Raw genomic sequence first — 49,730 nt, 5'->3', positions numbered from 1 at the left:
GGGCCGGACAGAGCGGTGCGATCGGGCCCGCGTCGGCCTGCTGCACGTCTTTGGGCAGCAGCAGCACCGCCGGGCCGCCCCGGCGGGCGGCCTGCACCGCTCTGTCCAGTCGATCCGCCAGGTCGGCGGCGGTGTCCACCCGCGCGCAATAGGTGCTGACCGCGCCGAAGAGGCGGACGGCATCGATGGCGCCCGCGCGCCCGCTGGTGTCCTGGAAGGCGCCGTTGCCCTCCAGTGTGGTCGGTGGCTGCCCGACCAGCGCGAGTACCGGTACCCGCGACGCGAACGACTCGGCCAGCCCGGCAACGAGATTCATCGCGCCGCCGCCGGAGGTCGCCGCGACGACGCCGAATCCGCCTGTGGCCCGGGCGTATCCGTCGGCCATGGTGGCCGCCGAGAACTCGTGTTTCGCGACCACCCCGGTGACCTGGTCCGGCGCGTCGAAGATCGCGTCGTAGAGGTCCTCGATATTGGCGCCGTCCACCCCGAAGACGTGGCGCACACCGAGCGCCGAAATCGCTTGCACCAGATGGTCCACGACCCGAGTCCGCATCCGCGCTCCCTTCCGCTGACGAAATTCGACTGCGTACACGAGTGATACGGGGCCGGTCGCCGAACGGTTCAATGGCGGATCAGAAAAGGCGGCGGCCAACCTTGCGTGTACGTATACATCTACGTATAGTCGGATCATGCCCAACAAGACGATCTACGTTGCCGATGACGACCTCCCGCTGTTCCAGCGCGCGCAGGAGCTGGTCGGCGGCAACCTCTCGGGTGCGGTGGTCACGGCGTTGCGCCGATTCATCGAGCTCGAAGAGGGCCGGCTGGAGGGCTATGACGAAATCGTGCTCAAGGTCGGTCGCGATGGTGTGCGACAGGTCCGCTTCTCCGGCACTCTGCTCGGGGAGTGGCACGAGGTGAACGATACGCGGATCGAGCACGTTCAGGTGTACCGCAGCCGTAAGGGCAAATTCGTGATGCACGCCCAGTATTCGAATTGGGACGAATATCCCGCCGAGGCGGGGACGAATTGGCTCAAGGACTGGCGGGACCCGAAAAGCTGGCGTCGCCTGCTCGGCGTCGGACAGCAGGACTGGGGTGACTTCGTCTTCGTCGTGGTGGATTCGCTCGATGAGTTGAAGGGCCGACTGCCCGACAAGCTCTACCGGCGGGTGGTCGACGTGGCCGAAGGGCCGAAGATCGAGGATCTGGACATCTAACCGCCGCACCCGCGGCACCACCGGATAGACCGGCACCGCGCCCCAGTAGGGGAGCGGTGTGGGTAAAACATGCTCACATGCGCATAGTGAAATCTATTTCAGAAAGGAAAGACCATGGTGAACGGCCATCGCGCGCCCGCCGTCTCGGTGCGCGGCCTACGGAAATCGTTCGGCGAGCAGGTAGTGCTCGACGGGATAGACCTCACCGTCCCGGAGGGCACGGTCTTCTCGCTGCTCGGGCCGAACGGCGCGGGCAAGACCACCACCGTGCAGATTCTGACCACCCTGATCCGCCCGGACGCGGGTGAAATCCGGGTCGGCGGCCACGATCTCGCCGCCGAGCGCAAGCAGGTGCGCGCGCGAATCGGCGTGACCGGGCAGTTCTCGGCGGTCGACGAACTGCTCACCGGCCGGGAGAACCTGCTGCTGATGGGCGATCTGCACCACCTGCCGCGGCGGGACAACCGCAGGCTGGCGGCGGATCTGCTGGAGCGCTTCGACTTGGTCGACGCGGCGGACAAGACGGTGTCGACCTACTCCGGCGGCATGACCAGGCGCCTCGATCTGGCCATGACGCTGGTCGGCGATCCGCGCATCATCTTCCTCGACGAGCCGACCACCGGGCTCGACCCGCGCAGCAGGCGGGGGATCTGGGACATCATCCGCGGGTTGGTCGACGATTACCGCGTCACGGTCTTCCTCACCACCCAGTACCTGGAGGAGGCCGACCAACTCGCCGACCGCATCGCGGTGCTCGACCGCGGCAAGCTCGTCGCCGAGGGCACCGCGGCGGAGTTGAAGCGGCTGGTGCCCGGCGGCCACATCCGGCTGGAATTCGCCGATCGAGCCGCCCTGACCGCCGCGGCCGATGCGCTCGGCGCTGTGGCCCCGCCGCAGGACGACGAGGAGAACCTCACCCTCGCGGTGCCCAGCGACGGCGGCGTGAAATCGCTGCGCGCCGTGCTGGACCGGCTCGACTGCGAGCGGATCGAGGTCGAGGGACTCGCCGTGCACACCCCCAACCTCGACGACGTCTTCCTCACCCTCACCGGCCACGCCCCGACCGAAAAGGAACCCGTGCGATGAGCATGTCCTACGCCCTCGCCGATTCGGCGACCATGCTGCGGCGCAATCTCGTGCGCGCCAAGCGTTATCCGAGCATGACCTTCGGCGTCATCGTGATGCCGACGGTGCTGCTGCTGGTGTTCAACTTCGTCTTCGGCGGCGCGCTGGAGAAGTCCTCCGGCGGAAACTACATCGACTATCTCGCGCCGGGCATGCTGCTGATGATTCCGGCGTACATGACGGTCTCGGTCGCGGTGTCGGTCGCCACCGACACGACGAAGGGCATCGTGAACCGGTTCCGCACCATGGACATCGCGCAGTCGGCCATGCTGACCGGTCACGTGGTCGGCGCGCTGATCCAGGCGCTGATCGGCATCGCCGCGATGACGGGCGTCGCACTGCTCATCGGCTTCCGCCCGAACGCGAACCCGGTCGAGTGGCTCGCGGTGTTCGCGCTGCTCGCGGCGGTGATGTTCGCCCTCACCTGGCTTTCGGTGGCGCTCGGCCTGCTCGCGCCGAACCCCGAAAGCGCGAGCAACTCGCCCTTCCCGCTGGTGATGCTGCCGTTCCTCGGCAGCGGCTTGGTCGCGACCGACACCATGCCCGCCGGGTTGCGTCAGTTCGCCGAGTACCAGCCCTTCACGCCGTTCACCGAGACCATCCGCGGTCTGTTGATGGGCACCGAGATCGGCGACAACGGGATCGTCTCGCTCGCTTGGTGTGTCGGGCTCGCCGCGGTCGGGTACCTGTGGTCGTCCTCGATCTTCCGGCGGCAGACGCGCTGAACCGGCCGCAGGCGCGAAAGATCCCCCGCGGGCAGTGTGCTTCGCGGGGGATCGTTCGTAGCTCAGACCGTGCCGGTGAGCACTACCTTTCCGGTATTCGCCGCGCGGATCTCCACTGAGCGGACCTGGTCGGGCTTGCCGTCGATGGTCTGGTCGATGGTCAGCTCGGTGCCGGGGCCCGCGGGCCACTGGCCGAGCTGTTCCTGCTGTCCGTTGACGCGGGTGACGTACAGCACGAGATTCGGGTTGTAGGGCAGTTGCTCGCCCGGGGGATAGCTACAGGTCATCACCAGTCGCGTCTGGTCACCCGCCGGGATCAGCTTGAAGTTCGCGGAGACCGGCGTCGGCTCGACCGGCGTCATCTGGCGTTCGGCGAAAGCCTGCTCGCTGGTGCCCGGCCCCGGCGCGTTGTTGTTTCCGGCCACCGTGACAGCGATCGGAACCGCGATCGCCACCGCGGCCGCGGCCGACGCCAGCGCGATGCCCGCCGATGCCCACCCGCTGCGCCGGCGGCGTCGCTCGGCCGCGTCGGCCAGCCGCGTGGGCGGCGGAAGCCGGGGCATCGGTGGCGGCGGAAGCTCGGGCATGGGCGGGGGCGGTGGTTCTCCCGCCGCTCGGGCGGGCGGCTCGATCATCGCGGTGGCGATGTCGGCATCCACGAGGGCGAGCATGCCCGGCAACCCCGCCAGTTCGGCCACGGCCGCCCGGCAGTCGGGACAGCTCGAGAGGTGGCTCTCGTACTGCAGGCGCTCGTCTCGGGTCAGGGAGCCGAGCACGTACGGGGCGTCCCACGTGCTGAAATCGTCGGTGATGTCCGTCACTGGTTTGTCACCCCCATCTCCTGTAGTGCCAGGCGCAATGCGCGCATGCCATAGTGCATCCGGGACTTCACCGTGCCCGGCGGGACGTCGAGTTCCTCGGCGATCTGGTGGGTCGACAGTCCCCGGTAGTAGGCCCGCACGATCACCTCGCGATGATCGGCGCTGAGCCTGCCGAGCGCGTCGGCGACCAGCCAGCCGTCCAGCGCGCGGTCGGACTGGTCCGGGGTCGCCCGTTCGGGCGGGTTGTCGGTGCGGAGTTCGCGCCTGCTGCGGGCGCTGCGGTGCTCATCCACGGCGAGATTGCGCGCCACGGTGAACAACCACGCTCGCGCCGACGTGGTGGACTGATCCAGAACGTTCGGGCGTTGCCAGGCCCGCAGCAGTGTCTCCTGCACGATGTCCTCGGCCCGTCCCGGATCCCGAACCAGGCCGAGCGTGTACCGCCACAACGGGGTGGCGTGTTCGCGATAGAGAGCCCGCATCAATTCGGACTGATCGTCGGGCTGGCCCGTTTCGCCACTTGTCTTGCGCACAACTGGATACCTCTCCGCTCGAGTTGCGGGGCCGGTCGGTGGGCGCACCCGATGAGTCACCCATGCTGTCGCCGGTTCAGTTGTCGTGTCTCATGCCGTGTCTCCTTCGATCCATTCGAGGAGTACACGTCCTCAGTTGCGTTCGAGTTCAATCGGGTGTGTCGCGAGCAGGGACAGCGGTAGCGGCTGGCGGCGCAGCACGTGCGCCCACAGGTCGGGGCGGCCCGTGCTGATCGGGTCGGACGGCAGGGCCGACACCACGATCCAGTCGTCGTTCTCCAGCTCGCCCTCCAGTTGACCGAAGGTCCAGCCCGCGTATCCCGCGAAGATCCGGATCCCCTCGACCAGCGGGCCGACCCGCTCGGGATCGGCGTCCAAGTCGACCAGGACGACGCGTCCGTCGATGCGGCGCAGCCCGGGGACGCCGTCGATGCGCGCGCCCACCCGGACCGTGCCCAGGCACAGGGCGGCGTCCCGTTTCACCGGGCCGCCGATGAACAGCGTGCGTGGCGCCGCCACCGCGTCGGTCCAGCGCGGCAGCACCTCGTGCACGGCCGTGTCGCTGGGGCGGTTCAGTACGACGCCGAGACTGCCCGCCTCGTTGTGCTCGATGATGTAGACGACGGTGCGCCGGAAGGTCGGCTCGACCAGTTCGGTGGCCGACACCAGCAGCGTCCCGGCACGAACCACCTGCTCGCCGTGCCGGAAATCACGCCGCCTGCGGTCGCCGTGCCCGCCGCGAGTCTTGCGATCGTCCGGGTCTTCTGCGCGTGCCACTCCGACATCATCGCAGCTGTTCGCCCACAATGCGCCTTCTGCGGCCTACTTCTGCGTTCCGGATTTGCCGAACCGGCCGCCGACCGGACGCAGGACGCCACGTTGCGCCACCGCCGCCACCTCGTAGAGTCCAGGTCATGGAACTGCCCGAGGTGCGCCTCGAGAACAACGACGCGGTGTACGACTTCTATCGCGAGCACCGTCAGAACCGTCTGAAGGCCTGGGGGGCTTACGCCATTCTCGGCCGCCGCTACCATCCGCGCGTCACCTACGCCGACGGCGCGCGCGAAGCGCTTCGCGCGGTGATCAGGCAGAACAGGCCGCTGCTTATCGCGATCAACCACCTTTCCGAGAGCGACCCCTACACGGTGGCCGCCGCGGCGTGGCGCAGCGGGCTACGCCGGGTGATCGGCCGGGTGCGCGTGCTGGCCAAGGACGAGTTGTTCGCCGATCCCGATCAGCGGCGCAAGATCGACATGATGGGCGGCATCCCGGTGTTCCGCGGCAAGGACCACGGTATCCGCGCGGTGAACGCCGCCGGCCAGCGCATGATGGACATCTGCGCGGAGCGGATGGCGCGCGGCGACGGCATCGCGGTGTTCCCCGAGGGCACCTGCAACGACGTGGACCCCTCCCGCGTGCAGGCGGTGGGCAGCGGTATCGGGCACATCGCGTTCCGGGCGATGAAGCTCGGCGCCCAGCCCGTGCTGGTGTCCATGGGACTGAGCTACGGTCCGCGCGCGGTGCAGCCGACGAAGGAGGAGGCCAAGGGGGCCAGCTTCTACTTCAATGTTCCGGTGCTCGATCTGCCGCCCCGGCCCGGCGACATCGCCCGGCTGGTGCGCACCGATCTCCAGCAGGCGCTCGACGGCGCCGTCGGGGCCTACTGAGGCAGGTTCAGCCGGTCGCGCGCCCAGTGCGGCACCATCACGAGGTATTCGGGGCGGGTCTCGATGAAGTGGTGGACCGCCCGGCACATGGGCAGCGCGCCGAGCTTGTCGTCGCGGGTGCTGTCGAGGGCGGTCTCGATCAACAGCCGCGCGTAGCCCTGCCCCTCGTAACGCGGATAGATCTCGGTGTGCACGAACGCGCGCTCGGAGGCCGTGTCCTGGTATTCCGCGTAGCCGGCGATCGCACCGTCGACGTAGATCTCGAAACGGTCCAGTGCGGTGTTGTTGTTGACCTCGGTCGACATGGCTCGACGCTACTCTGTGCGCCGGTGTCCCGGTAAATCACGCTCCCAGCGGGGCGGAATACCGCCACCGACTTGTCTGTCCGGTCGAGCCTGCGCAGAATGCTCTTGGTCGGGCCCGTCGTCGCGCGCGAGCGGGCAGGCTCGGGGAGGTACCGAACAGGATGAAGACACAGCGGGTTTCGCGGGTCGCGGCCGTCGTCGTCGCGGGCCTGCTCGGGGGATCGATCGTCACCGGCATCGCGGGCGCCGCGCCTGGCGTCGCGTTCGGCAAGTGTCCCGAAGGTTCCGTGCCCGCTGATCGGAGCGTGCAGTGCGCTGTCGTCAGCGTGCCGATGAACTACGCCGACCCGGACGGCGCGAAGATCGAGCTGACGGTCAGCCGCATCGCGGCCACGGGGCAGCGGGAAGGTGTGCTGTTCGCCAATCCTGGTGGGCCCGGCGCGGATGCGCTCGACTATTGGGCGCGCCGGTTGGACGTTTTCCCCGCCGCGCTCGCCGAGCATTACGACCGGATCGCCGTCCAGCCACGCGGACTGCGCTGGGCGACACCGCTGCAATGCGGCACGAAGAACGAAGGCGGTCAGCAGGTCTCGCTCGGCGGCGGCAACCGCGACGAGATCAAGAAGGCCTGTGACGCGGCGCAGCCCGGTTACCTGGACACCATCACCACCGAGAGCACCGCGCGCGACCTCGACGCCGTGCGCGCCGCGCTCGGCTTGGAGCGGATCGGCTACCTCGGTGCGTCCTACGGCACCTACCTCGGCGCGGTGTACGCGGCGCTGTTCGGCGACCACGTGGATCGAATGATCCTGGACTCCAACGTCAATCCCGACTGGGTGTGGACGGAGGAGTTCGCCCAGCAGCAGGTCGCGGGCAAGCAGCGCCTCGACGACCTGTTCGCCTGGATCGCCGAACACGACGGTGAATACCACCTCGGCGACACGGCGTTGCAGGTCTACCGCACCTGGGTCCGGGTGGCGGCCGGGCAGGGCGGCGGCTGGTACGCCAACCTCACCCCGCCGCCCGCGAGCATCGCCGACCTGCCCGGCGCGCTGCCGGAGCCGTTGGCCGAGATCGCGCGGGACGGCTACACCGGCAGCGTCGAGCAACTCGGCAAACTCCAGAACTTGTTGCGCACTCTGGTGAGCGGCGGTGTGTCCGCGCAGGTGCCGTTGCTCGGCGCCACCACCGTGGCCACCTACACCCGCACCTTCTGGCCGACCTTCGCCCGTGCGCTGGCCGACGCCGCCGCCGACCCGGCGAACGTCCAGCGCCTGCGTGCCATCGAGGGCGCGACCTCGACCGACCCCACCGGGCGGTTCGTGTTCAGCGCGATCACCTGCAATGAGAACGCGGTGGCAGGAAGGCCGGAAATGCTCGGCGCGGCGGTCGGCACCATAGCCTCCGGAGGCAACGCCATGGACGCGCGGGCCGACCTGGTGCGCTCGGGAATGGCCTGCGGCACCTGGAAACCGGTGACGAAGCCGGTGCCGATCACGGGCACGGGCCTGCGCACTCCGCCGCTGGTATTGCAGAGCCGCCACGACGCGCTGACGAAGTACGAAGGCGGGCCCGCCATGGCCGCGGCCTTGGGCGGCGCGCTGGTCGTCGTGGACGGCGGCGACCACGGCACGTTCGGCCGCGGCAACCCTGCGGTAGACGAAGCCGTGGTCGACTACTTGCGCACCGGAAAGGTGGAGATCACGCGGGCCGCTGAGGCTCCATTGCCCGTGCGCTGAGCGTTCCGTTCGGCGGAAGTGGGCCGCGACCAGCGCTCGGCCGCCGACTCGTTATGACCGTCGTCGGGCCGCTCTCGATCCGGTTGGCTGGTGCCGACGGAGGTGCGCCGCGACCGGCGTGCAGGTCCGGATGCTCGTTCCCTGTCCGCTGTCGGTGAATCCGCAGTAGCCGGTCAGCGGCGCCTCGGCCCCGCGCTCTGGCGTCCGAATCCGCCGGTCGGGCGCGGGCCACCACTTCCGCGTGCGGGAAGCAGCCTCGTCGGAGATCAGCGACGCACACGACGACGGTGTCATGTGGTGCGATGCGTGCGGTCACGTCCGAGAATGTGGGGATGACATGGGTATCCGCTGCACGGGTGATCCTCGCTCCGGACAAGTTCAAAGGGTCGCTCGCCGCACCGGAGGTGGCGGCGGCGCTGGCTGCCGGGTTGCGGCGGAGCGCACCGGACGCGGAGATCCGGCAGGTGCCGGTCGCCGACGGCGGTGACGGCACGGTCGAAGCGTTCGTCGCGGCGGGTTGGACGCGGGTGGAGCTGACAGCGCCGGGACCGACCGGGGCGCCGCGGCGAGCGATCTATGCCCGGCACGGGGCGACCGCTGTCGTCGAGCTGGCGGCCGTGGTGGGTCTGGCGGGCTTGCCCGCAGGGCGGCCGGACCCGTTGGGCGCGAGCACCTTCGGGCTGGGCGTCGTCTTGGCGCATGCCATCGAGCGCGGTGCGACCGATATCGTGCTCGGTCTCGGCGGCAGCGCATCGACCGACGGCGGCGCGGGGATGCTGCAGGCGCTCGGTGTCCGCGTCCTGGATGCCCGAGGGAGGGAATTGCCGCGCGGCGGCGCGGTTCTCACCCGTGCCGCGCGACTGGACCGTTCCGGCTTGCACCCAGGTGTCGCGGGCACGACGTTCACCCTGGCCTGCGATGTCGACAACCCGTTGCTCGGACCGACCGGCGCGGCGGCGGTGTACGCGCCGCAGAAGGGCGCCGGGCCCGCCGATGTCGATGCCCTCGAATCCGCGCTCGCCACTTGGGCGCGACTCGTCGGCCCGGAGTTCGCACGCCTCCCCGGCGCGGGGGCGGCGGGCGGTACCGGTTTCGGCGCACTCGCCGTGCTGGGCGCGCGGGTGCGCAGCGGTATCGAGGTGGTGCTCGAACTGCTCGACTTCCCCGCCTTGCTCGCTACCGCCGCCCTCGTGGTCACCGGCGAGGGTTCGCTCGATCAGCAGAGCTTGCACGGCAAAGCGCCGATAGGCGTGTGCGCGGCCGCGCGCAAAGCGGACGTCCCAGTGGTCGTCGTGGCGGGCCGCACGCTGCTCGCGGCCGACGAGATCGAGGCCGCGGGCTTCGCGGATTGCTACGCGCTCGCCGATCTGGAACCCGACCCGGAACGCTCGATGACCGGGGCGGCGGCGCTGCTCGAACGCGTCGGCGCGCGGATCGCCGACGAGTGGCTGAATTAGCTCGCCGACGCCAGCGGGTTCGCGGTCAGTTCGTGCTTGTGCCGATCGCCCCACTCCTCGAGCGGGCGCAGCGCCATGGCCAGCTCCTCGCCGAGCGGCGTGAGCGAGTACTCCACCCGGGGCGGGACCTCGGGATAGACCTCGCGGTGCACCACCCCGCTGGCCTCGAGCTGACGCAGGTTCTCCGCGAGCACCTTCTCACTGACTCCGTCGAGCAACTTGCGAATCCGGCCGAAGCGCTGGGGGCCGATGCCGAGCACCCACATCAGGTGCATCTTCCACTTGCCGCCGACGACATCGATCGCGACCGTCATGCCGCACACTTCGTGATCCGCGTCACTGCTCATGCCTACCGCGCTCCTTTGACCTCGTTTCGAACCTCGAGGTAAGCAACCGCACCTCCACGTTCGGTCTTCCCGACTCTACCTGCGGGAACGACGATGAATGCCGGCGCCGAAGCAAGTAACCGACGAAACCGAAGGGACACATCATGTCCGAGCAGACCACCGCCCGCGCTGTCTCCGTCGTCGGCCTCGGGCCGATGGGGCAGGCGATGGTCCGGGCCTTCCTGGCCGCGGGCGTCGAGGTGACGGTATGGAACCGCAGCCCCGAGAAGGTCGACGCCATGGTCGAACTCGGCGCGAAGCGCGCCGCGACCGTCGCCGACGCGCTCGACGCCAACGAGGTCACGGTGCTCAGCCTGACCCACTACGCGGCGATGTACGACGTGCTCGGTCCGGCGACCGGCCACCTGAACGGCAAGGTGATCGCGAATCTGTCCTCCGATTCGCCGGAGCAGGCCCGCAAGGGCGCGGCGTGGGTCCGCTCGCACGGCGCGCAGTTCCTCTCCGGCGGCGTCATGTCGGCGGGGGACAACATCACCCATCCCGCGTCCTACATCTTCTACAGCGGCCCGCGCGAGGTGTTCGACGCGCACGCCGAGCTGCTGCGCCCATTGAGCCCGCAGGAGTACCTCGGCGCTGACGACGGCCTGGCGCAGATCTTCTACCAGGGATTGCTGACCATCTTCCATCCCTGGTTGCTCGCCTTCGACCAGGCCACGGCGATGATCGATCGGTCCGGTCACGACGTCGCCGCGTTCGTCCCGTTCGCGATCCGCTCGGCCGCGGCCTTCCCTTACTTCATGGAGGAGCACTCCGTGGCCAACAAGAACGGCGGCTGGGCCTCGCTGGCGAGCTTGAAGATGATGGACGCGGGGGCGCAGCACGTCATCGACGCGAGTGAAGAAGTCGGTGTCGACGCCGTCCTCTCGCACACCGCGCAGGCGCTGTGGCGCAAGGCCGTCGCCGCCAGCGAGAAGGCCGGCGAGCCCATCTCCACCTACGCCCTTCTTCGCGATCCCTCCTGACGCCATTCGCCCGGCCCCGGGGAGTCGGTCGGACACCCGCACACGCGAGTACCCGACCGGCTCCGCGGGGTCGTCTGCTTTTCAGAGGTTGATATGCAGCCCCATGGCTGCCTATTGTGTAAATAGGCAGCCGCAAGGCTGCATGTTGGAAAGGTGAGCGATGGACGAGGTGTTTCGGGCGCTGGCCGACCCGAGCAGGCGACGACTGCTGGACAGCCTGAATGCCCGTAACGGGCAGACATTGCGCGAGTTGTGCGCGGAACTGGCGATGGCCCGCCAGTCGGTGAGCAAGCATCTCGCGGTGCTGGAGGCGGCCAACCTCATCACGACCCGGCGCAGTGGCCGGGAAAAGCTGCACTACCTCAACGCCGAGCCCATCAACGCCATCGCCGAACGCTGGATCGACCGGTACCACCGCGAGCGCGTGCACGCCCTCGCCGACCTGAAGAGAGCACTGGAGGAGCAACCCATGGGCGACAACGCATTCGTCTACACGACCTACATCAAGACCACCCCGGAAAAGCTGTGGCAGGCGCTGACCGATCCGGCCTTCACCAACCGGTACTGGGGCGCGAGCTTCGACACGGATTGGCGTGCCGGCTCGGAAATGACTTGGCACCAACAGAACTGGACGAGCAAGGACCCCGAGCAGGTCGTGCTCGAGGCCGAACCGTATCGCCGCCTGTCCTACACCTGGCACACCTTCGACCCGGCTTTCGCCGAGACGTTCGACATGAACCCCGACGACGTCGCAGCCTGGTCCCGCGAGCCCCGCTCGAAAGTGACATTCGAAATCGAGCCTCGCGGCGAGATCGTGAAACTGACCGTCATCCACGACGGCTTCGAACCGGGCAGCCAAGTCCTCCAAGGGATCACCACCGGCTGGCCCAACATCATCGCCAACCTCAAAACCCTCCTCGAAACCGGCGAACCCTTCCCGGCCCCCTAGGTTCCAGCAAGATCGACGGCACACGGTGGAGGTCCACTCGCGAAGCCGCCGCATGTGCCGGTGATCTTGATCTTCCGATTGAGAGAGCGGTGCTCTTGACTTGGTGGCGGGCTCCGTGGAACACTTCTCTCTATAGAGAGCAGTGCTCACAACAAGGAGTGGTCATGGACCTCAGCACCCGCTACATCGGCCCCGCCGGATTCGACGCGGTCTTCAACCGGATCGCCAATCTGCTGCCCAAGCTGGGCATCAGTGTGATGGGGTCGCGGCTGCTCGCGGTGCGCGGGCGTAAGAGCGGGGAATGGCGCACGACGATGGTCAACCTGATGGTGCGGGAGGACGGCGAGCGCTTCCTCGTCGCGCCGCGCGGGCACACGCAGTGGGTGCGCAACCTCCGCGTGGCGGGCGGGGGCGAGTTGCGGCTCGGCCGCAAGGTCGAGGTGTTCACCGCCACCGAGGTGGCCGATGCCGACAAGGTGCCCCTGCTGCGCCTCTACCTGCGCAAGTGGGGCTGGGAGGTCGGCAAGTTCTTCGAGGGCGTGACCAAGGATGCCACCGACGCGGAACTCGCCGCCATCGCGCCGGGGTTCCCGGTCTTCCAGCTGAAGTGAGTCAGGCCGAGCGGGCCAGGAATTCGATGGCGGCGGCGTAACCCTGGATGCCCATTCCCGCGACCACGGCCGTCGCGATGGGAGAGATGTATGAGTGGTGCCGGAACTCCTCGCGTGCGTGCACATTGCTGATGTGCACCTCGACGATCGGGAGTTCCGGGATCACCAGCGCGTCGCGTAGCGCCACCGAGGTGTGGGTGAGGCCGCCCGGATTGATCACGATGCCGGACTCGGCGCCGCGCGCCTGGTGGATGCGATCGATGAGCGCGCCTTCGGAGTTGGACTGGAAGGCGACGATCTCCCGGTCGAACTTCGCCGCGGTCCGCTTGCACAACTCCACCACGTCGTCCAGCGTCGCCGACCCGTAGACCTCCGGCTGCCTGGTGCCGAGCATGTTGAGGTTCGGGCCGTTGAGAACCAGGATCGGGCCCGGCGTCGCGTCCGCGGTCACAGCCATGCACGGCAAGATACCGCGCCGCACCGCGCCACCGGGACCGGGCCCGACCGGCTACAGCCCTTGCGGGCCTTCCGAGCGCAGGTCATCGACCTTGCGCATGGCTTCGCGCAATTCCTCCAGCCACGTCTCCGCGTGCTTGCCCGCCAGTTTCACCGTCCAGGCGAGCGCATCGGCGCGGGAGCGTGCGACGCCTGCGTCGACCAAGGTGTCGAGCACCTTGCGTTCGGGCTGGCGCAACCGGGTCATCACGGGCACGGCCAGATGGGTGAACAGGATCCGTTCCCCGTCCACCGAGACGCCCCAGGCCACATTGCGCCGGTAGCGGTGCTGCGCTTCGTTCGCGATCTGCATCCGGGCGGGCCGGGTGGACTCGCGGAACCGGGCGATCGCGCCCTCCTTCGTCGCGCGGGGCACTTCTTCGGTCGGGACTTCGGAATCGTCGGCCTCCGGCTGTTTCTCCGGTTGCGGAACCGGCAGCTCACCGATCACCACGATCTCGTCCCGGTCGATCTCGATCACCGGCGGACCGGTGAACCAATCGCTGGGCAATCTTCCGGCGAACCAATCGGGCACGTCCGACGGATCCGGCAGGTCTGCTTGCTGCCAGCCGCCTGTCCGTCCGAAGCCTCGGCCGCGGTGCGCGTTTCTCATGGCGGGTCACCCCTACTTACTGTGGTGTGGTGCTTTCAGTGATTACAAGATTACTTCGCAAACCATGTGGCGGGGTTCCGCTCTGTGCGAACGGGGGTCCGATTGCTTCGCTTCGCACCCTTCGGGGTATTTATTGATTTGGAAACGTCGAGTCCGGTAGTAACCGCGCGACTTTTCGGGAAGGTCGGTACGGTAGCGGCGCCGGTTGCCGCCGAACGGCTGGACGACGATCATGAAAGGCCCCCCGAGATGCGAGATCCCGGGGCAGAATTGGGATGCTGAGCATGGGTAACGTCCGCGCTACGGAGGCATCGCGGTCTGGTCTTTTTCGGGTACGGTGGTCTTGTTACTGAAGTGACAAGAGTGAAGAGTGGGCGACATGGACGTGTGGGGATCCCGCCGCTTTCGTGTTCGCGGCGCAATGGCACTCATGGGGGTGGCGGCGCTCGCGCTCGGGATCGGGTCGTGCGGGATACACGAGAAGCAGAATGAAGCGCAAGCGGTCGTGGAGCGCTTCACGGACCTGCTCGACGATCAGGACTACACCAAGGCGGCAGACCTGACGTCGTACCCCACCGCGGCCACGGCAACCTTGAAGCAAATGTTCGAGGGGTTGCACGGCGCCAAGGTCGACTACCGCACGACCCAGTTCATCGGTCTGGACGCGCAGTCGGCGATCTTCAGCATGGACGTCGAGTGGAACTTCGGCGAGCGCAAGACGTGGAATTACAGTCTCGAGGGCAACGTGCGCAAGCTCGCCATCGGCTGGCGGATCTCCTGGGAGCCCGCGGTCGTGATGCCGCAGCTGACGCACAACCGGACGGTGCGGCTGGTGCGCACCTACCCGACGCCTGCGCCTCGGGTCAACGACATCGCCGGTGAACCGCTGATGACCGAGCAGACGATCAACGTCGTCAAGCTCGACCCCACCAAGATGCCCGACCCGGTCGCGTCGACCGACGCGCTGGCCAAGGCCATCGAGCCGGTGGCGCCGCTGATCACCGGGCCTGCGCTGATGCAGCAGCTGGCCACCTCGCAGGGCAAGCCGATCGTCGCGGTGAACCTGCGCGAGGGGGACTTCGCCATCCTGGAGCCGCGGATGGCGCCGATTCCCGGTGTGGTGATGGAGAAGCAGCCACGGTTGATCTCCGCCGACCGCCGGGTCTGGTCGCCGATGCTGGACGCGCTGCGCAAGGTGCAGCAGGAGAGTCAGGAAGCGCATTCCGGGTGGGGCGTGCAGCTGTTCGAGCAGGACGGGCGGTTCATCACCCAGCTCGCCGGTCAGCAGGGGCCGCCGGGACCGGACATCGCGGGCACGATGGACCAGCGGTTGCAGCGCGCCGCCGAGGACGCGGTGGTCAGCGTGCCCACGCAGGCCTCGATCGTGGCGATCCAGCCGTCCACCGGGGCGGTGGTCGCGGTCGCGCAGAACAGCCAGGCCAGTGAGCACGGCTCGGTGGCGTTCACCGGACTGTATCCGGTCGGCGGCAACATGGACCTGTTCCGCGCTGTCGCGGCGTCGGCGAAGAACAAGGCACCGCAGGAGGTGTCGGTGCAGGACGCGGCCGAGGCGGCGACCGCGCTCGGGGTCGGCATCGACTTCAAGGTGCCCGGCCTCGACGAGGTGACCGGCCGCCTTGCCATCGCGGGCCGCAGCGCCGAACAGGTGTCGCAAGGCGGCGGTTCGGACGCCGTGCTGGCCAGTCCGTTCGGCATGGCCATCGCCGCGGCCGCGATCGCGCGCGGGTCGGTGCCGCCGCCGATGATCGAGGCCGGACGCCCGAGCGCCACCGACGCCAAACTCGACCCGCTGCCGCCGCAGACCGCCGACCGGCTGCGCGGCATGCTGCGCGACGCCACCAACGCGCCCGAGCTGGCGAGCGTGCGCCGCTATCGCGATGTGGCCGCGTTCGCCGCGACCGCCGGTCCGGACGGCTGGCTGATCGGATCGATGGGCGATCTGGTCTTCGCCATCCACATCAACGACGTGGACAGCAAGGACGCGACCGCGCGGATGGCGGCCAGGATGCTGCAGGCGCTGGCCACGCCGGAGCCGTGATCACCGCACGGCTTTGTACAGCGCGCGCCAGCCGAGCAGGAACACCGCGAGCACCACGCCCGCGACCAGCACGAAGCTGACCGCGGTGCCCTGACCGCCGACCACGCGCAGCAGCATGCCCCCGACCAGCGTGCACGCCCAGATCACGACTCCGGCCGGCCACAGCGGGGTGATGTCGAAGCGCGCGTCCTCGCCGGCGGCGCGCCACCGGAGCGATACGACGACGAGCCAGCCAACGACCAACCCGGTCGCGAACGGCCACACGGTGCGCAGCAGCCCGGCGAGCACCGCTTCGTCGTGGCTGCGCCTGCCGATCGCGCAGAAGACGACGACGAGCAGCGCATCGACCACGAAGGGCACCAGTTTCCTCACGCGGGCCAGCGTAACGGGAGGTGGAGCGCGACGGCCGTCACAGCCGCCGCTGCTCGAACTCCTTCTCGAACTCCGCGTCGTCGGCCTGCGGCGTGCGGAACTGGAACAGGAAAACGATCCAGCCGACGATGGCGACCAGGATGAAGCTCACCATCCGATAGACGAACGCCGCGGCCACCGCCTGCGCGGCGGGCAGGCCCGCGGCCGCGGTGAGACCGTAGATCAGCGTCGCGTCGACGTAGACGATGCCGCCCGGCGCGAACGGGATGGACCCGACCGCCTTGCCCACGGCGAAGGCGAGCAGCAGCCCGGCGGTGCGCGGATCGGCGCCCACCGCGTAACAGGCCGCGCCGAGGCAGGCCACGTCGGCGAAACGGTGCATCAGCGCCCAGAGCGTGACCAAGACGCCGTCGCGCTTGCCGAGTTCCACCGACTCCAACTGGCCGAGCACGTCCTCGATCTTGGCGGCGCCGTGCTCGGGCGGGCGTCTGCGCAGCCGGTTGACCAGCGCGAGCAGCTTGCGCAGCAGCGCATCGAGCGAGCCGGGATTGCGCGAGACGTGATTGCCCGCCCACACCAGTGCGACGACGGCGGCCAGCGAGAGGATCAGCTTCAGCGGGCCGATCCGCCCACCCGACAGCAGCGTGCCGCCGACGCCGAGCAGCGCCAGCCCCACCGCGGCCACCACGCCGGAGAACACCAGCTGCCAGGAGGCGACGATCGGACTCGCGCCCCAGCGTCTGGTCTGCCGATAGGTGAACGCGGTGGAGAACACCTGGCCCGCGGGCAACGTCACCGACATCGCCGTCGCACCGTAGACCACGGCGACGGACTTGCGCTGACTCACCGCGACGCCGCCCGCGTTGAGCAGTTGCTTCTGCACCCGGCCGAATCCGCTCATCGACAGCCCTTGCAGCCAGATCGCGGCCGTGAGCCAACCCCAGTGGATCTCGGTGAGCTTGCGCCAGGACTCGTGCAGCCGCGGCCAGAGGTACACACCCTCGGCGATCAGCAGCGCCAGCAGAGCGGCCCCGATCACCCATTTCAGCCAGCGGAATCTGCCCCGACGCGAACCCGCCGTGGGCGGCGGCGCAGGATCCCCTGCCTGTTCCCCGTCGGCCGTCACGCGGTCAGCCTAACGAACGCGCCGTTTCGACATCGGTATCGTCGGGCGCGTCGTCTTGTTCTCGTGGCCAGGCCAACAGCGTTTTCCTGCGTCTGCCGCGCAGTTGCACTTCGTCGCCGGTCTCCCACTGGTCCTGCTCGCTCTCCTCGGCGAAATACAGCGCGCTGCCCGAGGCCAGCGTCCGGCCGGGGCGTTCTTTGGCCAGCTCGGTGAGCCGGGACGCCTCGTTGACCGGATCTCCGATCACCGTGTATTCGAAACGGTTGGCCGCACCGATGTTCCCCGCGACGGCCAGGCCTGCCGAGACACCGATCCCGATGTCGAGGCCGGGAACTTCCCGCAGGGTCTCGCGCAGTTCGCGGGCGGCGGCGAGCGCGGCGGTCGGGGCGTCGGGGCGGTCCAGCGGCGCGCCGAAGATGGCCAGCGCCGCGTCGCCGACGAATTTGTTGACGAAGCCGTGGTGGCGGTCGATGACGTCGACCACGATGCGGAAGAACTCGTTGAGCAGGCTCACCACCTCGGTGGGCGGGCGTTCGGCAGCGGCGGCGGTGGAGCCGACCATGTCGACGAACAGCACCGCGACGAACCGGGTCTCGCCGCCGAGTTCGGTGCCGTAGTCCAGCGCCCGCTGCGCCACCTCTTCCCCGACGTGCTGACCGAACAGTTCCTGCAGCTGACGGCGCTTGGCCGCCTCCTCCATCATCCGGTTGAAGCCGACCTGCAGCAGTCCGATCTCACTGCCGTCGAAGACCTCGACCTGCACGTCCCGCGCGCCTGCCTGGACCCGGTCGATGGCCTGGCTGAGCTGGCGCACCGGGTCGGAGATGCTCGAACCGGTGAGCATGGACAGCGCCAGCGCCTGCATGATCACCACGCCGCACAGCAGCAGGATGGAGATGGCCAGCGATTGCGCGGAGAACTTCACGTCCGAGGAGATCTGGGTGACGCACAGCAGGACGATGGCGATGGTGGGGGCGAAGGTGCCCATGCCCCAGGTCATCGCCATCCTGGTGCCGACGCCGGGGGTGAGGGTGTGATCGAAGGTGCCCTCGGTCAGCGCCTGGGCCGCCACCGGGCGCAGGATGCGCTCACCCAGCATGTAGGTGAAGCCGAACACGATGGTCGCCGCCATGCATTCGGTGACGATGACCGCGCCTGCCAGCGCGGGAGTGTCCCTGATGATCAGCGCGGCCAGCACGGCCCCGCCGATCAGCCACAGCGCGAGGTGCGTGATCGCCTGGCGCAGCGGCGCGTGCAGCGCGGCCATCTGCTCCTGGCGGCTCGGCGGTCCGCCGCGCATCTGCCAGCGCATCACCGGGCGCAGCATCAGCGCGGACGCGGCCATGCTGAGCAGGCCGCCCGCCACGAAGACGACGGTGGGGATCAGCAGGCCGGTGCTCCTGGCACCGGATGGCTCGCCCTCGGGGACGGGTAGTCCGTACTGGATGAAGGCCCACACCAGGACCGCGCCGAAAGCGTTCGCCAGCAGCATCGATGTCAGGTACAGCGGCCAGCGCGTTCGCATGGTCTGTTTGACCGCTTCCAGAGGCGCCGACACGGGGTCCAATCTAGCGTTCCGGTCGGGTCGGCCTGTCCGCGGACGCTGGCCGCCGGTGAAGGCGGACAGCGTACGGCCCGGCCGGTTGGGCGCTCCGGCCATGCGCTGGCTGAAGGCGGACGACGTCCGACCGCAGACATTAGGCGTACCTCCGCCTTCGCTCCGGCCATGCGCTGGCTGAAGACGGACTACGTCCGGCAGCAGACATTAGGCGTACCTCCGCCTTCGCTCCGGCCATGCGCTGTCTGAAGACGGACTACGTCCGGCAGCAGACATTAGGCTCACGGAGGTGAGCGACCCGAAGCCAAGTCCAGAGCGGAAAATCACGCTGTCGCGGCCCGCCGCGGAGACGGTGCATCCGATCGTCCGGGTGTCGGCGGAATGGGGCTGGCGACTGCTGGTGCTGTTCGCGCTCGGCATCGCGGTCACGGCGATCGTGCAGAAATTGGCGACCGTGGTCATTCCGCTCGCCATCGCCCTGCTGGCGGCGGCCCTGCTGGCGCCGCTGGTGGACTGGATGCAGCGATTGGGCGTGCCGCGTTCGGTGGGCGTCTTCGTGGCGCTGGTCGGGTCGATCGGCGTGGTCGCGGGGATCATGACCTTCGTCGTGGAACAGTTCGTCGCCGGTGTGCCGCAACTGTCGAACAAGTTCACCGACAGCATCCATCAGATCCAGGACTGGCTGATCAACGGCAGGCTGCATCTGAGCAACGAGCAGATCCGCAACGCGGGTGACGCGATCGTGAAGGCGATCCAGTCCAACCAGGACAGCCTGACCAGCGGGGCGCTCACCACGGCGACCGTGATCGGCGAGTTGCTCACCGGCACCTTCCTGACGCTGTTCATCCTGATCTTCTTCCTCTACGGCGGCGATCAGATCTGGGAATTCGTCACCAGGATCGTGCCCACCGACCATCGCGAGCGGGTCCGCACCGCGGGGCGGCTCGGATTCGGCACGCTGGTCGGGTTCGTCCGCGCGACCGTCGTGGTCGCCGCGGTGGACGCCATCGGCATCGGCGCCGGGCTGGCCATTCTGGGTGTGCCCTTGGCGCTGCCGCTGGCCTCGCTGGTGTTCATCGGCGCGTTCATCCCGATCATCGGCGCGTTCCTGGCGGGGTTCATCGCGGTGTTCATCGCACTCGTCACCAAAGGACTGGTCACCGCCCTGATCGTGCTCGGCATCATCATCGCGGTGATGCAGCTGGAGGGTCATGTGCTGCAACCACTGCTGCTGGGGCGGGCGGTCAGCATCCATCCCCTGGCCGTGGTGCTCGCGATCACGGCGGGCGTGGTGATCGGCGGGATAGCGGGCGGTCTGCTGGCCGTGCCGTTCGTGGCGGTGATGAACACGGCGATCCGGTCGTTGCTGGAAGGACCCGAGGAACTCTACGAGGAACTGCACACCGTCGAGGACCATCGCGGGCTGTATACGGCCGAACCGGATCGGCCCGAGCCCGGTCGGTTCGACCTGGCCGCGACGCTGATCGAGGCGACCAAGAAGCAGGCCACGGAGGCGGCGCAGCGGAAGGCGGAGTCCGATGACGGCGCGCAAGCCGACGACGGCACGGCGAAGGACTGAGCTGCGCTCGGCCGACGTGGCCACCACCCCGCTGTGGCGGGCCGCGCAGGCGCTGCGGCTGGTCACACTGCTGTACGCGGTCGGTCAGCAGATCGCCTCGGTGCCGTACTACACCAACCAGCGGTTGAGCTGGGTGCTCATCGCGCTGATGGCGGTGTGGTCGGGCGCGTCGGCGATCATGCTGTCGCAGTGGCACTTCCCCGAGGTGGCCCGGTTGCGCACCTGGGTGGTGATCGGCGATCACGTGGTCGTGATCGGGCTGATGGCCGCCACCCGCCTGGTCGCCGACTATGGCTGGTATCACGGGCACCAGACACTGCCGACCACGCTGTGGGCCACCAACGCCGTGATCGGGGCGGCGATCCTGCGCGGGCCGTTCGCCGGCGTGCTGTCCGGAGCCTTGATCGCCGCGGTGTCACTGACGGTGCGCGATCAGTGGGGTGAGGACGTGTGGGCGGATGCGACGGTGCCGGTGCTCGTGTCGGTGGGTCTCGCACTCGGTTTGGCCGCCAACACCGCGCGCCGCGCCCAGGACCAGCTGGAGCAAGCGGTGCGGCTGACCGCGGCGGCAGAGGAGCGCGAACGGCTGTCGCGCGAGGTGCACGACGGGGTGTTGCAGGTGCTCAGCTACATCAAGCGCCGCGGCAGCGAGATCGGCGGCCCCACGGAGGAATTGGCCCTGCGCGCCGGTGAGCAGGAGGTGGCGTTGCGCGTGCTGATCACCGAGCAGGCCGATCACCGGGACGCGGGTGGGGCCGAGGTCGATCTGCGGCCGCTGCTGACCGCGCAATCCACGCCGACGGTGTCGGTGTCCACGCCGGGCGATCCGGTGCGGGTCGGCCGCTGGATGGCGAACGAGATCGCCTCGGCCGTGGCCACGGCATTGTCCAATGTGGCACTGCACGCCGGGCCGGACGCGAGAGCGTATGTGCTGCTGGAGGACACCGGCGAGGAACTGGTGATCAGCGTGCGCGACGACGGCGTCGGCATCCCGCCCGGACGGCTGGCCGAGGCGGAAGCCGAAGGGCGCATGGGGGTTTCCCGGTCCATCGTCGGGCGGATCGCGGCCCTCGGCGGCAGCGCGGATCTGCTCACCGAGATCGACGGCGGGGTCGGGTTCGGCACAGAATGGGAATTCCGGGTGCCCAGATGAGAGACGGGGAGGCGCGGATGGCGGACCAGGCGGCCGAGTCCATTTCGGTAATGGTGGTGGACGACCACCCGATGTGGCGCGACGGCGTCTCACGCGACCTCACCGAGGCCGGATTCCGGGTGACGGCCACGGCCGACGGTGTCGCCGCGGCGAGCAGGCGCGCCGCAGCGGTGCGGCCGGACGTGGTGCTGATGGACATGCAGCTGCTCGACGGCAACGGGGCCCAGGCGACGGCCGAGGTGCTGCGGGTGTCGCCGCGGAGCCGGGTGCTGGTGCTCTCGGCGTCGGCCGAGCGCGACGACGTGCTCGACGCGATCAAGGCGGGCGCATCGGGTTACCTGGTCAAGAGCGCGTCGGCGGCCGAGCTCATCGACGCGGTGCGCGCCACCGCGGCCGGTCAAGCGGTGTTCACACCGGGGCTGGCCGGCCTGGTGCTCGGCGAGTACCGGCGGATGGCGACCACGCCGGCGCGAGCCGACGAGCCGCACCGGCCCGCCCTGACCGAGCGCGAGACCGAGGTGCTGCGAATGGTGGCGAAAGGGCTGTCCGCCAAGCAGATCGCGACGCGGCTGGGACTGAGTCACCGCACCGTGGAGAATCACGTGCAGGCGACACTGCGCAAACTACAGCTGGCGAACCGGGTGGAATTGACTCGCTACGCCATCGAACAAGGGCTCGAGTGAGCCGGGCGAACGCGGTGGAATCAGGGATCGCCCTGATGCGGCCGTGGCCTCCTGCTCGGTAATCTCGATCGCATGGGTGGGCCCGAATCGGTATCGAATGCGGTCGGCTCCGGCGGCGCCGTGGGCGATCGGGAACTGCGCGTGTCGGACGCCGAGCGGGAACACGTGGGTCAGCTGTTGCAGCGCGCGGTCGGCTTGGGGATGCTCTCGCTCGGTGAGTTCACCGAGCGGATGGACACCGCGCTGGCCGCCAAGACCCGCGGCGAACTGAACGCCGTACTGATCGATCTGCCCGGCGTCCGCCTGGTCGGGCAGCCCGCCGCGCCCACCTCGACGTTCGTCAACTCCTCGCCCGCCTTCACCAGGCAGGCGCCCGCCTCGAACGGCGCGGGCAACGTGATCCGTTCGCGGTTGTCCGGGGTGAGCCGCCGCGGCCCGTGGCAGGTGCCGCCCACCCTGTATCTGAACAACTGGCTGTCCGGGGTCACCTTGGACTTCACCGAGGCGATCATGTCGACCCAGGTGGTCGAGCTGCGAGTCGACGACTTCGCGGGCTCGATCACCCTGATCGTGCCCGCGGAGGCCACCGTCGACCTGAACGGGCTGGAGCTGATCGGTTCCAGCGTGAACAACAAGGTCCGCACCGGGCCGCCGATCGGCCCTCTGCACCTGGTGGTGCACGGCAAGATCCGCTTCGGCTCGGTCACCGCGAAGCAGCCGTTCATGGCGCAGTGGCGCCGGTTGATGGGTCGCTGAGCGGGCGGGTCAGCCGGCCGCGGGGATCAGGTCGAGCGTCGGGTAGTCGGTGTAGCCCTCCGTGCCGCCCACGTACATCAAGTGCGCGTCGCGCACCGGGTTCAGTGGTGCGCCGGTGCGGAACCGCTCGACCAGATCGGGGTTGGCCAGGAAGGAGCGCCCCAGCGAGACCGCGTCCGCTCCGCCTTCCAGCAGGCGCTGCGCGGCTCGCCTGCCGCCGTCCTCGGGCAAGGGGACGCCCCAGCCCAGATTCGGATTCGCGATCAGGGCGGCCGGCCACAGCTGCCGAATCCGCTGGAAGAGGGGCTGATCGGGGTCGGCGAAGACGGAGTGCAGGTAGGCGAGCCCCTTCTCGGCCAGCGCCGAGACGAGCGCGGGATAGATTTCCTCGGTGTCGCCCTCGTCGATGCCGTTGACGGACACTCCGGGGGAGATCCGCACGCCGACGCGCTCGGCGCCGATCGCCTCGGCGACCGCATCGACCACCGCCACGGTGAATCGGATGCGGTTGGCCACCGCCCCGCCGTAGGAGTCGGTGCGCTGATTGGTGTTCTGCGCCAGGAATTGGTGCAGCAGGTAACCATTCGCGCTGTGCACCTCGACTCCGGCGAATCCGGCCGCGATGGCGTTTTCGGCCGCCGACGCGAAGTCGGCGATGGTGGCGTCGATATCGGCGGTGGACATCTCCAGCGGGACGACGGCATCCTGCGCGCCGCCGGGCGTGTGGATGGGTTCGGGCAACGGAATCGGCGAGGGCGCGACCGGGGTCAGCCCGCTGTTGTCCGGATGGCCGACCCGGCCGCCGTGCTGGAGTTGCAGGAACATGCGCCCGCCCGCCGCCGCGACGGCGCCGGTCACCGCTCGCCAGCCCGCCACGTGCGCGTCGGTGTAGATGCCGGGGATGTTCGCGTAGGTCTGACCCACCTGGTTCGGCGTGGTCGCCTCGGCGACGATCAGGCCCGCGCCCGCGCGCTGTGCGTAATAGGTCGCCATCAGCGGGGACGGCGTGCCGTCGGCCGCGGCGCGGTTACGGGTCATCGGGGCCATCACGAGGCGGTGCGGCAGCACGAGCGAGCCGAGAGCCACGGGCTGGAAAAGGGCGGAAGCCGCTGCGTTCGTCATGGCATTACGGTAAAACTTGACATCAATGTGAGTTTCAAGCCCGAACGTGAAAGGCCAGGTGACAGATGCGGATCGGGGAACTCGCCGAGCGCACCGGGGTGAGCGAACGGTCGCTGCGCTACTACGAGGAGCAGGGCATGCTTGCCTCCGACCGCACGCCGGGCGGTCATCGCGACTACCCGGAGCGGGCGGTGGACCGGGTCATCCACATTCAGGAATTGCTCGCGGCGGGACTCACCAGCAAGAAGATCGCGCGGATCCTGCCGTGCATGCGCGACGCGGACGGCGGTCCCAACGAGTACGCCACGCCCGCCCTGGTCGCCGAGCTGCACACCGAGCGCGAGCGGATCACCCGCACCATCGACGATCTCCTGCGCTCGCGCGAGGTGCTGGACGAAGTGATCGAACGAGCCGGGGAGCGATCGGCGACCTAGGTGTTGACCCCGATCCGGCGGGCGAACGCGCGCAGCGGGACCTTGCGATCGTGGTCCAGCAGTTCGGACACGATATGGCGGGGCAGCGTCTGGTATTTCAGCCAGTCCGCGCCGCCCACCCGCTCCGCGGTGAGCAAGGCGTCCAGCGCGCGCCGATGCTGACCGGTGCGAGTCAGCGCGACCGCCGTGTCGGCCAGGTGCCGGGCCCGGGACGCCTGCGGGAGACTGCCGTTGACCGGCATGTCCTTGGCCGCGGCCAGCGCCTCCGGGTAGCGCTCGGAGGAGACGTTGACGTCGACGGTCTGCATGACGACCTGGGAAGGGCCGAAATAGGTCTCGTAGTCCTGCCGGTCCGTACCGATCCGCAGTGCCACCTCGCTCGCGGCCTCCACCAGGGACAAGGCGTCGTGCACGTCCTGGGCCCGGCCCGCCGCGGTCGCGCCCTGCAACACCAGCGAGCCGTAGGCGGACAGATGCGTGGGCGTGACGTCGCCGGAGGGCTCCAGGGTCGCGGCCGCGTTCAGCGCCACGCCGCGCGACTCGTCGTAGCGGCCCTGCACCAGCAACTGCCAGGCCACCGAACCGCGGATGGTGGCGAGCAGCAGGGGATCGTTGCCCAGCTCGGCGGCGCCGAGCGCCTGCCGGATGGCCAGGAATGCCGGACTCGGTCTGGCCGAGATGCACCAGCGTGCATCCGGTGACCCAGTACATCCTGGCCAGCAACTCGTTGGCGGGCGCAACCGAACCGTTGCGTGCCGCGTGCACGGTGGCGCGCAGCTGGGTCAATCCCGGGGGAAGGATCGAGGTCAGCAATTCGTAACGGCCCGACCAGTAGGCGCCCCAGGCGTATTCGACCGCACGCCGGCCGTCGTCGAGGCTGACCGCCTCCTCTTCCCTGGTCTCGCCGAGTAGGTCGTCGACCGGCGTCAGCGCGCGGCGGATGGCCACGATGCCCGCGTCCGGGTTGGTGGACGGCACGCCTTGGCGCTTGCCGATCAGATCGGCGATGTCCACGTCCAGGGCCCGCGCGATCTTCTGCAAGCTGGCGATGGAGGCGGTTTGCCTGCCACCCTGCTCGAGCTTGCGGACCAGATCCACGCTGACCTCCGCCTGGTCGGCGAGCTGGCGCTGCGTGAGCGCCTTGCCGCGGAACTGGCGGATCCGAACTCCGATCGACGATTCGTCCATACCCAAGTCCTTTTGTTAAATCTGGGTTTCAGAGTACGACGCTATGTTATCTGCGACTACCGAAGTGGGACATTGCGTACGACTCGTTCGCTGCTGGTTGGAATACCGTTGCCTTTCTGCAACTTTGACTGCAAAGGGCGGCGGCAATGAAAACCATGCCGAAGAACACCGTGCAGGCCGGGCGCGCCGATCGCGCGCGCCGGCCCGGTGCACAGACCACGCGACCGCAGCGCCACAGCGCAATTCGCTCGGTACGCCACGTCAGCGCTCTTCCCGCGAATACCGGGACCCGGATGCGCGACAAGCGCGGGTTGCTACACCGAACGTCCGTCGTTTCGTCCGAATTCGGCTACTGCGATGCGGAGTAAGGCGATGTTCGAGGGCTGTCACAACTCCCAGGAAGTCGCGCATCTGCTGCGGCATACCTACGGGCTTCCGGTTCAGCTGCTGGCCGGACGCCCGACGATCACCACCGGCTCCATCATCGGCGCGCTCGTCATGCCGCCGGAACTGGGCCGCAAGGTGCTCGTTCAGCTGGACCGAAACCACACCGCACCAGTCATCGCCGACCCCGGGGAGCGCGCGTGGACCTTTCTCGTCACGCCCCCGAGCCCGGCTCGGCCGGTCGAGGTCGCGGTCCGGCGCTGTCTCGCCGGACATGGGGTCACGGTGGTTCCCGGCGGTCGCATGATCCTGCTGCCCAGCTCCGACTCGGCTCTGGGCTGGCACTGGGCGGGCGAGCCCGCGCCGGGCGTCCTGCGCATGCCGCCGCGCGCCGCGGTGATCGACGCCGTGCACGAGGTCGTCGGGTTGCGCACCTACTGACCACCTGGCGCGACCGGCCCTCATCCGACTGCCCGGGTGAGGGCCGGTCGGGCGGTGGTCCGACAGCCGGGTAGAACCCGCCTGTCTACCAGGGGTAACTACTCATGCCCGCGCGCATCGCGGTGACCAGCATGAAGTCATGACTACCTCGATCGATCCGGCGTTGCTCGCGCGGCTCTCCGGCGAGTTCACCACCCTGGGGACGCAACTGGGCGTGCTCGGGCGGGATCTGGGATTGCTGCGTGAGCAGGTCGTCGCGGCTACCGGCGTCTCGGTGCGTCCGGGCTCGTCCGGCATGGCAGGTGCGGGCGGGTCGGGGGATGTACCTGGATCGGCGTCCGGCGCGCCTGGTGAGCTACCCGGCACGTCTGGTGTGGGCGGATCCGTTGCGGTGCCACCTATGACGTCGCCGTGGCCGGGCCGACCGCAGGCGGCCGGTGTGCCGGTTCCACCTCCGCAGCCCGCGTATGTTCCGCGTTTCGCCCCGCCGCCCGGTAGTGCCTGGGGTGGCGCTCCGTGGCCGCCGAACGCGCGGGGAGCGGTGCCGCCTCGTCCGCCTGTCCCGCCGCGCGCGGTGCCACACATGCCGTGGTGGCAGCGTGACGGGGTGATCAGCCGGATCCTGGCGTTGGCCGGAGTCGCGGTGACGTTGATCGGCGTGGCGATGCTGCTGGTCTTGGCCGCCCAGGCGGGATTCTTCGGGCCGGTGCCGAGAGTGCTTGCCGGGGCGGTCGTCTCGGCGGCACTGGTGGGTGCGGGCGTGCGGGTCTTCCGGCGGACCGGCGGACGGGTCGGCGGTATCGCACTGGCGGCCACCGGCATCGCGGGCGCGTATCTCGAGGTCGTCGCGGTGACCGCCATCTACCACTGGCTGCATCCGGTGCTCGGGCTCGCGGTCGCCTTCGGTGTCGCCGCCGCGGGCGTCGGTTCGGCGATGCGGTGGCGCTCACAGCCGTTCGCCGTTCTGGTGGTGCTCGCCGCGGCGGCGTTGTCTCCGGTGGTGACCACGCGGCCGGTACTGCTCGCTTTCTTGATCGTGTTGCAGTTGGCCTGCGTACCGGTGCAATTGACGCGAGACTGGCCGTATCTGCATGTGGCACGGACATTGCCCGCCGTACTGGCGACGTTCGTATTCGTCGCGGGTGCGATTCTCGGTACTCCCGCCGCGGGCGAGCGCACCTGGGTGCTCGTGGCCGCGGTGGCGGTCGCTTCCGTAGGGGTCACCGGGACGATCGTCGTCGTCCGGCACCGGCCTGCCGATCTCACCGCCTCTCTGACGATGGCGGCGGCGCTCGTGCCGATTCTGCTCGCACCTGGAATGTATTCCGACCGGCTCGTCGCGGTGTCGGTGGCGTCGATCGTCGCCGCGGTGCTTCTGCTCGTCGCCGCGGTGGGCATGGTGCCGAAAGCGCGTGTGCTGTTCCCGATTCCGGGACACACGGCCCTCGTGGCCGCCGTCGCGGGGTCGATCGCGCTGCTCGAGGCGTGTGTCGGCGCCACCGAGACGCGGACGCTGCCCACCGCTCTGCTGCTGGTGGCGTTGATCTTCCTCGGCGTCGCAGGCCAGCGGATGTCCCGCGCGGTGGCATGTCTCGGCGCGGCGTTCGCTGTGCTCGGCGGCTTGACGCTGCTCAATGTCGCAAGCCCGGGAGTGCTTGCCTCGCAACACCGCTCGGAGGCGAACCTGGGCGTGGCGACGGTGCTCGGCGCGACGCTGGCCCTCGCGGTGGCCACGGTGGCGCTGTGGTGCGCGCGGCGGTTGGCGGGCCAGGCCGCGGGCGGCGCGTGGCCATGGATCGCCGCGAGCGTCGCCGGACTCTACGCGGTGACCACGACCACGGTCTCCATCGGCGTCGCGACCGGAGCGCCGAACGGGTTTCTCCTCGGCCACAGCGCCGCGACGATCCTGTGGATGGCAGCGGCGACCGGCGCCCTGCTGTTCGGACTGCGCGAACTCGCCGCCGCGCCCGCGGTCGCCAAACTCGCCTTGGGTTCCGGATTACCGGTCACGGCAGCCGCACTGGCCAAACTGTTCCTCTTCGACTTGGCCACCCTGGACGGCCTGGTCCGCGTCGCGGCCTTCCTCGTGGTCGGCATTCTCCTGCTCGTGGCAGGCACCCGCTACGCCCGTGCCTTCGCCGACGCGGGAGCCGGCAGCGATGGCACGGCGACGACCGCCGCGAAGCAGCCGGAGAAGCCCGACGAAACTGGTCGACAAAGCTGACCGATCGCAGCGGCGACCGCTCACTCGCGATCGCGGCGGCGCAGCAGTTCGTTCACGCTCACCGTGCGGCCGTCGCCGCCGTGGTGCCTACCCTCTTCGGACACCCGGCCGATGTGGCGACGTGAGGAGCGAAGTTCGGCCATCCAGCTCTCGATGCTGCTGCGGTTGGTGGTGTCCGGTCCGTTGTACGGCTCCGCGGGAGCCTCGGGCTCGGGGGCGCGGTGCGCGGGACCGTCGGAAGCGGCAGGATCCTCGGGCGGCAGGTGACGCGCCGGACGGGCAGCGCCGGGCTCCTGCTGTGCGAGGTCGATGGTCGGATCCTGCGCGATGCCGGACAGCAGGCGCGGTTCCGGCACGTGAGTCGGGCGTGGGGCAGGTGGCGTGATCGGCGAGACAGTGGGACGCAGACTCGGCTCGGGCAGGGTCACCGACGGCACACCGGCGAGCGATGCGTGCGGGTCCTGCGGCAGGCCGGTGGGCGGCGCCGGTCGCGGCGGCCGCTGCTCCGCCTGGTCGGGTGTCGCACGAGGATCGTTCGGGGCCTGCGAGATCCGCCGCGGGCGAATCGGTTCACCCTGCGGCGGTGTGGAATTCCGCGGCGGTTCCGGCCGCTGCCTGGCCGGATCGAGCGGCGGCGGCGCGGGCGGCGCCTGCGGTGCGGGCGACGGCGGTACCCGGTCCAGCCGCCTGGTCGGGGCCTCGGCCTCGATCTCGGCGACCGTGCGCGGCTTGCGCCTGCGCGGCATCTTGTTGGCGGCGGCGACCGCGGGGATCTGCATGGTCACCGGATCGGTGATCGGCGTGGTCTTCACCAGGTCGACGACATCGCTGCCGCCGACTCGCTCGTCGTCGAGAATGGGTTCGCCGAGACCGACCTTCTCCTGCACCTTCTTCATCCAAGCCGGAGCCCACCAGCAGTCGTCGCCGAGCAGCTTCATGGTGGCCGGGACGAGCAGCATACGCAGCACGGTCGCGTCGATGAACAGCGCGGCGATCATGCCGTAGGCGATGTACTGCATCATCACCAGGTCGGAGAAGGCGAACGCGCCGGTGACGACGAGCAGGATCAACGCGGCCGCGGTGATGATCCGACCGGTCTGCGCGGTGCCGATCCGCACCGCCTCGGTGGTGCTCGCGCCCTGAGCGCGCGCCTCGACCATGCGCGACATCAGGAAGACCTCGTAGTCGGTCGACAGGCCGTAGATGATCGCGATGATCAGCACCAGCACCGGCGACATGATGGGCTGCGGAGTGAAGTTCAACAACCCGGCGCCGTGGCCATCGATGAAGATCCAGGTGAGGATGCCGAGCGTGGACCCGAGACCGAGGGCGCTCATCAGCGCGGCCTTGATCGGCAACACCAACGAGCCGAAGGTCAGGAACATCAACAGCGTCGTCACGAACAGGACGAGCGCGATCATCAAGGGCATCCGGCTCAGCAGCGCGTCGATGCTGTCCTTCTGGATCGTCGGCTGACCGCCCACGAGCATGGTGACGCCGTCGGGTATCTCGAGCGAGCGGAGATACTCGATGGTCGGATCGGAGTCCTCCGAATTGGTCAACGTGACGGAAGTCTTGTAAATGGTCTTGTCGTTGGGGGCCGTGCTGGGGGGGTAAGCGAATTCGCCCGCCAACCCGGGCGCTTTGCTCGCCTCTTTCACCACCTTGCCCACATCGGTAGCGCGGCTGGGACTGTCGACCACGAAGACCAGTTCGATCGGATCCGATTTGCGCAGTGGGAAGACCGTGTCGAACTCTTTCTGCGCCAGCCGGGTCGGATTGTCCGGCGGCAGATACCGCTCGTTGATGCCGCCGAAACTGAGGTTCTTGACGGGGATGATCAGCAGCAGCAGGACGATGCACAGCGGGATCGCGATCTTGAGCGGATGCTTCATCACCCAGCGGGTGGTACGCCCCCAGATGCCGTTCTCCACCTCGTCGGCGGTCTTCGTCTTACGGAACCGCTTGAGGCCGAGCATGTCGACGCGCTTGCCGAGCACCGCCAGCATGGCGGGCAGGACGGTGATGGAGGTCAGCGCCGCCAGCGAGACCGTCGCGATGGCGCCATAGGCGACCGATTTCAAGAAGCCTTGTGGGAACAGCAGCATGCCGCCGAGGCTGGCGACGATCATCGTCGCGGAGAACACCACGGTGCGGCCCGCCGTCATCACCGATCGGCGGACCGCGACTCTGGTGTCGTACCCCTCGGCGAGTTCCTCGCGGAATCGGCTCACGATGAACAGGCCGTAGTCGATGGCCAAGCCGAGGCCGATCATCGAGACGACCGGCGAGACGAACGAATTCACCTCGGTGAATTCGGTGATGAAGCGGACGATCCCCCAAGCGCCGATCACGGTGAGACCGCCGACGATCAATGGCAATCCGGCGGCGACGATACCGCCGAAGATGAAGAACAGCAGGATGGCCACCGCCGGAATGGCGAGGATCTCCATGCGCTTCTGGTCGTCGGCCATGGTGTCGTTGAGCGTGCCCGCCACGGCTTGCAGACCCGTCACCTGCACATCCACGCCGGGGATGAAGAAGACGTTCTTCACCTTCCGGTAGTTGCGCACCATCTCGGTGTCGTTGTCGCCCTTGATGGCGATGGAGGCGAAGGCGTACTTCTTGTCCTTGGAGCCGAAAACGGAGGCCTGGACCGGAATGTTCTGGTCGTTGCGCCAGTAGATACCGTTGATCTTGGTGATCTCGTCGGGATGTTCGCGGGGCAGACTCCCGAGATTCTCGATGATCTTGCCGCTGAATTCCGGATCATCGATGGTCTTGCCCTCCGGCGCCGTGTACAACACGATGACGTCGGAGGTGTGATCCCGTTCGAAGGCACCGTCTTTGATCCGCGCCGCGCGCGCCGACTCCGAGGTCGGATCGTCCCACCCGCTGGAGCTGAGGTGGTCCTCCAACCCGAGGCCGTAGCCACCGAGAGCCAGAAGACCGGCCACGACCACGCCGATGACGGCGAAACGCAGCCGGTATACCAGATCGCCCCAGCGTGTGAACACTAAGCGACTCCTTGGGCGGGGCGAGAGGTGAGCAGTGCCGACAGCGGCCGGAACGGCTGCAGCCAGGCACCCTCGTCGGGCAGCGAGTCGAGGCTCACCCGGGGCAGCGGTTCACGGAACACGCCCGGAATGTCCTCGAGGTCGATGAATTCGAGAGTATCGGATGTGACGGCCCAACTCGCGTGCTCGCGGAAGCCGAGCACCTGAACCGGCACTCCTTTGGCGGCGAGCGCTTCCAGCGGCTCGCGGAACGCCTGCCCGTCGGCGGAGGCGACCATGATGCCCGCCAGACCGGCGCCGCGGCTGCGGAGGGCGATGTGCGCCAGCATGTCGGCGTCGACATCGGAGTCCTCATCGATCTTCGGCTTGGCGAAGACCGCGTACCCCACGTTGCGCAGCGCCTCCACCCAGGGCCGCACGACGTCGGCGGTGCCGGGTGCGATGTTGGTGAAGACGGTGGCCTCTGGTTCCACCCGGTGCATCGCGCCCACCGACAGTTCGGCGGTCCTGGCCAGCAGCCAGCGGCCGAGCGCGTCGAACCGCGGGCGGTAGGCGGCGGTCGGCCGACCGCCCAGAATGGCGCCGAGGCCCATGTCGAGGTTCGGGGCGTCCCACACCAGCAGGACGCGGCGCACGTCCGGCCCCGAGCTGCCCAGACCTTCCGCTCCGCCGCCGTGCACCTCCCCGGCAACATCGACCACTTCGTGGGCCATTTCACTGACGCTCATCGGTCGATCTTCCCCCATATGAGCTCTGTGATGGCGCTACCGGCGCGATGTGCCTTGCCCTCGAATTTCGTGACGGGCCGCTCGAATCCGATCGGCGCGGTGGAGCGATGCTCCGCGCTGATCCCGCCCGTGTTCTCGTTCAGTCCTTTGAGCAGGGGTTCCGCCATGCCGACCGCGTGGATGTGCTCGGCGTAGCCGGCATGGTCGGTGGCGACGTGCAGCACGCCGCCCGGCTTCAGTCGATTGGCGATCAGCGCGACCGTCGCGGGTTGCAGCAGCCGCCGCTTGTGATGGCGAGCCTTCGGCCACGGGTCGGGAAAGAACACCCGGACACCGGTCAGCGACTCTTCAGCAATCATGTTCTCCAGCACGTCGACCGCGTCTCCGCGCAGCAGGCGGATGTTCTCGATCCCTTCGCGCTCGACGCGCTGCACCAGCTGCGCGAGGCCGGGCTGGTAGACCTCGATGCCGATCAGGTTCAGGTGCGGTTCGGCCTGCGCCATGGCGGCTGTCGCGGTGCCCGTGCCGCAGCCGATCTCGATGACCAGCGGCGCCTCGCGGCCGAACCAGGCGGCCGCATCCAGCGGCTCGTCGGCGACCTCGCGGCCGATCGAGGGCCACATCCGGTCCCAGGATTGCTGCTGGGTCGCGGTCAGCGCGCCCCTGCGCGACCGGAAGCTGGTGACTCGTGGGTACAGGCGGGAGCCGGTCTTGTGCCTGGGCCCGCCCTCGGCCGGAGCCGAAGTTGTGGACGGCGGGCCCGGAACTGACTCGGCAGTATGGTTCGCGGCGTCGTTCACGGCGTCCATTGTCCAGCATCCGGCGATCCGTGCGGCAAGCGGTTGCGCCCAGGCCGCTGAGCAGGAGGTCAGGCGGCGCGCGCGGGCGCGATCCTGGCGGCGGTCGGCCGTTGCTGACGCAGTGGTCTTCCGAGCGCGACCTTGACCGCGGTCACCGCCATCTCCAGCAGGCCGCGCACGCCGGAGGGCGAAGCGGCGACCGACCAGACGGTGCTGTCGCCGACGTCGCTCACCGGTTGCCCGGCGAATCGGTCGGCCAGCCAGTCCAGGCTGATCGGCGTGGACAGCGGCAGCAGCGAGAAGTGCTCGCTCAACCGGTCGCGGACGTAGGTCACCGCCGCGCCGCCGCGGCGGTACCGGGCCACCTGGCCGTCGATGCCCTCGATGTGGATGACCTGGTCGTGGATGGGTTGCACCACCAGCAGCGGGCAGGCGGGCGTCGCGTTGCCGAGCCGCAGATCGTCGAACATCGCCCGCAACTCCGGGGTGTCGAGTACCTCGGCGAGCGGGCGGTCGAGGAAGTCGTCCACCTTCTTGCCCGCCAGCCCGAGGATCGCGCCGACCGGTGTCGCGTTCTCCGCGCGGACGACGAACCGGTGGCCCTCCGGGCTGAGTTCGTTGTCGATCAGCGAGCTCAACGCGGGATACAGCCTGCGCAGGGCGGCGATGACGATGGCGGGCAGGCCCGCGTAGGGCGTGCCGTTGAGCCGGTCGAAGACTTGGCGCGGATCGCCGACCGGTGCGCCGAGCACCGCGCCGACGATGTCGAGTTCCGGGGCGTAGGTCGGCGCCATCTCGACCGCCCAAGAGCTGGCCATGCCGCCGCCGGAGTAGCCCCACACCGCGACGCGGGTTTCCGGGCCGAGCCCGAGGGGGGCGAAGCGCAGGGCGGCGCGGATGCCGTCGAGCGCGCGGTAGCCGGGCTCGCGCGGCGCGCCGAAGTTCCCGTGCGGTCCCTCGTGGTCGGCGATGCTCACCGCCCAGCCGCGTCGCAGCGCGTTCGCGACCAGGAGCCATTCGAGCTGGGTGATCGAACCGAGCGCCCGCGCGCCGTGACGCAGGGCGTACGACGGGGAGCACTTCTCGCTCACCGCGTCCATCGCGGTCTGGAAGGCCAGCAGCGGGCGATCCTCGTCCGGTTCGGCGTCGATCGGCAGCAGGACCGTGGTGATCGCCGCTTCCGGCGCCCCGTGCAGATCACAGCTGCGGTAGAGTAGCTGCCAGGCCGAGACCCGCTGCGGGACAATCCCGAACAGCGCCACTTCGATCTTCCTGCTGCGCAGGATGGTGCCCGGCGCCTTGGCCGCGAATCCTTTCGGCGGTCGATGGAACGGGTCCGTGCTGGGCAGCAAGGGCTTGCGGTCCGCAGGACAGGCGGGCTCCGGGTCGACAGCGCCGATGACGTTCGCGGTCATCGCAACCTCCTCATCGTCGAGGTCGGTTTGCCGCATGCGAAAGTTCAAGCTGCGCACCGGTTATGGTGCCGACCACTTCAGCAGGGTAAGTGACCGACCGGGCCTCTGGGAACCCCGCGGCACGCGGCATCCCCGGCACTAGACTCCCCGGCATGAGCAGACCGACAGTATTCATCACCGGCGCGGCGGCCGGTATCGGGCGGGCCACGGCCTTGCTTTTCGCTGCGCAGGGATACCAGGTCGGGGCTTACGACATCGATGAGGTCGGGCTGACCAGGCTTTCAGGTGATATCACAGCCAAGGGTGGCGTGGTCCACACCGGGGTACTCGATGTGACGAACGCCACGCAGTGGGCGGAGCGACTGGCGGAGTTCCACGCGGCGACGGGACGGTTGGACATCCTGGTCAACAACGCGGGAATCCTGCGCGCGGGTCCGTTCGAGGAGATCGACCTCGCCGCCCACCGGGCGATCGTGGAAGTCAACGTGGTCGGCGTGCTCACCGGCACGCACAGCGCGTTCCGCTACCTGCGCGACACCCCGGGCGCGCAGGTCGTCAACCTCTGCTCGGCCTCGGCCATCTACGGTCAGGCCGAACTCGCCAGCTACGGTGCGACCAAATCCGCGGTCAAGAGTTTCACCGAGGCGCTGGACCTGGAATGGGAGCGCCACGACATCCGGGTGCTCGCGATCTGGCCGCTGTTCGTGGCCACGGCCATGGTGGACGGCGTGACGACCGGGACGACGAAGTCGCTGGGCGTGCGGCTGACTGCCGACGACGTCGCCGAGGGGATCTGGGAGGCCACCCGCAAGCGCGCCCGGCTGCCGAAGGTGCACTACGAGATCGGTACCCAGGCGAAGGTGCTGGCGACGGTGGGGAAGTACGCGCCGAACTGGATGGTGCGCACCGCGAACAAGTACTTCAGCGGCAGCTGAGCCCGTCCCGCGAGCCGACTTCTGACAGAATTGCGCACCATAAAAGGGGGTGTGTGCCGCATGCCGACAGCCACTGATTCCGATGGGCCGCTGCGGGAGCGCGGCGTGCCCACTTCCGCGCACGATCAGCTCGACAAGATGCTCGCCGAGCTCCGCTTCGGCACGGGGCGTGATCCGCAGATCGGGTACGCCGCGGCGGCGGCCGTCAGCGCCTGGCGCAAACCGCCGCGCATCCAGGTGACCGGGCGCGCGCACGCGGGGCGGACAACTGTCCTGCACGCGCTCGCGCTCATGTCGGCGGTGGAGACCGATCCGGTGGACCGGCCCGGGGCGCCCGATCCCGAACTCGACGCCGACATCGTCGTCTACGTGCTGTCGGCCGCGCCGACGCCCGCCGATCGAAGGGTGCTGGCCACGCTGCCGCCGCAGCGCACGATCGCGGTGCTGAACAAGGCCGACGCGATCGGCTCCCGCTGGGGCGATGCGGTGGCCGCGGCCCAGCAGTACGGCACGCAGCTGCGGATTCCGGTGGTTCCGGTGGTCGCGTCGCTGGCGGTGCGCACCAGGGCGGGCGCGCTGACCGGCGCCGAGCTCGATCTGCTGCGCAAGCTCGCCGCCGAAGCCGACCCCGCGCTGCTGCTCGCGCCGGACCTGTTCGTCGCACCGGGGCCGGACGCCGCCGAGCGCGCGGAACTGCTGCGCCGCTGGGACCTGTACGGCGTGGCCTGCGCGTGCACGGCCCTGCGCCACGATCCGGGTCTGGCTCCGCAGGCGCTGCTGCAGATCCTGCATGCGGCCAGCGGCATCGACGCGCTCCACCAATTGCTGCACCGCCGGTACGAGCAGGTGTCCGCGCTGCGCGGCGGCGAGCTGCTCGACGAGCTGGCCCGCCTGGCCGCCCGCGCGGTCCCGGAGGAGGGGGGCCGCGCGCGCGACCTCCTGGAGTCCTATCTCTACAGCGATGACGCCGTCTGGCTCGGGCTCTGCGCCGGTCTGGCCGGGCCCGAAGTGGCCCATCTCGCCGCGGGGTATTCCGGGCCCGCTCCTTCCGACGCCGACGACGCGCTGGCTCGCGCCACGCGCTGGCGCGCCGTCGTCACCAGCGATATGCCCCCTGCCGCCCGCCGCGCCGCGTTGCGGGTACACAACGGGTACGTCCGACTATGGGAACGGATGAGCAGTGCCGGTCTCTGAGCCTCCGGAATCGGAGGCGAGCGCAGCTGCCGCGGTGGATGGTGACTCCACCGACGGCGAAGGTGAGCGACCCGGCCAGGCCGCCGCGCTCGTCCCCGAGCTCGCGGCCGTGGTGGAGCGCTGGAATCCGCAGGGTATGGCGCTGCTGCGTGCGGTGCAGGACTCCGGCGCCGCGGGTGCGGTCACGGTGATCGGTCCCGCCGACGTCAACACGACCTTGTTGCGTACCGAGCTGGCCCGGTTCGAGCCGCGCCTCACGCTGTCCGAGCCGCGCGCCGACGCCGCCTCGGAGACCGCCCCGCCCGCGGTGGCGTTGATCCTGCTCGACGCGGGCACCATCATCGGCGCGGACACACTGGAGGTGATAGGCCGGTTGCGCGCCGACGGCGCCCGCCTGCTGCTGGCCATGAACGGCATCCACGCCCATCAGGACTGGCGTGCGGTACGGGACCGCGACCTGGAGTTGCTCGCCACGCTGGGCGCGGGCGACCTGGACATCCTGCCGGTCTCGGCGCGGCTCGCGGCCGCCGCGCGCACCGCGGGTGACGCCGGGCTGCTCGATCGATCCGGTGTCGGCGCACTGCACGCACAGCTCACGGCGGCCGCCGCGGCGGGGGGTGACCGGCCGCGCGCGGTGACCGAGCGGGTCCTGGCCGATACGCGTCAGCGGGTGGCCGAGCAGGTGGCGGTGCTGCGCTCCGGTGCAGAACCGGCCCGGTTGCGCGAGGAACGCGCGGTCCTGCTGGCCGGTCGTGACGGTGGACGAGCCACCGCGATGTCCACCCTGCGCGGGCAGCTGCACCTGGCCCGGGTTGATCTGATGACCGAGATCGGCGCGAGCATCCGAGCACTGCACACCGCCGTGCGCGCCGAGCTCGATCGGCTGCGCCCCGCCGATCTCGGCGGCTACCCGGTCCGGCTGCAGCAGTCCGTCACCGAGCTGACCGGCGCGCTCGACCACGTCATCGACCAGCGCATCGCCGAACTGAGCGCCCGGGTCGAGAGCACGGATCGGAGTGCGCCGGCCCGGCGGCGCGACCCGGCCCCTCGGGTCGGCCCGGATCCCGAGCCCCGCCATCGGGGTGTCGAAGATCACCTTATGATCGCGCTCGGCGCGTCGGCCGGTGTCGGTCTCGGTCGCTTGCTGGTTGCTCCGTTCTCCCTCGTCCCGGCCCTGGACGTCGCGAGCGTGCCGGTAACGCTGCTGCTCGGCGGCGGTGCGGCGGCGTGGGTGGTGCGTGCCCGCCGCCAGCTGGCCGATCGAGCGCATATCCGGCAATGGGTCGCCGACGCGTTGGTCAATGTGAAAGCGCAGCTCGAGCAGCGTGTTGTCACCGCACTCGTGGAAGCGGAGACCGTTCTGGCAGATCACGTGGTTCAGGCAAGCACCGCGCGAATGGTGGAGACGGATCGCCGGGTGGCCCGGCTGGAGGCGGAATTGCGCCGGATGGCGGCCGAGCAGCCGGGGCAGCTCGCCGCATGCGAGCGGGATGTCCGGATCCTCGACCGCTGGATCTCACCTGTTGAAATAAGCGACCGATTGGGTACACAGTGAGGAACCCGATACCGTACCGGCCGTCACATCGCGTTAACCTCTATTCAGGAACTTGGGCGTCCGCTAAGTCCTGATCTGCCGCCCTCCTGGGGTGCGCGTTCGACCGGTCGGAGCGGGCGCCTTCCCGCCAACGGTGGCGCTCGGTGCATTCGCGCTGGTCATGGGCCTAGGGCTTAGGCGGCGAAGCATCGAATAGCCGCCCATCTCAGGAGAGTTTTCATGACGTCAGCGACCATTCCTGGTCTTCGTGGATCCGACGGCAAGGCGCCGACCGAGCACAGCGAACTACTCGCCTGGGTACAAGAAGTCGCCGAACTCACCCAACCCGATCGAGTGGTGTGGGCGGACGGCTCCGACGAGGAATGGGAGCGGCTCACCGAGCAGCTCGTCGCGGCGGGGACGTTCAAGCGTCTGGACGAGAAGAAGAAGCCGAACTCCTTCCTCGCCCTCTCCGATCCCTCCGACGTGGCCCGGGTGGAGTCCCGCACGTTCATCTGTTCGAAGACCGAGGCCGACGCGGGCCCGACCAACAACTGGGTCGACCCGGCCGAGATGCGCGCCAGGATGACCGAGCTGTACCGGGGCTCGATGAAGGGCCGCACCATGTACGTGGTGCCGTTCTGCATGGGGCCGCTGGGCGCCGAGGACCCGAAGCTGGGCGTCGAGATCACCGACTCCGAGTACGTCGTCGTGTCGATGCGCGTGATGACCCGCATGGGCGCGGCCGCCCTGGAGAAGCTGGGCGCCGACCGCCCGTTCGTGAAGGCGCTGCACTCCGTCGGCGCGCCGCTGGCCGACGGCCAGGCCGACGTGCCGTGGCCGTGCAACGACACCAAGTACATCACCCACTTCCCCGAGGACCGGGAGATCTGGAGCTACGGCTCCGGCTACGGCGGCAACGCGCTGCTCGGCAAGAAGTGCTACTCGCTGCGGATCGCCTCGGCGATGGCCCACGACGAGGGCTGGCTGGCCGAGCACATGCTGATCCTGAAGCTGATCTCCCCGGAGAACAAGGCTTACTACATCGCCGCCGCGTTCCCCAGCGCCTGCGGCAAGACCAACCTCGCGATGATCCAGCCGACCGTGCCTGGCTGGCGCGCGGAGACCCTTGGCGACGACATCGCCTGGATGCGCTTCGGCAAGGACGGCCGCCTCTACGCGGTGAACCCCGAGTTCGGCTTCTTCGGCGTCGCGCCCGGCACCAACCGCAGCTCCAACCCGAACGCCATGGCCACCATGGAGGCGGGCAACACGGTCTACACCAACGTCGCGCTGACCGACGACAACGACGTCTGGTGGGAGGGCCTGGAAGGCGAGCCCGATCACCTGATCGACTGGAAGGGCAACGACTGGTACCAGCGGGAGACCGAGACGCTGGCCGCTCACCCGAACTCGCGCTACTGCACGCCGATGGCGCAGTGCCCGATCCTGGCGCCGGAGTGGGACGACCCGCAGGGCGTGCCGATCTCGGCGATCCTGTTCGGCGGCCGTCGCAAGACCACCGTCCCGCTGGTCACCGAGTCCTTCGACTGGCAGCACGGCGTGTTCATGGGCGCCACGCTGTCCTCCGAGCAGACCGCCGCCGCCGAGGGCAAGGTCGGCACCGTGCGCCGCGACCCGATGGCCATGCTGCCGTTCATGGGCTACCACGTCGGCGACTACCTGGGCCACTGGATCAACGTCGGCAAGAACGCCGACGCGGACAAGCTGCCCAAGATCTTCTACGTGAACTGGTTCCGCCGCGGCGACGACGGCCGCTTCCTGTGGCCCGGCTTCGGTGAGAACTCCCGCGTGCTGGAGTGGATCATCGGCCGCATCGAGGGTTCCGCCGAAGCCGAGGCGACCGCCATCGGCAACGTGCCGACCGCAGCGCAGCTCGACCTGAAGGGGCTGGACGTCGACGCCAAGGACGTCGACGAGGCGCTCGCGGTGAACGCCGACGAGTGGCGCAAGGAGATCCCGCTCATCGAGGAGTGGTTCGAGTTCGTCGGTGACAAGCTGCCTTCCGGCGTGCGCGACGAGTTCGAGGCGCTCAAGCAGCGTCTGGGCTGACACTCCACCCAAAGTAGCATTCGCCCGCACCATCCGGCAGATGGTGCGGGCGATTTGTTTTGCGAGCCAAATGTTTTGCGTGGTGCGCAAGGCAATCCGCCTGGGCGACAGCGGGTTCGGGAAGGCGGCTTCGCCTCCGCCGGAGCGCGGGCAGGCGTCATGCGCGACCCGCCGCGGTGTGCCGCGATGTGCCGCGCCGGTCGAGGCCGTCGGCGGGCAAGGCTCCCTGATGGCGCCCTTTCATCGCGGCGGTGCCGCGTCGATACGCGGCGGCGGTTACGACAGTCCGGCGGATTCGAGTTGATCCAGGATTTCCGACACTCGGGCGTGAATCAATTTCATGCCGGGGACGAGCGGCACATCGTCATCGGTGTCCGGAACATCGACGACGACGGTTGGCGCGAGTCGGTTGTTATAGGTGAGCTGCGACTGTGTGAAGCCGGGGCGAAGCCGTAAACGGAAATGTTTGAAAACGGCTCCCGGCACGAGTTCGTGAATTGACGAACCCGGGGTGTCCACAACTTCGTAGTCATCCGACGGGGCGAAAATAAGCTCGGTCCTGAAATGGTTGGCGACATGCACCCGGCGGTGTTTGTCTCGGTCGACGAGTATGCAGAGAAGGCCCAGGGGGTGATGTGTCGGCCGCGGGTCGTGGTAAGGCTGATGACGCAGAATTACCGCTGTGGTCACCGGGTCGAATATCTCCTGAACGACTATTTCCTCCCCTTCGCTGTTCGTGCTGCTCAGCAATATGGGAAAATGCTCGGCGTGCGGATGGACCGCGTGGTCGAGGGCGGCCTGCAGGTTGGTGAGCGCATCACCGGTGATGAGGGCCCATTCATCGGGCACATCGGATACGCTTACCGCCGCTACCTGGCAGTCGATCTCGTTCTCGTATTCGATGCTCGGGGAAAGGTCGACCCGAACCTGAACCGGGTTCGCCTTCCGGTATTCCGCGATCCTGCGTTCGAGGTCGTTGATGTGGTGCCCCGCGCGAGCGAGCTTTTGTCGCGCGCTTGCGATGCCGGTGACACCGTTCATAACATCGAGCATACTCACCGGGCTGAGGTGTTCTGCTCTTTCTGTGCCGACGAAGAGGGCGGATGTGCAGTTCCGCGAGGCAAACGCATAGAGCGGCTTCGTTATTCGGCGAACGGGGACATACGGACCATGGCCAGGAATCCCGCGCTGTTCAGCCAGTGCGTCCGGCCCTTCGGCACAGCCTTCGCTTCGGCTCGGAAGGCGGCGACGACGTGTCGCTTGAATTCCAGTCGCGGATGTCGGCGCAGCAGTTCGCTGACCCAGTCCCGGTCCAGTTCCGCCAGCCGTGTTCCGAGCACGTCCACCGACGCTCCCGCGGAGACGAAGCCGCCCGCGTCGCTGAGATCGGCGGCGACGCCGGGGGTGATGTGGGCGGCGATGGCCGCGCCGATCGCTTCGGCTCGCTCCGGCGGCGCGCCCGCATCGAGTGCGAGTGCGGCGGCTCGTTCGCCGCCGACCACCGCGAAACATCTTTCTGGCGTGGGGTGTTCGAGTCGCAGGTCGTGCAGTAGGCAGGAGACGTAGACGAGTTCGTCGTCGTAGGCGGCGCCATCGAGATCGGCCAGGACCCGTCCGAAGTAGTAGGTCCGCAGCGAATGGTTCAGCACGTGCGGCGACAGCGACTCCCTGGCCTCGGTCTCCGCTGCGACGGCCAGCTCGGAATCGGGTAACCGCAGACCGGCGAACTCCAGTTTTCCGCGTCCCCGCCTGCCGAGTGCCAGCCGGACCCGATTGGCCGCCATGCCGGGCAGCGTGCGGGCGGTCGCGACGGCCAATCCGGCGCGTTGTCCGTTCGACAGAGCGCCCCCGGTGCGGGTGGCCCATGCCCAGTCGAGGCCCGTCGGTGCGGCCACGATGCCCTCCTTCTGGTCGGAACTCGGTGTGCACTGAAGTCAAGCGTGTGTCGAGATCCGCGACGAGTGGCGGAAACGACAGTATTACTCGGATTCATGCCAAACTGGGGGACGATGAAGCAAGTGGTGGCGCTCGCGCTGGACGGAGTGATGGCCTTCGACCTGGCCTGCGCCGTTCAGGCGTTCCGGCACGGGCCGGGCAAGACGGGTGAGCCGTTCGGGTTCGAGATGCGGACCTGCGGATTGCGTCCCGGCCCGGTGTGGACGCCGAACGGCTTCGAATTGCGGGTGGAGCACGGGCTGGAGGCGCTGGCGGAAGCCGATGTCGTCGTCGTGCCGGGGATCGGCATCCCGACGCTGCCCACTCCACGGGCGGCGCTGACCGCATTGCGCGGCGCGGCTGCGCGCGGCGCGACCATGGTGAGCATCTGCGTCGGGGCATTCGTCCTCGCCGAGGCCGGACTGCTGGACGGACGACGCGCGACTACGCACTGGGCCTATTGCGACGAGTTCGCCGAGCTGTATCCGGCGGTGCGGTTGGACCCCACGGCCCTGTACGTGGACGACGGTGACGTGCTGACCTCGGCCGGGCTGTCGGCGGGCCTCGACCTGTGTCTGCACATCGTGCGCCGCGAGCTGGGCGCGCACGCGGCGGCGCAGCTGGCCAGATGGAATGTCACCGCGCCGCACCGGGAAGGCGGTCAGGCGCAATACATTCCGGACGCACCGGCCGCGCGCGCCGATGGCGGTCTCGCCGCGACGCTGGCCTGGGCGGCGGCGGAACCTGCTGCGGCGGTGGATGTTTCGTCGCTGGCCGCGCACGCGCTGATGAGCGAGCGCACCTTCATCCGCCGCTTCAAGGCGGAAGTCGGCACCACGCCGCGGCGTTGGCTGGATGCCCAGCGCACCGTCCGGGCGCGCGAACTGTTGGAAACCACGCGTTTGCCAGTGGAAGTCGTCGCGGCGAAGGCCGGATTCGGCAGCGTCACCGCGCTGCGGGTGCACCTGCGTGCGGCGACGGGAGCCACACCGGCCGCGTATCGCCGGTCACTGGGCCGGTGAGCGCGCCGCGCCGAATTACTCGGCTCGGCGAAAGCCATTGCGGTATAGGTGATTCGGCCGTAGCGAGTTTCGCACTCCACGGATGGGCCTGCGGGATGGTGTCCGGCGTCACAGCAGTGTCCGTGAGATTCCCGCGGATCGATCGGTTTAGCCGGATGGAAAAGGGGGTAATGATCTTGTCGAGAGATTTCGTGTATTCGTAACCTATGCTTGGCGTGTTCTTCCTTCCGCACCACCCAGTCGGATTACTGGCGGTTAACTGATCGACTGAAGGACTTCCATACCGATATCGGACCCGCGATGCCGCGGCGCACGGCGAGATCGACGCGAGAGGTGGATGGAGCATGGCCGATCTGGAGACGACGACGTCGGTTGCCCCGATGGTGGCCGAATTCGAGTTGGCGACCGTGAGTACCCCGCTGCGCCGGGCCGCTGGACGGCTGCGGGCGGTGCTGCCGCCCGGGTGGTGCGTCGAGATCGTCGACGCACCACCCCGGCGCTACGGCAATCGCGCGCCGCTGCTGCGGGTGGTCATGCCACCGGAGTGATCACCCGGTCCAGCCGAGCGGCATGAGCAGCGACTTCTGCTCGCAGAACGAATCGAGACCCTCCGGGCCGTTCTCGCGTCCCAGTCCGGAGGCCTTGTAGCCGCCGAACGGCGAAGTCGGGTCGAACGCATACCAATTGATCGCGTAGGTGCCGGTGCGCACCCGCGCCGCGATCTCGGCGCCGTGCTCGATGTCGGTGGTCCAGACCGAGCCCGCGAGACCGTAGACCGAGTCGTTGGCGATGGCCACGGCCTCGTCCTCGGTCTCGTACGGGATGACCGACAGCACCGGCCCGAAGATCTCCTCCTGGGCGATGGTCGACTTGTTGTCCACGTCGGCGAAGATCGTCGGCTCGACGAACCAGCCCCGGTCCAGCCCCTCCGGGCGGCCGCCGCCGAGCACGAGTCGCGCACCCTCGGCCTTGCCCTTGGCGATATAGCCCTCCACCCGTTCGCGCTGGCGTTCGGAGATCAGCGGGCCCAGCTGCACGCTCGGGTCGTTCGGGTCGCCCACCTTCATCGTCTTCACGTGTTCGACCAGCGCGTCGAGGATTTCGTCGTACCGGCTGCGCGGCGCGAGGATGCGGGTCTGTGCGACGCAGCCCTGCCCGCTGTTCATCAGGCCGGAGAACGCCAGCACCGGAATGTTGGCCGCGACGTCCATATCGGGCAGCAGGATCGCCGCCGATTTGCCGCCGAGTTCGAGCGAGACGCTCTTGAGCTGACCGGTGGCGATGGCGCCGATCTTGCGGCCGACCGCGGTGCTTCCGGTGAAGGTCACCTTGTCCACGCCGGGGTGCGAGACGAGGTACTCGGCCGCGTCCGGCTCGGCGGGCAGCACGGACAGCACGCCTTCGGGCAGACAGGCCTCGGTGAAGATGTCGGCGACCATGTTCGCCGTGATGGGCGTCAGCGGGGCGGGCTTGAGCACCATGGTGCAGCCGGCCAGCAGGGCGGGCGCGAGCTTGTTCACCGCGAGGAACAGGGGGACGTTCCACGCGGTCACCGCCGCGACGACACCACGGGGCTCGCGGGTGACGCGCGTGGTGCCGAACCCGCCGACCCGGGTCTCCGACCACGGGAAGGACTCCGCCAGGGCTGCGTAGGCGTCCAGCGCGGCGACCGCGGGGAGCTGGTTCAGCGTCATCGCGATCATCTGCGGGGCGCCGACCTCGGCGATCAGCGCGGCGAGCAGGTCGGCGGAGCGCTGTTCGATCAGTCGGGCGGCGCGGGTGAGTACCTCGGCTCGCTCCTTCGGGGGCGTGGCGGGCCACGGGCCGTGGTCGAAGGCGTGCCTGGCCGCGGCGACCGCGGCGTCGACATCGGCCCGGCTCACCGCCGGGACGCTGCCCACCGGCTCGACCGTGGCCGGCGAGATGACCTGGATGCGCTCGGCGGTGGCTGGCGCGGTCCAGCGGCCGCCGATGAACAAGCTGTCGTAGTGCATGAGAACACGTTACAGTTTTTGCTCTCTATTGTCTGTAACCTGTTCCAGTTTTGCGGCGCGGCGACGCCCTGGCCAGTGTGAATTCCGACCTCTCGGTTCGCTTTTCGCAGAACGCACTATTGCGTTCTGTTGCTGGAAAGAGGATGCTGTAGCGACATATCAGCTCGCTCCATTACCGAACCGTTACCGCAAACTGGGGAGTCCGAGTCATGGCGGTGCAAGTGATCGGCCGGTCGCTGATGACCAGTGATCAAACCGAGCATCAGGCTAAGTGTGTCGGCAGCGGCGGGTGGGTGGTCTCCTTCCTACCCGGACGCACCCTGACGATCGAGCAGGCGACGGCGGCTATGCAGGCCGCGGAGGCGGTCGCCGCCGTAGGAATGCTCGCCGACCTGGTCGGCCTCACCACGCTCGAGACCGTCGGGTTGGCTATGCGCGAATCGCCGTGGAGCGAGCCCGTGCACGCCCCATGCGGAAAGCGGCACTGGCGTCGCGGATGGCTGGAACCTTACTTCAGCTAACTTTTGGTTGCCACCACGACCAGGTTGCTCACAAGTAACTCGCGCACCATAGGCACCCGGACCAGCCACCACGCCCAGCGGGGGTGATAGCGCGGGAAGACGGTGTGCACCTCCGCTGGAGTGCCTGCCGCCCAGCGCAATCCATCCGCCGCCCGCACCGCGAACAGTGACGTGCCGAACCTGTTCTTGGGTTCGCGCCCGTGCTTGCGCCGATACCGCCGGGCGGCGTACTCGCCACCGAGGTAGTGCCACGGTCCGGTCTCGTGGCCGCCGAACGGGCCGTGCCACACCGTGTAGGAGAGCACGATCAACCCGCCCGGCCTGGTCACCCGCACCATCTCGTCGGCCATGACCCACGGCTTCGAGACGTGCTCGGCGACATTCGACGAGAAACAGATGTCGACCGCGTCGTCGCGGAACGGCAGCGCCATCCCGGACCCGCGGACCGCGCCCGCCACCGAGAGGCCCGCGGCGTGCATCTCCGTGGGGTCGGGCTCCACCGGGATGTAGCGAGCCCCCGTACGGGCGAACTCGTCCGCGAAGTAGCCCGGACCGCCGCCGACGTCGAGTATCGTCGTTCCGTCCAGGGACCGGCCGGTGAGATCGGCGTAGAAGTCGGCGATCAGCGCCGCGCTGTCGGCGGCCAGACCCCCGTAGAACAGGGCCGGGTCGGTCTGCTCGAACCGGAAGCTACCGAGCAGGCGCAGGGACCGGCGCAGGGTCGCCCGGCGGGCGAACCGGGGCTGGCTGCTGCGTGTCGGCGTCTTCGCGGCTTTGAGCACGGCGCCGAGTCTCGCACAACCCCGATGCTGGGCTGCTCGGGCGGGTGCTCGGGTTAGGGTGTAGCGCGACAACCGACGTTCCCACCGGGACCCACTGACCGAGAGAAGCTCCACCGTGCGCGAAGTCCTCCTGCTCTGCTGGCGTGACACCGGGCACCCGCAGGGCGGCGGCAGCGAGCGGTACCTCGAGCAGGTCGGCGCGCAGCTGGCGGCACGCGGGGTCAAAGTCACCCTGCGCACCGCCCGCTATCCCGGCGCGGCGCGGCGCGAGCGCGTCGACGGCATCGATATCAGCAGGGCGGGCGGACGCTACACGGTGTATCCGCGCGCGCTCGCCGCGCTCCTGCTCGGCAAGATCGGTCTCGGCTCGTTGCGCGGCGTGCGGCCGGACGCGGTGATCGATACCCAGAACGGCATACCGTTCTTCGCCACCGCCGTCACCGCGGCCCCGTCGGTGGTGCTGGTGCACCACGGTCACCGTGAGCAGTGGCCGGTGGCGGGCAGGCTGGTCGGCCGCGTCGGCTGGTGGATCGAGTCTCGGCTGTCGCCCCGCGTGCACCGCCGTAATCAATATCTGACCGTTTCGCTGCCGTCGGCGGAGGAATTGGCCACGCTCGGTGTGGACCGTTCCCGCATCGCGGTGGTTCGCAACGGAGCCGAACCTGTTCCAGTGGATGCACCCACCGGCGCCCAGGAAACCCGCACTGCCGCACCCACTGTCGTGGTGCTCTCCCGTTTGGTGCCGCACAAGCAGATCGAAGACGCGCTCGCGGCCGTGGCCCGGCTACGCCACCGCATCCCCGGTCTGCGCCTCGACGTGATCGGCGACGGCTGGTGGGCGGACAATCTGCGGGACAACGCCGTCGAACTCGGCATCGCCGACGCGGTCACCTTCCACGGGCACGTGGACGAGCGGCGCAAACACGAACTCCTCGCCCGCGCATGGGTGCACGTGCTGCCTTCCCGGAAGGAAGGGTGGGGGCTCGCGGTGATCGAGGCGGCCCAACACGGTGTCCCGACGGTCGGCTACCGCAGTTCGCGCGGACTCACCGACTCCATCGTGGACGGAGCCACCGGAATCCTGGTCGACGACGTCGCCCAGCTGTCCGATGCCGTCGGCGACCTGCTCGACGATCCGGGCGCACGCACGGTCATGGGGGAGAAGGCCCGCGCCCGCGCTCGCGAATTCTCTTGGGAGCAAACCGGAAACGGAGTCTACGAAGTGCTGGCGGCGGCTGCCCGAGGCGAGCACACGAGCGGGTTGATCGCGCCACGGACGGTCGACTGAACAACGCCTCGGCCGGAGTCGGCAGCTTCGGGACCTTTACCGCGCCTTCGGGTCGGCGGTGTGCGTCAGTTCCGCATTCTCCTGCGGTGTCGCGTGCGTGCGCCGAGGGCAGCAAGTGGGCCCGCGATGAGCAACGCCCCCCACAGCAAGTGGGTTGCCGCGGCGACGGAGCGTTGCGTGGTCGTCGATGTATCGCGCTCGACGACATCGGGCACGCGATACAGCGCGAGGTCGGCGTCCTCGTAGACCCGCTCGAGCTGGGCGAGGGTCGACGCCGATGCGCCGAGCGGCCCTGGGGTGGTTCGTTCGACGAGAACCCAACCCACGCCGAAGCGGGCCAGGTCCGTGGGCGGCCCACCGTGCAGCAGCAGGTTCTCGATCTCTCTGGCGCGGGCGCCTTCACCGGAGACCGTACGTCCGCGCACCGGCAATTCGCCCGTCTGCAAGACGTCGTTGGGCAGCATGCGCGGGGCCGGGTCGAGCACGGGGGCCGCGCCGCTGTAGCGGAACTTGCGGAACATTCCACCTGGCAGCACCGCAACGTCGCCTGGGCCGTCCATCCTTATGGCGACCTGCTGCCAACCGCCGGGATAGTGCACCGGCCGCACAGCGCCGCCGACGCCCCAGGCGAGGTCGTAGAGCGGCAACACGATAAGCGCTACGAATACCCCTGTGACCATTGTCGTGATGACCGGAGAGGCCGTCGTGGGCCGGTCCGGCGTCGCGTCCGAGTGCACGGGGAGAAGACGCCGGGCCGTCATCGCGCAGCCTGCCGCCGCGGACAGGGCGAAAGCGGGCATGGCAAGGGCGACGTACTTCTGGGTGTCGCGCAGCAGACCCGCGCCGGGCACGTGGGCGACCAGCCACTCCAGGGCGTGCATGCCCCACACGGTCGCGCCGAGCGCGGGGAACAGGATCGCGACCGCCGCGAGCGCCAGCAATGCCCGGCGGACGTGGCGGTTGTCGGGATCGGCCCCGCCGGTAGCCACGGAGCGCACGCCCAGTGCGACTATCGCCAGCAGCACCAGCGTGCCGACCGCGGCCAGCGGCGTGGTGCGGGAGTCCGGTACCGCCTCGGAGTTCCAGATCCCGCCGAGACCGGCCAGGCTCCCGAGCGTGCCCAGACCGGGTTCGGCCCGCGCGGCGAAGGCCGCGATGCCCGCGGGATCGGATGGCTCCGCGCCCGCACTGGACAGCGCGGTCGCGGCCAGCCATGGCGCGGAGGCGGCCAGCCAGAGGACGAACGTCGCGGCGAGGTGTCGTCGATGGACCAGGGCGAAGGCCGTCACGCCCGCCAGCAGCGCTCCGGTCGGGGTGAGTCCGGCCGCGGCGAGCGATCCGGCCAGGGCCGCCCAGGTGGATGCCGTTCGGGCGGTCGCGCGCGACGCCGTCGTGACGCTGAGCCGATTGGACCCGCCCCTGCCCGCCGTGCCGGTTGATTCGGAGCTGCGCGGATGTTCGGCTGAATCGGCCGACGCGGTGTTGTCGGAACGATTGGACGAGCCGGGCGCTGCTGGTTGCCAGCGGGGCTCGGCGGGGTCGGCTGCCGCTACCCCGCCGGGGTGACTGGGTGAGTGACGCGTAGCCAGCGGTGGTTCGACTCGGCCGGTCGGCCCGATCTGCCCACGGGCCTCGCTGGTGTCGGCCGGTGCGACTCCGCTCGGACGATCGGACAGCTGGCGCCCAGTCGGCGGTGCTTCCGCTGGGACGGGTGTTTCGGAATGCGTGCCAGTATCGGTGTCAGCCGGCGCAGTTCCGCTGGGGCGATCGAATGTGTCCGCGGT

At 69.0% G+C, this 49,730-nt stretch carries 48 protein-coding genes and 1 pseudogene; 26 read left to right on the top strand and 23 right to left on the bottom strand.

Going from position 1 to position 49,730, the window contains the following annotated elements; genetic code table 11:
- A partial coding sequence (locus tag ON21_RS28870; protein ID WP_169332740.1) for a thiamine pyrophosphate-binding protein occupies positions 1-553 on the bottom strand: 553 nt, incomplete at its 3' end.
- Between the two features lie 136 nt (positions 554-689).
- On the opposite strand from ON21_RS28870, the gene ON21_RS28865 reads away from it, so the two are divergent.
- From ON21_RS28865 to ON21_RS28855, 3 genes are all read left to right on the top strand, one after another.
- On the top strand, positions 690-1,220 hold the full coding sequence (locus ON21_RS28865) for an EXLDI protein (protein ID WP_039803022.1): 531 nt from the start codon (positions 690-692) through the stop codon (positions 1,218-1,220).
- 114 nt (positions 1,221-1,334) lie between these two features.
- Positions 1,335-2,306, top strand: coding sequence for a daunorubicin resistance protein DrrA family ABC transporter ATP-binding protein (locus ON21_RS28860; RefSeq protein WP_039803020.1), 972 nt, complete (start codon positions 1,335-1,337; stop codon positions 2,304-2,306).
- Positions 2,303-3,070 (top strand): ABC transporter permease, encoded by a 768-nt coding sequence (locus tag ON21_RS28855; protein ID WP_039803019.1) that lies wholly within the window; start codon positions 2,303-2,305, stop codon positions 3,068-3,070. The genes ON21_RS28860 and ON21_RS28855 overlap by 4 nt, the downstream gene beginning before the upstream one ends.
- A 62-nt stretch (positions 3,071-3,132) precedes the next feature.
- Here the strand turns inward: ON21_RS28855 and ON21_RS28850 are convergent, their stop codons facing one another.
- The 3 genes from ON21_RS28850 to ON21_RS28840 all read right to left on the bottom strand — a co-directional run bounded on the left by ON21_RS28850 (position 3,133) and on the right by ON21_RS28840 (position 5,201).
- Complete coding sequence (locus ON21_RS28850; protein WP_039803017.1) at positions 3,133-3,891, bottom strand: anti-sigma factor family protein; 759 nt, start codon at positions 3,889-3,891, stop codon at positions 3,133-3,135.
- Positions 3,888-4,424 carry a sigma-70 family RNA polymerase sigma factor gene (locus ON21_RS28845; protein WP_281032706.1) on the bottom strand — a complete coding sequence of 179 codons (537 nt, stop codon included), beginning with the start codon at positions 4,422-4,424 and terminating at the stop codon, positions 3,888-3,890. The genes ON21_RS28850 and ON21_RS28845 overlap by 4 nt, the downstream gene beginning before the upstream one ends.
- A gap of 132 nt (positions 4,425-4,556) precedes the next feature.
- Positions 4,557-5,201 carry a YqgE/AlgH family protein gene (locus tag ON21_RS28840; protein ID WP_039803016.1) on the bottom strand — a complete coding sequence of 215 codons (645 nt, stop codon included), beginning with the start codon at positions 5,199-5,201 and terminating at the stop codon, positions 4,557-4,559.
- 137 nt (positions 5,202-5,338) lie between these two features.
- Between ON21_RS28840 and ON21_RS28835 the strand changes: the two genes are divergently transcribed.
- The gene (locus ON21_RS28835) at positions 5,339-6,091 is read left to right on the top strand and encodes a lysophospholipid acyltransferase family protein (protein WP_039803014.1); all 753 of its coding nucleotides are present in this window, start codon (positions 5,339-5,341) and stop codon (positions 6,089-6,091) included.
- Here the strand turns inward: ON21_RS28835 and ON21_RS28830 are convergent.
- On the bottom strand, positions 6,085-6,396 hold the full coding sequence (locus ON21_RS28830; RefSeq protein ID WP_039803009.1) for a GNAT family N-acetyltransferase: 312 nt from the start codon (positions 6,394-6,396) through the stop codon (positions 6,085-6,087). The genes ON21_RS28835 and ON21_RS28830 overlap by 7 nt on opposite strands.
- 161 nt (positions 6,397-6,557) lie before the next feature.
- On the opposite strand from ON21_RS28830, the gene ON21_RS28825 reads away from it, so the two are divergent.
- Together ON21_RS28825 and ON21_RS28820 are read left to right on the top strand one after the other, a co-directional pair.
- Complete coding sequence (locus ON21_RS28825; protein ID WP_039803006.1) at positions 6,558-8,135, top strand: alpha/beta fold hydrolase; 1,578 nt, start codon at positions 6,558-6,560, stop codon at positions 8,133-8,135.
- A gap of 332 nt (positions 8,136-8,467) precedes the next feature.
- Entirely contained in the window at positions 8,468-9,592 is a 1,125-nt protein-coding gene (locus ON21_RS28820) for a glycerate kinase (RefSeq protein WP_039803037.1), read from the top strand.
- Here the strand turns inward: ON21_RS28820 and ON21_RS28815 are convergent.
- Positions 9,589-9,939, bottom strand: a complete 351-nt coding sequence (locus ON21_RS28815; protein ID WP_039803004.1) for a winged helix-turn-helix transcriptional regulator — start codon at positions 9,937-9,939, stop codon at positions 9,589-9,591. The genes ON21_RS28820 and ON21_RS28815 overlap by 4 nt on opposite strands.
- A gap of 143 nt (positions 9,940-10,082) precedes the next feature.
- Between ON21_RS28815 and ON21_RS28810 the strand changes: the two genes are divergently transcribed.
- The 3 genes from ON21_RS28810 (at position 10,083) to ON21_RS28800 (ending at position 12,521) form a co-directional block, all read left to right on the top strand.
- On the top strand, positions 10,083-10,961 hold the full coding sequence (locus tag ON21_RS28810) for an NAD(P)-dependent oxidoreductase (RefSeq protein ID WP_039803003.1): 879 nt from the start codon (positions 10,083-10,085) through the stop codon (positions 10,959-10,961).
- A 160-nt stretch (positions 10,962-11,121) separates the two neighbouring features.
- Entirely contained in the window at positions 11,122-11,910 is a 789-nt protein-coding gene (locus tag ON21_RS28805; protein WP_039803002.1) for an ArsR/SmtB family transcription factor, read from the top strand.
- A gap of 164 nt (positions 11,911-12,074) precedes the next feature.
- On the top strand, positions 12,075-12,521 hold the full coding sequence (locus ON21_RS28800) for a nitroreductase family deazaflavin-dependent oxidoreductase (protein ID WP_039803001.1): 447 nt from the start codon (positions 12,075-12,077) through the stop codon (positions 12,519-12,521).
- Between the two features lies 1 nt (position 12,522).
- Here the strand turns inward: ON21_RS28800 and aroQ are convergent, their stop codons facing one another.
- Both aroQ and abmR read right to left on the bottom strand, forming a co-directional pair.
- Positions 12,523-12,978, bottom strand: a complete 456-nt coding sequence (gene aroQ, locus ON21_RS28795; protein ID WP_039802998.1) for a type II 3-dehydroquinate dehydratase — start codon at positions 12,976-12,978, stop codon at positions 12,523-12,525.
- A 51-nt stretch (positions 12,979-13,029) separates the two neighbouring features.
- Entirely contained in the window at positions 13,030-13,629 is a 600-nt protein-coding gene (abmR, locus tag ON21_RS28790; protein WP_039802996.1) for an ATP-binding transcription factor AbmR, read from the bottom strand.
- Positions 13,630-14,059: 430 nt separating this feature from the next.
- On the opposite strand from abmR, the gene ON21_RS28785 reads away from it, so the two are divergent.
- Entirely contained in the window at positions 14,060-15,688 is a 1,629-nt protein-coding gene (locus ON21_RS28785) for an NTF2-like N-terminal transpeptidase domain-containing protein (protein ID WP_245562778.1), read from the top strand.
- On the opposite strand, the gene ON21_RS28780 is transcribed toward ON21_RS28785, so the two are convergent.
- Genes ON21_RS28780 through ON21_RS28770 form a run of 3 tightly spaced genes read right to left on the bottom strand, consistent with a single transcriptional unit; the run spans position 15,689 to position 18,711 of the window.
- On the bottom strand, positions 15,689-16,060 hold the full coding sequence (locus ON21_RS28780; protein ID WP_039802993.1) for a DUF3054 domain-containing protein: 372 nt from the start codon (positions 16,058-16,060) through the stop codon (positions 15,689-15,691).
- A gap of 37 nt (positions 16,061-16,097) precedes the next feature.
- Positions 16,098-17,186 (bottom strand): lysylphosphatidylglycerol synthase transmembrane domain-containing protein, encoded by a 1,089-nt coding sequence (locus ON21_RS28775; protein WP_039802992.1) that lies wholly within the window; start codon positions 17,184-17,186, stop codon positions 16,098-16,100.
- A gap of 4 nt (positions 17,187-17,190) precedes the next feature.
- Positions 17,191-18,711, bottom strand: coding sequence for an adenylate/guanylate cyclase domain-containing protein (locus ON21_RS28770; protein ID WP_174372219.1), 1,521 nt, complete (start codon positions 18,709-18,711; stop codon positions 17,191-17,193).
- Positions 18,712-19,033: 322 nt separating this feature from the next.
- Between ON21_RS28770 and ON21_RS28765 the strand changes: the two genes are divergently transcribed.
- From ON21_RS28765 to ON21_RS28750, 4 genes are all read left to right on the top strand, one after another.
- Positions 19,034-20,323, top strand: a complete 1,290-nt coding sequence (locus ON21_RS28765; RefSeq protein ID WP_051021438.1) for an AI-2E family transporter — start codon at positions 19,034-19,036, stop codon at positions 20,321-20,323.
- Positions 20,283-21,476, top strand: a complete 1,194-nt coding sequence (gene macS / locus ON21_RS28760; protein ID WP_051021437.1) for a MacS family sensor histidine kinase — start codon at positions 20,283-20,285, stop codon at positions 21,474-21,476. Before ON21_RS28765 ends, macS begins: the two co-directional genes overlap by 41 nt.
- A gap of 17 nt (positions 21,477-21,493) precedes the next feature.
- Entirely contained in the window at positions 21,494-22,159 is a 666-nt protein-coding gene (locus ON21_RS28755) for a response regulator (RefSeq protein ID WP_039802991.1), read from the top strand.
- A 120-nt stretch (positions 22,160-22,279) separates the two neighbouring features.
- The gene (locus ON21_RS28750; protein WP_039803030.1) at positions 22,280-22,915 is read left to right on the top strand and encodes a DUF1707 SHOCT-like domain-containing protein; all 636 of its coding nucleotides are present in this window, start codon (positions 22,280-22,282) and stop codon (positions 22,913-22,915) included.
- Positions 22,916-22,924: 9 nt separating this feature from the next.
- Here the strand turns inward: ON21_RS28750 and ON21_RS28745 are convergent, their stop codons facing one another.
- Positions 22,925-24,037 (bottom strand): alkene reductase, encoded by a 1,113-nt coding sequence (locus tag ON21_RS28745; RefSeq protein WP_039802990.1) that lies wholly within the window; start codon positions 24,035-24,037, stop codon positions 22,925-22,927.
- A 65-nt stretch (positions 24,038-24,102) separates the two neighbouring features.
- Here ON21_RS28745 and ON21_RS28740 point away from each other — a divergent pair, with 65 nt between their 5' ends.
- Positions 24,103-24,471, top strand: a complete 369-nt coding sequence (locus ON21_RS28740) for a MerR family transcriptional regulator (RefSeq protein ID WP_039802989.1) — start codon at positions 24,103-24,105, stop codon at positions 24,469-24,471.
- Here ON21_RS28740 and ON21_RS40280 read toward each other — a convergent pair.
- Complete coding sequence (locus ON21_RS40280; RefSeq protein WP_245562777.1) at positions 24,468-25,049, bottom strand: hypothetical protein; 582 nt, start codon at positions 25,047-25,049, stop codon at positions 24,468-24,470. The two genes, ON21_RS28740 and ON21_RS40280, sit on opposite strands and share 4 nt — an antisense overlap.
- A 119-nt stretch (positions 25,050-25,168) precedes the next feature.
- On the opposite strand from ON21_RS40280, the gene ON21_RS40665 reads away from it, so the two are divergent.
- A complete protein-coding gene (locus tag ON21_RS40665) occupies positions 25,169-25,291 on the top strand; it encodes a hypothetical protein (RefSeq protein ID WP_281032705.1) in 123 nt (40 codons plus the stop codon).
- A gap of 233 nt (positions 25,292-25,524) precedes the next feature.
- On the opposite strand, the pseudogene ON21_RS40275 reads toward ON21_RS40665, so the two are convergent.
- Positions 25,525-25,659: pseudogene (locus ON21_RS40275) on the bottom strand (helix-turn-helix domain-containing protein); the annotation flags it as partial.
- A 357-nt stretch (positions 25,660-26,016) separates the two neighbouring features.
- On the opposite strand from ON21_RS40275, the gene ON21_RS28725 reads away from it, so the two are divergent.
- Positions 26,017-26,484 carry a hypothetical protein gene (locus ON21_RS28725; RefSeq protein WP_245562776.1) on the top strand — a complete coding sequence of 156 codons (468 nt, stop codon included), beginning with the start codon at positions 26,017-26,019 and terminating at the stop codon, positions 26,482-26,484.
- Positions 26,485-26,884: 400 nt separating this feature from the next.
- On the top strand, positions 26,885-28,708 hold the full coding sequence (locus ON21_RS28720) for a DUF2339 domain-containing protein (RefSeq protein WP_083880946.1): 1,824 nt from the start codon (positions 26,885-26,887) through the stop codon (positions 28,706-28,708).
- Between the two features lie 20 nt (positions 28,709-28,728).
- Here the strand turns inward: ON21_RS28720 and ON21_RS28715 are convergent, their stop codons facing one another.
- Genes ON21_RS28715 through ON21_RS28700 form a run of 4 tightly spaced genes read right to left on the bottom strand, consistent with a single transcriptional unit; the run spans position 28,729 to position 34,668 of the window.
- On the bottom strand, positions 28,729-31,725 hold the full coding sequence (locus ON21_RS28715; RefSeq protein ID WP_039802984.1) for an MMPL family transporter: 2,997 nt from the start codon (positions 31,723-31,725) through the stop codon (positions 28,729-28,731).
- The gene (locus ON21_RS28710) at positions 31,725-32,453 is read right to left on the bottom strand and encodes an NYN domain-containing protein (protein WP_039802982.1); all 729 of its coding nucleotides are present in this window, start codon (positions 32,451-32,453) and stop codon (positions 31,725-31,727) included. The genes ON21_RS28715 and ON21_RS28710 overlap by 1 nt, the downstream gene beginning before the upstream one ends.
- Positions 32,450-33,262 carry a tRNA (guanosine(46)-N7)-methyltransferase TrmB gene (trmB, locus tag ON21_RS28705; protein ID WP_039802981.1) on the bottom strand — a complete coding sequence of 271 codons (813 nt, stop codon included), beginning with the start codon at positions 33,260-33,262 and terminating at the stop codon, positions 32,450-32,452. The genes ON21_RS28710 and trmB overlap by 4 nt, the downstream gene beginning before the upstream one ends.
- A 59-nt stretch (positions 33,263-33,321) precedes the next feature.
- Positions 33,322-34,668 carry a lipase family protein gene (locus ON21_RS28700; protein WP_051021439.1) on the bottom strand — a complete coding sequence of 449 codons (1,347 nt, stop codon included), beginning with the start codon at positions 34,666-34,668 and terminating at the stop codon, positions 33,322-33,324.
- Positions 34,669-34,820: 152 nt separating this feature from the next.
- Here ON21_RS28700 and ON21_RS28695 point away from each other — a divergent pair, with 152 nt between their 5' ends.
- The 4 genes from ON21_RS28695 to ON21_RS28680 all read left to right on the top strand — a co-directional run bounded on the left by ON21_RS28695 (position 34,821) and on the right by ON21_RS28680 (position 40,404).
- On the top strand, positions 34,821-35,603 hold the full coding sequence (locus ON21_RS28695) for an SDR family oxidoreductase (RefSeq protein ID WP_039802977.1): 783 nt from the start codon (positions 34,821-34,823) through the stop codon (positions 35,601-35,603).
- A 60-nt stretch (positions 35,604-35,663) separates the two neighbouring features.
- Positions 35,664-36,797, top strand: coding sequence for a P-loop NTPase family protein (locus ON21_RS28690; protein WP_039802976.1), 1,134 nt, complete (start codon positions 35,664-35,666; stop codon positions 36,795-36,797).
- A complete protein-coding gene (locus tag ON21_RS28685; RefSeq protein ID WP_039802975.1) occupies positions 36,784-38,352 on the top strand; it encodes a hypothetical protein in 1,569 nt (522 codons plus the stop codon). Before ON21_RS28690 ends, ON21_RS28685 begins: the two co-directional genes overlap by 14 nt.
- Before the next feature lie 219 nt (positions 38,353-38,571).
- Complete coding sequence (locus tag ON21_RS28680; RefSeq protein WP_039802974.1) at positions 38,572-40,404, top strand: phosphoenolpyruvate carboxykinase (GTP); 1,833 nt, start codon at positions 38,572-38,574, stop codon at positions 40,402-40,404.
- A gap of 276 nt (positions 40,405-40,680) precedes the next feature.
- Here ON21_RS28680 and ON21_RS28675 read toward each other — a convergent pair whose 3' ends face one another.
- Both ON21_RS28675 and ON21_RS28670 read right to left on the bottom strand, forming a co-directional pair.
- A complete protein-coding gene (locus ON21_RS28675; RefSeq protein WP_039802973.1) occupies positions 40,681-41,445 on the bottom strand; it encodes a hypothetical protein in 765 nt (254 codons plus the stop codon).
- A 101-nt stretch (positions 41,446-41,546) separates the two neighbouring features.
- On the bottom strand, positions 41,547-42,299 hold the full coding sequence (locus tag ON21_RS28670; RefSeq protein WP_039802972.1) for an HD domain-containing protein: 753 nt from the start codon (positions 42,297-42,299) through the stop codon (positions 41,547-41,549).
- Between the two features lie 114 nt (positions 42,300-42,413).
- Between ON21_RS28670 and ON21_RS28665 the strand changes: the two genes are divergently transcribed.
- Together ON21_RS28665 and ON21_RS28660 are read left to right on the top strand one after the other, a co-directional pair.
- Entirely contained in the window at positions 42,414-43,361 is a 948-nt protein-coding gene (locus ON21_RS28665) for a GlxA family transcriptional regulator (protein WP_083880944.1), read from the top strand.
- A gap of 344 nt (positions 43,362-43,705) precedes the next feature.
- On the top strand, positions 43,706-43,909 hold the full coding sequence (locus ON21_RS28660) for a hypothetical protein (RefSeq protein ID WP_039802969.1): 204 nt from the start codon (positions 43,706-43,708) through the stop codon (positions 43,907-43,909).
- On the opposite strand, the gene ON21_RS28655 is transcribed toward ON21_RS28660, so the two are convergent.
- Positions 43,910-45,355 (bottom strand): aldehyde dehydrogenase, encoded by a 1,446-nt coding sequence (locus ON21_RS28655; RefSeq protein WP_039802967.1) that lies wholly within the window; start codon positions 45,353-45,355, stop codon positions 43,910-43,912.
- Positions 45,356-45,564: 209 nt separating this feature from the next.
- Between ON21_RS28655 and ON21_RS28650 the strand changes: the two genes are divergently transcribed.
- A complete protein-coding gene (locus ON21_RS28650) occupies positions 45,565-45,876 on the top strand; it encodes a hypothetical protein (protein WP_039802966.1) in 312 nt (103 codons plus the stop codon).
- Here the strand turns inward: ON21_RS28650 and ON21_RS28645 are convergent.
- Entirely contained in the window at positions 45,873-46,658 is a 786-nt protein-coding gene (locus ON21_RS28645; protein WP_051021435.1) for a class I SAM-dependent methyltransferase, read from the bottom strand. The genes ON21_RS28650 and ON21_RS28645 overlap by 4 nt on opposite strands.
- Before the next feature lie 115 nt (positions 46,659-46,773).
- Between ON21_RS28645 and ON21_RS28640 the strand changes: the two genes are divergently transcribed.
- Positions 46,774-47,946: a glycosyltransferase family 4 protein gene (locus ON21_RS28640; protein WP_039802964.1), complete on the top strand. Its 1,173-nt coding sequence runs from the start codon at positions 46,774-46,776 to the stop codon at positions 47,944-47,946.
- Positions 47,947-48,011: 65 nt separating this feature from the next.
- Here the strand turns inward: ON21_RS28640 and ON21_RS28635 are convergent, their stop codons facing one another.
- Positions 48,012-49,535 carry an MmpA family trehalose lipid delivery protein gene (locus tag ON21_RS28635; RefSeq protein WP_505763832.1) on the bottom strand — a complete coding sequence of 508 codons (1,524 nt, stop codon included), beginning with the start codon at positions 49,533-49,535 and terminating at the stop codon, positions 48,012-48,014.
- Positions 49,536-49,730: the final 195 nt, after the last annotated feature.

It is taken from the genome of Nocardia araoensis NBRC 100135, from assembly GCF_000308435.1.
GTDB lineage: Bacteria > Actinomycetota > Actinomycetes > Mycobacteriales > Mycobacteriaceae > Nocardia > Nocardia araoensis.
Note: the sequence above shows the minus strand (reverse complement) of the source record. Positions and strands in the feature narration are given on the sequence as shown.

What these genes read in the sequence shown, in the direction of transcription:
- ON21_RS28865 (WP_039803022.1), top strand. Translation starts at nt 690, where the DNA reads ATGCCCAACAAGACGATCTACGTTGCCGATGACGACCTCCCGCTGTTC.
- ON21_RS28860 (WP_039803020.1), top strand. Translation starts at nt 1,335, where the DNA reads ATGGTGAACGGCCATCGCGCGCCCGCCGTCTCGGTGCGCGGCCTACGG.
- ON21_RS28855 (WP_039803019.1), top strand. Translation starts at nt 2,303, where the DNA reads ATGAGCATGTCCTACGCCCTCGCCGATTCGGCGACCATGCTGCGGCGC.
- ON21_RS28835 (WP_039803014.1), top strand. Translation starts at nt 5,339, where the DNA reads ATGGAACTGCCCGAGGTGCGCCTCGAGAACAACGACGCGGTGTACGAC.
- ON21_RS28830 (WP_039803009.1), bottom strand. Translation starts at nt 6,396, where the DNA reads ATGTCGACCGAGGTCAACAACAACACCGCACTGGACCGTTTCGAGATC.
- ON21_RS28825 (WP_039803006.1), top strand. Translation starts at nt 6,558, where the DNA reads ATGAAGACACAGCGGGTTTCGCGGGTCGCGGCCGTCGTCGTCGCGGGC.
- ON21_RS28820 (WP_039803037.1), top strand. Translation starts at nt 8,468, where the DNA reads ATGACATGGGTATCCGCTGCACGGGTGATCCTCGCTCCGGACAAGTTC.
- ON21_RS28815 (WP_039803004.1), bottom strand. Translation starts at nt 9,939, where the DNA reads ATGAGCAGTGACGCGGATCACGAAGTGTGCGGCATGACGGTCGCGATC.
- ON21_RS28810 (WP_039803003.1), top strand. Translation starts at nt 10,083, where the DNA reads ATGTCCGAGCAGACCACCGCCCGCGCTGTCTCCGTCGTCGGCCTCGGG.
- ON21_RS28805 (WP_039803002.1), top strand. Translation starts at nt 11,122, where the DNA reads ATGGACGAGGTGTTTCGGGCGCTGGCCGACCCGAGCAGGCGACGACTG.
- ON21_RS28800 (WP_039803001.1), top strand. Translation starts at nt 12,075, where the DNA reads ATGGACCTCAGCACCCGCTACATCGGCCCCGCCGGATTCGACGCGGTC.
- aroQ (WP_039802998.1), bottom strand. Translation starts at nt 12,978, where the DNA reads ATGGCTGTGACCGCGGACGCGACGCCGGGCCCGATCCTGGTTCTCAAC.
- abmR (WP_039802996.1), bottom strand. Translation starts at nt 13,629, where the DNA reads ATGAGAAACGCGCACCGCGGCCGAGGCTTCGGACGGACAGGCGGCTGG.
- ON21_RS28785 (WP_245562778.1), top strand. Translation starts at nt 14,060, where the DNA reads ATGGGGGTGGCGGCGCTCGCGCTCGGGATCGGGTCGTGCGGGATACAC.
- ON21_RS28770 (WP_174372219.1), bottom strand. Translation starts at nt 18,711, where the DNA reads ATGCGAACGCGCTGGCCGCTGTACCTGACATCGATGCTGCTGGCGAAC.
- macS (WP_051021437.1), top strand. Translation starts at nt 20,283, where the DNA reads ATGACGGCGCGCAAGCCGACGACGGCACGGCGAAGGACTGAGCTGCGC.
- ON21_RS28755 (WP_039802991.1), top strand. Translation starts at nt 21,494, where the DNA reads ATGGCGGACCAGGCGGCCGAGTCCATTTCGGTAATGGTGGTGGACGAC.
- ON21_RS28745 (WP_039802990.1), bottom strand. Translation starts at nt 24,037, where the DNA reads ATGACGAACGCAGCGGCTTCCGCCCTTTTCCAGCCCGTGGCTCTCGGC.
- ON21_RS28740 (WP_039802989.1), top strand. Translation starts at nt 24,103, where the DNA reads ATGCGGATCGGGGAACTCGCCGAGCGCACCGGGGTGAGCGAACGGTCG.
- ON21_RS28725 (WP_245562776.1), top strand. Translation starts at nt 26,017, where the DNA reads ATGCGGAGTAAGGCGATGTTCGAGGGCTGTCACAACTCCCAGGAAGTC.
- ON21_RS28720 (WP_083880946.1), top strand. Translation starts at nt 26,885, where the DNA reads ATGACGTCGCCGTGGCCGGGCCGACCGCAGGCGGCCGGTGTGCCGGTT.
- ON21_RS28710 (WP_039802982.1), bottom strand. Translation starts at nt 32,453, where the DNA reads ATGAGCGTCAGTGAAATGGCCCACGAAGTGGTCGATGTTGCCGGGGAG.
- trmB (WP_039802981.1), bottom strand. Translation starts at nt 33,262, where the DNA reads ATGGACGCCGTGAACGACGCCGCGAACCATACTGCCGAGTCAGTTCCG.
- ON21_RS28700 (WP_051021439.1), bottom strand. Translation starts at nt 34,668, where the DNA reads ATGACCGCGAACGTCATCGGCGCTGTCGACCCGGAGCCCGCCTGTCCT.
- ON21_RS28695 (WP_039802977.1), top strand. Translation starts at nt 34,821, where the DNA reads ATGAGCAGACCGACAGTATTCATCACCGGCGCGGCGGCCGGTATCGGG.
- ON21_RS28690 (WP_039802976.1), top strand. Translation starts at nt 35,664, where the DNA reads ATGCCGACAGCCACTGATTCCGATGGGCCGCTGCGGGAGCGCGGCGTG.
- ON21_RS28680 (WP_039802974.1), top strand. Translation starts at nt 38,572, where the DNA reads ATGACGTCAGCGACCATTCCTGGTCTTCGTGGATCCGACGGCAAGGCG.
- ON21_RS28675 (WP_039802973.1), bottom strand. Translation starts at nt 41,445, where the DNA reads ATGAACGGTGTCACCGGCATCGCAAGCGCGCGACAAAAGCTCGCTCGC.
- ON21_RS28665 (WP_083880944.1), top strand. Translation starts at nt 42,414, where the DNA reads ATGAAGCAAGTGGTGGCGCTCGCGCTGGACGGAGTGATGGCCTTCGAC.
- ON21_RS28660 (WP_039802969.1), top strand. Translation starts at nt 43,706, where the DNA reads ATGGCCGATCTGGAGACGACGACGTCGGTTGCCCCGATGGTGGCCGAA.
- ON21_RS28655 (WP_039802967.1), bottom strand. Translation starts at nt 45,355, where the DNA reads ATGCACTACGACAGCTTGTTCATCGGCGGCCGCTGGACCGCGCCAGCC.
- ON21_RS28650 (WP_039802966.1), top strand. Translation starts at nt 45,565, where the DNA reads ATGGCGGTGCAAGTGATCGGCCGGTCGCTGATGACCAGTGATCAAACC.